This is a genomic window from Paenibacillus sp. FSL K6-2524 (assembly GCF_038005525.1).
Classification (GTDB): domain Bacteria; phylum Bacillota; class Bacilli; order Paenibacillales; family Paenibacillaceae; genus Fontibacillus; species Fontibacillus anaericanus.
The window spans coordinates 2,013,256-2,070,926 of the sequence record NZ_JBBOSP010000001.1 but is presented as its reverse complement, the minus strand read 5'-3'; the positions used below and the strand labels follow the sequence as shown (position 1 = coordinate 2,070,926).

Annotated in this window: 47 protein-coding genes and 3 pseudogenes (2 of these 50 only partly in view); 8 read left to right on the top strand and 42 right to left on the bottom strand. The window is 39.7% G+C overall.

Going from position 1 to position 57,671, the window contains the following annotated elements; genetic code table 11:
• Positions 1–103, bottom strand: the 5' end (the start) of a protein-coding gene (locus tag NST85_RS09150; protein WP_341189121.1) for a carbohydrate ABC transporter permease. The gene continues 788 nt to the left of window position 1, outside the view; 103 of the gene's 891 nt are visible here — the first part of the coding sequence; it begins with the start codon at positions 101–103; its stop codon lies off the left edge, out of view.
• An 18-nt stretch (positions 104–121) separates the two neighbouring features.
• Positions 122–1,060 carry an ABC transporter permease gene (locus NST85_RS09145; RefSeq protein WP_246054131.1) on the bottom strand — a complete coding sequence of 313 codons (939 nt, stop codon included), beginning with the start codon at positions 1,058–1,060 and terminating at the stop codon, positions 122–124.
• 665 nt (positions 1,061–1,725) lie between these two features.
• On the opposite strand from NST85_RS09145, the gene NST85_RS09140 reads away from it, so the two are divergent.
• Complete coding sequence (locus NST85_RS09140) at positions 1,726–2,910, top strand: acyltransferase (RefSeq protein WP_341189120.1); 1,185 nt, start codon at positions 1,726–1,728, stop codon at positions 2,908–2,910.
• 90 nt (positions 2,911–3,000) lie between these two features.
• On the opposite strand, the gene NST85_RS09135 is transcribed toward NST85_RS09140, so the two are convergent.
• From NST85_RS09135 to NST85_RS09035, 21 genes are all read right to left on the bottom strand, one after another.
• On the bottom strand, positions 3,001–5,001 hold the full coding sequence (locus tag NST85_RS09135; RefSeq protein ID WP_341189119.1) for a copper amine oxidase N-terminal domain-containing protein: 2,001 nt from the start codon (positions 4,999–5,001) through the stop codon (positions 3,001–3,003).
• Between the two features lie 78 nt (positions 5,002–5,079).
• Positions 5,080–5,475: a DUF2304 domain-containing protein gene (locus tag NST85_RS09130; RefSeq protein WP_127192554.1), complete on the bottom strand. Its 396-nt coding sequence runs from the start codon at positions 5,473–5,475 to the stop codon at positions 5,080–5,082.
• Positions 5,465–6,190 carry a glycosyltransferase family 2 protein gene (locus NST85_RS09125; RefSeq protein ID WP_341189118.1) on the bottom strand — a complete coding sequence of 242 codons (726 nt, stop codon included), beginning with the start codon at positions 6,188–6,190 and terminating at the stop codon, positions 5,465–5,467. Before NST85_RS09125 ends, NST85_RS09130 begins: the two co-directional genes overlap by 11 nt.
• Before the next feature lies 1 nt (position 6,191).
• On the bottom strand, positions 6,192–7,436 hold the full coding sequence (locus tag NST85_RS09120; protein WP_127192553.1) for an ArnT family glycosyltransferase: 1,245 nt from the start codon (positions 7,434–7,436) through the stop codon (positions 6,192–6,194).
• A 220-nt stretch (positions 7,437–7,656) separates the two neighbouring features.
• Positions 7,657–8,886, bottom strand: a complete 1,230-nt coding sequence (locus NST85_RS09115) for a sensor histidine kinase (RefSeq protein ID WP_341189117.1) — start codon at positions 8,884–8,886, stop codon at positions 7,657–7,659.
• Between the two features lie 23 nt (positions 8,887–8,909).
• Positions 8,910–9,611 carry a response regulator transcription factor gene (locus tag NST85_RS09110; RefSeq protein ID WP_127192551.1) on the bottom strand — a complete coding sequence of 234 codons (702 nt, stop codon included), beginning with the start codon at positions 9,609–9,611 and terminating at the stop codon, positions 8,910–8,912.
• Positions 9,612–9,868: 257 nt separating this feature from the next.
• Complete coding sequence (locus tag NST85_RS09105) at positions 9,869–10,984, bottom strand: Ig-like domain-containing protein (RefSeq protein ID WP_170220183.1); 1,116 nt, start codon at positions 10,982–10,984, stop codon at positions 9,869–9,871.
• Positions 10,985–11,316: 332 nt separating this feature from the next.
• Positions 11,317–16,461, bottom strand: a complete 5,145-nt coding sequence (locus NST85_RS09100; RefSeq protein ID WP_341189116.1) for a glycosyl hydrolase family 8 — start codon at positions 16,459–16,461, stop codon at positions 11,317–11,319.
• Positions 16,462–16,677: 216 nt separating this feature from the next.
• Positions 16,678–17,565, bottom strand: coding sequence for an AraC family transcriptional regulator (locus tag NST85_RS09095; RefSeq protein WP_341189115.1), 888 nt, complete (start codon positions 17,563–17,565; stop codon positions 16,678–16,680).
• A gap of 18 nt (positions 17,566–17,583) precedes the next feature.
• The gene (locus NST85_RS09090) at positions 17,584–19,362 is read right to left on the bottom strand and encodes a sensor histidine kinase (protein ID WP_127192547.1); all 1,779 of its coding nucleotides are present in this window, start codon (positions 19,360–19,362) and stop codon (positions 17,584–17,586) included.
• A 16-nt stretch (positions 19,363–19,378) separates the two neighbouring features.
• Positions 19,379–20,959, bottom strand: coding sequence for a response regulator (locus NST85_RS09085; protein WP_127192546.1), 1,581 nt, complete (start codon positions 20,957–20,959; stop codon positions 19,379–19,381).
• A gap of 174 nt (positions 20,960–21,133) precedes the next feature.
• Positions 21,134–22,819 (bottom strand): extracellular solute-binding protein, encoded by a 1,686-nt coding sequence (locus tag NST85_RS09080; RefSeq protein ID WP_127192545.1) that lies wholly within the window; start codon positions 22,817–22,819, stop codon positions 21,134–21,136.
• A gap of 74 nt (positions 22,820–22,893) precedes the next feature.
• Positions 22,894–23,790, bottom strand: coding sequence for a carbohydrate ABC transporter permease (locus NST85_RS09075; RefSeq protein WP_127192544.1), 897 nt, complete (start codon positions 23,788–23,790; stop codon positions 22,894–22,896).
• A 29-nt stretch (positions 23,791–23,819) separates the two neighbouring features.
• The gene (locus tag NST85_RS09070; protein ID WP_127192543.1) at positions 23,820–24,788 is read right to left on the bottom strand and encodes an ABC transporter permease; all 969 of its coding nucleotides are present in this window, start codon (positions 24,786–24,788) and stop codon (positions 23,820–23,822) included.
• 421 nt (positions 24,789–25,209) lie between these two features.
• Positions 25,210–25,854 (bottom strand): response regulator, encoded by a 645-nt coding sequence (locus NST85_RS09065; RefSeq protein ID WP_127192542.1) that lies wholly within the window; start codon positions 25,852–25,854, stop codon positions 25,210–25,212.
• Entirely contained in the window at positions 25,851–26,600 is a 750-nt protein-coding gene (locus NST85_RS09060; protein ID WP_341189114.1) for a sensor histidine kinase, read from the bottom strand. The genes NST85_RS09065 and NST85_RS09060 overlap by 4 nt, the downstream gene beginning before the upstream one ends.
• Positions 26,601–26,785: 185 nt before the next feature.
• A complete protein-coding gene (locus NST85_RS09055; protein ID WP_127192540.1) occupies positions 26,786–27,340 on the bottom strand; it encodes a redoxin domain-containing protein in 555 nt (184 codons plus the stop codon).
• Between the two features lie 5 nt (positions 27,341–27,345).
• Positions 27,346–28,071 (bottom strand): ABC transporter ATP-binding protein, encoded by a 726-nt coding sequence (locus tag NST85_RS09050; protein ID WP_127192539.1) that lies wholly within the window; start codon positions 28,069–28,071, stop codon positions 27,346–27,348.
• Complete coding sequence (locus NST85_RS09045; protein WP_127192538.1) at positions 28,064–28,885, bottom strand: ABC transporter permease; 822 nt, start codon at positions 28,883–28,885, stop codon at positions 28,064–28,066. The genes NST85_RS09050 and NST85_RS09045 overlap by 8 nt, the downstream gene beginning before the upstream one ends.
• Positions 28,886–28,908: 23 nt before the next feature.
• A complete protein-coding gene (locus NST85_RS09040) occupies positions 28,909–29,448 on the bottom strand; it encodes a nitrous oxide reductase accessory protein NosL (protein ID WP_127192537.1) in 540 nt (179 codons plus the stop codon).
• Positions 29,445–30,854: a right-handed parallel beta-helix repeat-containing protein gene (locus NST85_RS09035; protein ID WP_341189113.1), complete on the bottom strand. Its 1,410-nt coding sequence runs from the start codon at positions 30,852–30,854 to the stop codon at positions 29,445–29,447. The genes NST85_RS09040 and NST85_RS09035 overlap by 4 nt, the downstream gene beginning before the upstream one ends.
• 419 nt (positions 30,855–31,273) lie before the next feature.
• On the opposite strand from NST85_RS09035, the gene NST85_RS09030 reads away from it, so the two are divergent.
• From NST85_RS09030 to NST85_RS09015, 4 genes are all read left to right on the top strand, one after another.
• Complete coding sequence (locus tag NST85_RS09030) at positions 31,274–31,729, top strand: hypothetical protein (protein WP_127192535.1); 456 nt, start codon at positions 31,274–31,276, stop codon at positions 31,727–31,729.
• Positions 31,730–31,808: 79 nt separating this feature from the next.
• Complete coding sequence (locus NST85_RS09025; RefSeq protein ID WP_127192534.1) at positions 31,809–32,246, top strand: LytTR family DNA-binding domain-containing protein; 438 nt, start codon at positions 31,809–31,811, stop codon at positions 32,244–32,246.
• Between the two features lie 13 nt (positions 32,247–32,259).
• Positions 32,260–32,703 carry a DUF3021 domain-containing protein gene (locus tag NST85_RS09020; RefSeq protein ID WP_127192533.1) on the top strand — a complete coding sequence of 148 codons (444 nt, stop codon included), beginning with the start codon at positions 32,260–32,262 and terminating at the stop codon, positions 32,701–32,703.
• 149 nt (positions 32,704–32,852) lie between these two features.
• Positions 32,853–34,178, top strand: coding sequence for an alpha/beta hydrolase family protein (locus NST85_RS09015; RefSeq protein WP_127192532.1), 1,326 nt, complete (start codon positions 32,853–32,855; stop codon positions 34,176–34,178).
• Positions 34,179–35,207: 1,029 nt separating this feature from the next.
• Here NST85_RS09015 and NST85_RS09010 read toward each other — a convergent pair.
• The 18 genes and pseudogenes from NST85_RS09010 to NST85_RS08925 all read right to left on the bottom strand — a co-directional run bounded on the left by NST85_RS09010 (position 35,208) and on the right by NST85_RS08925 (position 55,128).
• Entirely contained in the window at positions 35,208–35,915 is a 708-nt protein-coding gene (locus NST85_RS09010; RefSeq protein ID WP_341189112.1) for a hypothetical protein, read from the bottom strand.
• A gap of 70 nt (positions 35,916–35,985) precedes the next feature.
• Positions 35,986–41,463 carry an RHS repeat domain-containing protein gene (locus tag NST85_RS09005; RefSeq protein WP_341189111.1) on the bottom strand — a complete coding sequence of 1,826 codons (5,478 nt, stop codon included), beginning with the start codon at positions 41,461–41,463 and terminating at the stop codon, positions 35,986–35,988.
• Between the two features lie 269 nt (positions 41,464–41,732).
• Positions 41,733–42,125: pseudogene (locus tag NST85_RS09000) on the bottom strand (manganese catalase family protein); the annotation flags it as partial.
• A 46-nt stretch (positions 42,126–42,171) separates the two neighbouring features.
• Complete coding sequence (locus tag NST85_RS08995) at positions 42,172–42,441, bottom strand: hypothetical protein (RefSeq protein WP_127195291.1); 270 nt, start codon at positions 42,439–42,441, stop codon at positions 42,172–42,174.
• A gap of 208 nt (positions 42,442–42,649) precedes the next feature.
• A complete protein-coding gene (locus NST85_RS08990; protein ID WP_341189110.1) occupies positions 42,650–43,534 on the bottom strand; it encodes a hypothetical protein in 885 nt (294 codons plus the stop codon).
• Positions 43,535–44,175: 641 nt separating this feature from the next.
• Positions 44,176–44,505, bottom strand: a complete 330-nt coding sequence (locus tag NST85_RS08985) for a hypothetical protein (RefSeq protein ID WP_341189109.1) — start codon at positions 44,503–44,505, stop codon at positions 44,176–44,178.
• A gap of 4 nt (positions 44,506–44,509) precedes the next feature.
• A pseudogene (locus NST85_RS08980) lies at positions 44,510–44,875 on the bottom strand (DnaB-like helicase C-terminal domain-containing protein); the annotation flags it as partial.
• 161 nt (positions 44,876–45,036) lie between these two features.
• Positions 45,037–45,564, bottom strand: coding sequence for a hypothetical protein (locus NST85_RS08975; protein WP_127195293.1), 528 nt, complete (start codon positions 45,562–45,564; stop codon positions 45,037–45,039).
• A gap of 28 nt (positions 45,565–45,592) precedes the next feature.
• Positions 45,593–46,051, bottom strand: a complete 459-nt coding sequence (locus NST85_RS08970; protein ID WP_341189108.1) for a hypothetical protein — start codon at positions 46,049–46,051, stop codon at positions 45,593–45,595.
• A 950-nt stretch (positions 46,052–47,001) separates the two neighbouring features.
• Positions 47,002–47,571, bottom strand: coding sequence for a manganese catalase family protein (locus NST85_RS08965; protein ID WP_341189107.1), 570 nt, complete (start codon positions 47,569–47,571; stop codon positions 47,002–47,004).
• A gap of 49 nt (positions 47,572–47,620) precedes the next feature.
• Positions 47,621–47,956 carry a spore coat protein CotJB gene (locus tag NST85_RS08960; RefSeq protein WP_281278193.1) on the bottom strand — a complete coding sequence of 112 codons (336 nt, stop codon included), beginning with the start codon at positions 47,954–47,956 and terminating at the stop codon, positions 47,621–47,623.
• Positions 47,895–48,113 carry a spore coat associated protein CotJA gene (locus NST85_RS08955; RefSeq protein ID WP_127192343.1) on the bottom strand — a complete coding sequence of 73 codons (219 nt, stop codon included), beginning with the start codon at positions 48,111–48,113 and terminating at the stop codon, positions 47,895–47,897. Before NST85_RS08955 ends, NST85_RS08960 begins: the two co-directional genes overlap by 62 nt.
• 166 nt (positions 48,114–48,279) lie before the next feature.
• The gene (locus NST85_RS08950) at positions 48,280–48,999 is read right to left on the bottom strand and encodes a transglutaminase-like domain-containing protein (protein ID WP_341189106.1); all 720 of its coding nucleotides are present in this window, start codon (positions 48,997–48,999) and stop codon (positions 48,280–48,282) included.
• 30 nt (positions 49,000–49,029) lie between these two features.
• Positions 49,030–49,767, bottom strand: coding sequence for a helix-turn-helix transcriptional regulator (locus NST85_RS08945; protein WP_341189105.1), 738 nt, complete (start codon positions 49,765–49,767; stop codon positions 49,030–49,032).
• 139 nt (positions 49,768–49,906) lie between these two features.
• Complete coding sequence (locus NST85_RS08940; protein ID WP_127192346.1) at positions 49,907–51,256, bottom strand: hemolysin family protein; 1,350 nt, start codon at positions 51,254–51,256, stop codon at positions 49,907–49,909.
• Between the two features lie 15 nt (positions 51,257–51,271).
• Positions 51,272–52,405: a radical SAM/CxCxxxxC motif protein YfkAB gene (gene yfkAB, locus NST85_RS08935; protein ID WP_127192510.1), complete on the bottom strand. Its 1,134-nt coding sequence runs from the start codon at positions 52,403–52,405 to the stop codon at positions 51,272–51,274.
• 70 nt (positions 52,406–52,475) lie between these two features.
• On the bottom strand, positions 52,476–53,579 hold the full coding sequence (locus NST85_RS08930; protein WP_127192347.1) for an HD-GYP domain-containing protein: 1,104 nt from the start codon (positions 53,577–53,579) through the stop codon (positions 52,476–52,478).
• 106 nt (positions 53,580–53,685) lie between these two features.
• On the bottom strand, positions 53,686–55,128 hold the full coding sequence (locus tag NST85_RS08925) for a bifunctional metallophosphatase/5'-nucleotidase (protein ID WP_341189104.1): 1,443 nt from the start codon (positions 55,126–55,128) through the stop codon (positions 53,686–53,688).
• 147 nt (positions 55,129–55,275) lie between these two features.
• Here NST85_RS08925 and moaD point away from each other — a divergent pair.
• The 3 genes and pseudogenes from moaD (at position 55,276) to NST85_RS08910 (ending at position 57,381) form a co-directional block, all read left to right on the top strand.
• A pseudogene (gene moaD, locus NST85_RS08920) lies at positions 55,276–56,011 on the top strand (molybdopterin converting factor subunit 1).
• Positions 56,012–56,105: 94 nt separating this feature from the next.
• On the top strand, positions 56,106–57,158 hold the full coding sequence (locus NST85_RS08915; RefSeq protein WP_127192351.1) for an HD-GYP domain-containing protein: 1,053 nt from the start codon (positions 56,106–56,108) through the stop codon (positions 57,156–57,158).
• Between the two features lie 49 nt (positions 57,159–57,207).
• Positions 57,208–57,381: an aspartyl-phosphate phosphatase Spo0E family protein gene (locus NST85_RS08910; protein WP_127192352.1), complete on the top strand. Its 174-nt coding sequence runs from the start codon at positions 57,208–57,210 to the stop codon at positions 57,379–57,381.
• Between the two features lie 148 nt (positions 57,382–57,529).
• On the opposite strand, the gene sufB is transcribed toward NST85_RS08910, so the two are convergent.
• Positions 57,530–57,671: the end of a Fe-S cluster assembly protein SufB gene (gene sufB / locus NST85_RS08905; RefSeq protein ID WP_127192353.1), read on the bottom strand. The gene runs 1,256 nt beyond the window's last position; the window shows 142 of its 1,398 coding nt (coding positions 1,257–1,398); its start codon lies off the right edge, out of view; it ends in the stop codon at positions 57,530–57,532.

Genomic DNA, 57,671 nt, shown 5'->3' with positions numbered 1-57,671 from the left:
ACCAGATAGGGTACAGGGTCGCGAAACAGACACATAACATCAAAAGATTGTTGGCTAGATCGAAGAGGGCTTCACCCTTCGTTTTGCGGTTTAAAGCAAACATGTGTAGGTCCTCCTTGGTCTAAAACAACGATGTGTCGTTGAGTTTTTTGGTTGCGAAGTTGGCTATCAGCAGCAAGATCAGAGCGATAACTGATTTGAACAGCCCAATTGCGGCGGAATAAGAGAAGCGGCCCGTAGAAAGACCTGTATAGTACACATAGTAATCAATTACGTTGCTGGCACTGTCATTCAGCGAGTTGCGCAGAACCAAGATCTGGTCAAAGTTGGAGTTCAGTACTCCGCTGACGGCAAGAATAAACAGGATACTTATCGTCGCTTTAATTGCCGGCAAGGTAACATACCACATCTTCTGGAACCTTCCGGCTCCATCAATGGTTGCGGCCTCATACATATCAGGAGATACACCCGCAATCGCTGCCAGATAGATAATGGCTGACCACCCAAGCTCCTTCCAGATATCCGAGGTGATGATGATCGTCCAGAAATACTTGGGCTCGGCCAAATATGAAATCGGTTGATCAACCAAATGAAGCGCCATTAAAATATGGTTGATAATCCCTACATCTGATAGCCATGTCGCTAGAATCCCGCCAAGCACTACCCAAGAGAGAAAATGTGGCAGATACGAAATGGTCTGAATCGTTTTTTTGAATCTAACCGAGCGGATCTCGTTCAGAAATAGTGCAAAAATGATCGGCAACGGAAATCCGATGAACAGCTTAATCAAGCTTATACCTAGTGTGTTTTTCATAACATTTACGAAGTTATCATCATTAAGGAATTCTTTGAAATGTTTAAGTCCAACCCACGGAGCCTCCGCAATCGACTTAACGATGTTGAACTCCTTGAAGGCAATGATAATGCTGTACATTGGAATGTAATTGAAAATAATCATCCAAACTACACCGAGTAGTGCCATGACTTGTAAATGTCGCTGGGCAGCAAACCTTCTCCAAAGAGAAGTGCGGGGGGAGGAATTTACATTCCTAGGTAGCATTGGTGATAAACTTGTCCCCACTTCGGGGCTTCTTTTGTTCTCCATCGTATGGACCCTCCAAGCTCTTTCTGTCTCTTATTAAAGCGCATACATTATCTATACTTTTATTGTAAGGGCTTTCAAGCATGACCGTAAGGCATCATATTTCATATGATAGGTGCCGTTTTTCGGATTTCTCCTCTAAACTCGAAACCGGTTTCGAATTTGTGGGAAAATTGGATCTCATCCCCGTCTAGTATACACTGAATTGATAGGTTTCTCTCTTCGTATTCTACTCAATTCTAACCCTTCTTTGGTGCCATAAAAACCCCCCACCGATCAACAATGAAAAAGAGTTCATTTATCATGAACTCTTTTTCACTGTCTATCATGTGGGGATAATAAAAAAATTATAAAAACTCCACTTTTATTTTCCTGCTCCTAAACCACGTTTAAAAGGAAGAGATCGCCATTTTTCATAACCCCTGATTCAAACGAAGCACATCGATTGGTAAAGTAAAGAATATCTCTCGTAATTCGATCAAGATCTTTTTTCGAATACTGACTTTTAAATCTTAATTTTTGTTAAGAAAATGATAAGTTTCTCTTCACTTATATAATCTTCTTTATTAATAATTGTCCTTTTAAATATAGTTATACCTGATTTGAAAGGAAGAGTTGTTATCATGACTACGATCAAAAAAGAAAGAGTTCCGGAGCTTAATATTATCAGAGCAATTTGCATTCTTGGGGTAATTACCGTCCATGCTACCTCGTATGCGACTGTGCAGTTAACTGATTCCAGTTATTTTGTTCTTTATAATTTTTTTAATATTTTCATGAAATTCGGGACGCCAACTTTTATCGCGATGAGCGCATTTGTGCTCTTCTACAACTACAGTGACCGTCCGGTAAATAGAGAGTTACTCACAGGATTTTACAAAAAAAGATTAATGTACATTCTGCTCCCCTACTTCTTATTCTCGTTGTTTTACTTTTCGATAACTCAGGTAATAGCTGGTGCTGCGCTAAATGTTGAGTTGATCACTAGCTTCATAAATAAGCTGCTCACAGGAAAATCATATACACATCTCTATTTTGTCTTCATCAATGTGCAATTTTATTTGCTGTTTCCTTTACTACTCCTGTTGTTCAAACGATATCCTGGCACAAGAAAATGGGCAATTGTATCAGGAATCGCCATCCAATGGCTATTTATTCTGGGCAACAAATATCATTTCCACGTTACAAGTAGAGGTAGCTGGTGCTTCACTTATTTCTCTTATTACATGTTAGGCGCATGGTTAGGCATGAACTACTCAAAGATCAAGGCTAAAATCATGGACATCACTTTAAAAAATAGCGCGGGGTATAAAGAAAGTGGAATACTAATGCGTGGATTATGGGCAATATGGCTCTGCTCAGGCATTTCTCATTCTATAGTTTGGTACCAAAGTCGACTCTACGGTAGTTCCGTTAACTCCTTGGCATATGATCTACTGTACAGTATTTTCGCTTTCACAAGTCTTCCCGTCCTAATGCATGCTGCAGGTATGTTACTCCGTACACAGAAGTTTTCGTTTCTATGCCAGCAACTAAATCGGCTTGGCTCTCTCTCATTTGGTGTATATCTGATTCATCCGTTTGTTCTACTGCTATACAGGCAGTTATCCCCGGCGATAAGCACAGCTAGTTTGCTTCACCTATGGTACATTGGTGGATTTATTGTGTCATTATATTGCTCGTGGATTGTAGTTGGATTAGCTGCACGTTACTTACCTTATGCGTGGATGATTTTCGGAAATTTACCGAAACTAAAAAAGGAATCCAATGAGCACCGCAGTAATCGTAAGAACATTTCGATATCGTAACCTGATCACAATATTCGAAGGGGCTGGTCATACCAAAATGAAGGTCTGACCAGCCCCGACTCGTGGAATGCTCCAGACCTCAAACGTACGCTAATTGAATTTCTTCATCGGCATAGGCTCAAACAACAGCGCAAAGGGAAGATTGCTACCCGCGGCGGGGCTAATCCAAATGTCGACACTTTCTTCAAGGTCACCGGTCCGATAAAGAACACTTGCGGTACTAGATATATCTTCTTTGCCGGAATGGCCGAAGACTACTACCTTATCGTTCACCAGTGCAGACCCAACAAAAAGTCCACCACGCGGATTAAACAAAATAAGCGTATTTGGAGCGACGTGATTTAATTTCAGCTTATACAACAAGCCATAGTTACCTGAATTCATGGCGTTGCTTCCCTTAATCCCATCCGAGCCCAACTGAAAAGGGTCTTCCCTGTTGTCGGTTAATGAAAGCTTAACCGAACGGGTACCCAGCAGCTCGTTATATTCGAACACGCGCGTGGAATCGGCAAAGGTTCCTCGGACAATGGATTCATTCGGGTCCAAGTAAGGAAGCTTCTGTAGGTCGGTAATCGGATCACGATCGGCTGAAACAAGCAAGGAAGTATAGCGAATCGGTGCATTACTACTTAGGTCACCTGTAAAGGTAATAATTTCTTGGGGCTTCATAGCATGTTTACTGATATCGCTCCATATGACTTGCTTCTCTCCAGGCTGCAATACCAATTTCCGGTTACTCTCACCGGTCAATTTCCCTTCGAAATATCGGCTAAGCGAAACTCTTCCTGCCCATTCGGCATAAGACGTTGGACCAGCCATTCCTTCATTCTTAAACGTTATAATAGCTGGAGTAGTACCCTGATTCTCGGCAAGAATGTAGAGCCTGGCTAGCAGTCCGGTCTTGTTCTTGTGGTGAAGCAGAAATCTGGCGGCTCCCTCAATTGTATCCTGATAAAGAATCCCTTCTGAATTGATCGATTCGGGCCCACTACTACGGAATAGGGTGACAGGTTCCGTCCGGTAGCTATAGGGGATCGCCTCCATTGTTTTGACAGAAAATCCGTCTACAGTCATTTTATTGCCTATCGGCGTAAAGAGCTTGTAGTATTCCTCACTGGTATACAATGTTTCTTCAGTAATCGTAATTTCCTTGCTGAGTACCCCCACAGCCCCATGCTGGTCCGTAACCTCAAGACTCACCATAACTTTGCCGGGCGTGAAAAAAACCTCCTCCTTATTCGACCATATCTTGTTCGTTATGGCATTCTCATCGTCATAGCTTTGGTCCGTGTATATAATCGGTTCACCCATCCGGTACATATCCTTATCCGTAAAAAAGCTGGCAATCGGAGGATCGTTAGGTTTAACTGCTTCCAGATTCAGTGTAAAAGGATTACTCCAGACTCCTTCCGAATCCTGTACAGAGTAACTGACGGAATATACGCCCGGCTGATCGAATAGCTCTTCCTTCCCCTCCCACCGTTCATCGACAATATTCAGCCCTAGCGGAGAATGAGATTTCGTCTCATAGGTTACGACTGTCTCACCTGCAATAATTTCACCCATTTGCACATTAAATGAAGCAATCGGCTTGGTGGAGTGCTCCAGCGTAATGCTCTTGTTCCCCACGGTATAAGGAATTTTCAATCCCTGAGTGAGCGAGATCAAAGGCACCAGCAGGACATTGTGGTCTGTATAAGAGGCCGTCTTCATCTGGTAAGTCGTTCCGTTCAGACTATAGCTTTTGCTGTTGTTTATGTATCTCAACTCCGAACCATCAAGCTGAATGATGGTCTCCTTGGTCTTGGAATTACTCGTCACTATCGCCCCTAGACGCTCCGCAATAAATCGGAGTCCTACATAGGTTGTCCCGTTCTTGACGATCGCAGGACGCGGCGATTGATACATCTTACCATCCTGTTCCACCTTGTTACTGTTCATATAAAAAATAATCCGACTCCCATTCGACTTTTCCAACGAATCTTTACTTTCTTGCATTGCTGATGCTACAGCAGCCTCAGCAGCAGGAATAACCCCAGCCAATTGACTAATGATTAACATCGCAGCCAATCCTGTCGTTATTTTCCCCATATCTTTCAAATCCTCCACATCTCCTCATGTAACTCAGATAGGTTATAACTATTAATGATTAATCACGATACCCTTAATCTAAATTCTCCTTTCCGCCGTCTGTAGCGAGTGATCGGCAGTTGCTTGTCTTCCCCTATACTCAAGTTGCTCCTGCTCAAGCAGGGCTATCTTTTGCGTTAATACAATGAACCGTGCGGTCATCGAAGATAAAGCAATAGTTAAATGAAGCAGAATGAACAGAACACTGACCAGTCCCAGTAGATAGAGTAGGGAAGGTGCATAAGAGACACCGATTACCTTTGCTGTGCGGTCAATAAGAGATGGGAACAAGGACAGCATCATCATAATACCTGTGAGTATAATCCAGAGAATAGCATATTGCTCCCGTAATTTTCCGGTGCGAATCAAGTATAGTATGGTGCTCAGAAACAGCAAACTAACTAGAAAGCTGAAGATGAAAATATCAACTTTCATAGCCAACATCCCATTTCTTTTTCTTCTTGGTTCTTGTAATCAGAACAGCCAGAATGACCTTGATCATGTAATAGACAGACCCTAGGGGACGGATGCTTGAGCAACCCGTTACCCGCTCACGCATGATCACGGGAACTTCCCCGAAGGTGCAACCGTTATTGTCAAGCTGAACTAGTGCCTCTACTTCCGGATAATCGACCGGATACTCCTGTGCGAACAGCGCTATAGCTCGCTGTCCGCAGATACGATAGCCGGAGGTAGGATCAGTCACTTTTCGGTGAAGCAACCAGGTCAGCAGTCCTGCCAGCAAATCAATGCCGATTCTGCGGAGAAAAGTCGATTGAAAACCCTCCTTTTTCATGAAGCGGGAGCCAACAATCATATCTGTACTTCCGCTTCGCAATTCTTCCAGCATCCGGTCGAAGTCACACGGATTATGCTGCCCGTCTCCATCCAACTGGGCGGCATACCGATATCCATGTTTATGTGCATATTGATAGCCGGTCTGAACCGCACCTCCAATGCCCAAATTACAGCTCAGGTTGACGACAAGCACTCCTTCCTTGGCTGCTTCATCCCCAGTTGAATCGTTCGATCCATCATTGATGACCAGAATATCCGCGTAGGGAATCTGCACACGAACATTGTCAATAACATGGCGGATACCTTCTGCTTCGTTGTAGGCTGGAATGATAATAAGTACTTCTTGTCTCATATTAGAACTCCTTTCCAACAAATGATTGACCTTTGGTTGCTCGTCGTCGGGCCATATAATCTACGGCAGTGGCGGCGAGCAGGCTACCGAGGATTATAAACAGCGGCATAGCCGTAAAGTTGTAACGGTATTCGGGCACAAAGGCTAGTCTGGTGATGCTGATGACAACAAGCAGGACAACAAGCAGAACGGAAGGACGTCGCCATCTGCGTAGCAAGGCGATGGCTACGAGCAATCCCGCACCAATAATTCCCCTATGATACATCGTTCCGTACGGGATAACAGCATAGTACGGCGAATGCCCTGACCCGAAGAACATTCGCGAATAGATATATCGGGTCTTGCCAACCGTATACCATTTGACAAAGGTCCAAGTATGTTCTGTAAACCCAACTTCCAAGCGTTCTTTAGCCACTTCCATCTGGGTCTTGCCTCTCCGGTCGACCATACCGTCTTCATAATTTTTATCCGGATAGGTGCCGGCTACGAACGGATTAACCTGTGTAGAAGCCAACACGAATTCGTGCAAGGTGACGATGTTCCGTATAATCCAGGGAGAGAGCACTATGAAAGCCCCAAGCATGGACAACAACAGCAACTTCAGCACCCGAACCGCTTTACCTCGCCATAGCCAGAAGAACGCATAGGAGGCCAAGATTAAGATAAGAAATTCCGGACGAGTAAGCACCAGAATTCCAAATACCGCTCCCGCTAACAGAGCAGACAACGCCGTCTTTTTCTCAAAAACTATGAGCTGCAGATACACGTACAGCATAAATAACATGGCGGCCAGCGGCTCGGTTAGTATAGCTCCGTTTGCCCATATGAAGGGCGGATACACAGCCATGACCCCTGTTGCAAAGATTCCTGCCCAATGCCCGCCCAGCTTCCGTCCTGTCAAGTAAACCAACCATAGGGTAACCATGCTGAACAACACTTGAAGGTATCTAATGAAGGGAAACGGATCATGGTTTTTATAATCGGCCAGTATATATACCCCTGCCATTAGCAGCGGATACCCTGGTGTTACCTGTGCATTCGGCTCTTCACTTTTGTAGGCGTACACGCCCTTTTCCAGTAGTTGTCTGACCATAATGTCATAATTAACGCTGTCATGGGGCATGTGATGCGTTACCGATTTCACAAAATCAATACGGATATAAAAAGCAACTACAGAGATGAAAATACATAATACAATTTTCGGGTTAGTCAAGCGTCTTAACCATTGGCTATGATCAGTAAACATGGATGCTCTCCGAACTCCTCTCTATATTCCAGCCTGTGTTTAACGACTTATTAAGCATATAAAAGAGTTCTTACTGGTGAATAAAGGAAACCTTAACAACCGTCTACCAAAAGCCTTATTATTCTCTTAAAATAAAAATGAACAAGTAAAAAAAAGATTCCTATCGCCCACAATAACTGTGAGAATAAGAATCTGAAAAAGGTGTGCAATATCTGTACCCTTAGAAATCACTTAATCGTATAGGGAGACAGGCTTCAAACATGGTCTGTGTGCGGTCGCTTTTAGCCGAAATACTTCCTTTATGCACTTCCATGATGCTCTTGACAATCGCAAGTCCTAGCCCAGTTCCGCCCGACGATCTGGAGCGGTCCCCCCGATAGAAACGTTCAAATATAAACTGAAGATCGTTTTGAGGTATGGGTTCGCCATAATTGATTATCCTTATGGTCGCCTCTCCATTAGAACAACTAATATCAATATCAACGTATTCTCCATCGTGGCCGTAACGGATTGCATTAGAGATCAGGTTCTCAAATCCGCGGGCAAGCAGATCCCCGTCTCCTTTAATGATTAGCGACTCCACCTTTGTGGAAATACGACAGATCATTCCAACCTTCTCCAGACTGGGGACAAACTCCTCAGCCAACTGTTGAAGAAATGCTACCAAATTCAGTTCCTCCATACGTAGAGGCATGCCGTTATTGATGCGAGTATACTCGAACAAGTCGTCTACCAACTTTTTGAGAGTTATGGATTTCTCATAGGCAATACTGATATAATGCCGCAGTTCTACCTCGTCTTGGTATCGATCATTCTCAATGACCTCCAGGAAACCGAGGATGGAAGTAAGCGGCGTTCGAAGATCATGGGAAACACCAGTGATTAGATCGTTTTTGGTCTTCTCAGCATTGCGCTCCTCCTGGATCGAACGGTCGAGCTGCTTCGCCATACGGTTAATGCTATCCGCTACCACGCTCCATTCACTTAACGGATTATCCTCCAGTTGAATACGGTGCTCAAATTGACCGCTAGCGACCTTCCCTACTCCAGATGAGATTTCGTCTAAATAAGTGCGCAACTGCGAGGTCATCTCGTTCACACTTCGGGTGACCAGTCCTATCTCATCGCGCGATGATGACGAAATTTCCTGATCCAAGTTACCTGTTATAATCTGTTGTAGACTGTTATTAACTCTCTCTAACCGCTGAATTGTTCTTCGCGTTAAGAGGTAATAAAGGAAGAGGAACATAATGGGACCAACTACATATAATGCGACCGAAGAGCCGTAATTGTTAACGATATAACGCAGGATATTTTTAAACAGAGGAAGCCTGATAAGGAGAAAACCAAGCTGATATAAGGCATATAGCAGAGCTGTCGTTATCCCTAAGCTGGCCAAAACAGATATCAGGAATTTCCACCGCACTGTATTGATCCATTTTAATTCCATGATGATGTTTCCCCCCTGAATATTTAAAGCCGATCTATCTTATAACCAATTCCCCAGACGGTTTTGATGTATCTGGGATTCTGATTGTCCTTCTCAATCTTCTCGCGAATTTTGCGAATATGGACCATCACCGTATTTTTCGACTCCATAAATGGTTCGTTCCAAACCTCTTGATAAATCCTTTCCATACTTAGCACAATTCCCCTGTTAATAGCTAGCAGCTTGAGAATGGCAAACTCTCGAGGTGTCAGTTGTACCTCTTGTCCTTCCACGGTAACGGTATGCGTGGAAATGTTGATCACAAGCTCCTCTATTACAATTTCATTCTCATCCTGCCTCTGCGGACCGCTTAATTGCTGGTAACGTCTAAGCTGCGATTTAACGCGGGCTACCAACTCGAGCGGATTAAACGGCTTCGTAACATAGTCGTCTGCCCCAATGCTAAGTCCCGCAATTTTGTCCATATCCTGGCCTTTTGCCGAAAGCATGATTATGGGCATATTTTTACTCTCACGGATCTTCATACAAGCTTCGATCCCATCCATGCGGGGCATCATAACATCCAAAATAATTAAATCGACCTGATGTCGGCCCAGCAGTTCAAGCGCCTCCAGACCATCAGCCGCTTTCAGCAGCTTATATCCTTCATTTTTAAGATATATATCCATCAATTGAATAATCTCTTTCTCGTCATCAACGAGCAGTATAGTACCTCTTGCAGACATGAATATCCTCCTGGCTTAGTTAAATACATACTACATAGGATTCCCTTAAAAAAACTATACCATTTCCATTCAGACTTATGTCTTAAGAATCACTTAATTTCCTCATGAACATTTTATTTCGAAGGAGGAGTATTTTTCTATGATCTCCCATGTTGACGAACGGAATTCATAGCACTACTCTCAGCAATCGTAATCTTCTACCTATACAAAAAAAGGCCAACCCATGATGGTTGGCCTTTTCATACATAAGTACTCCCCTATTTTACGCTAACAGAGATGGTAACGGTTTTGGTTCCGAATTTAGCCTTGATACTAGCTGTCCCTTTGCTAACTGCCACAATTTTACCGTTAGTCACGGTAGCCACAACTGGCTTCGAACTGGTCCACACCACTTGATCTGTAACGGATATAGTTTTGCCCGTATCATAAGTCGCTGTCAGATTCACCGTCCCGTTCCCTCCTGGAGTGAGTTTCAATTTCTTCTCACTAGGGGTTACTTTAACTAATAACGGAACTACGTTGACTTGTACCGTCACCGTTTGGCCTTGATATGAGCCAGTCAGTGTAGTAGACCCCTCGGCAAGAGCAATTACCTTGGATCCCGTAACTTTTGCAATACTACTATTCGAAGACTCCCATTTTATATTACTGCTCAGATTAACCTTTTTCCCATTTGAATAGGTACCGGAAACTTGTAGAGTTTTCCCCTTTTTAATATTTAATTGAAGGGATTTAGAACTGGATTCTATTTTTACAAGTTCCTCGTTTATAGCAATTGGAATCGTAATAGACTTATTTAAATATACCCCACTTAACGTAGCTCGTCCTGGCGCCAATCCTTTAATTTTACCGTTACTCATTTCGGCATTTGGACTACTTAGCGTCCATTTAATCAGCGTTGTCACGTCCTGTTCAGTTCCATTCTCAAAGAACGCTTTTACCGTGGGAAGTGCGCCCTCTGCTCCCTTATTAAGACGATACGAGGTATTTGATGATTTCAGACTCTTTACTTTCGCATCAACCGTGATCAAAGCTTCAATTAGGAAATCTCCATATTTGGCAGTGATGACCGCTTCACCAAATGTCTTCGCTGTCACCTTTCCATTCTTTATGGTAGCTACCTTCGCATTACTTGTGCTCCATACCGATTCACTAGTAAGCTCAACAAATTTGTTACTCTGATTCTCGTACTTAGCGATCACACGAAGCTGCTTACTCTCGGATACGTTAAGCTTGATCGATGTGGAATTCTCCCAGGCTATACCTGTTATCTTCTCGGTATTTTCTTCTGCCAACACGCTGGCTGGAAAAGCTGTAATCAGTAAAAGTACCATTGCTAGTAACAAGTGAATTGTTTTTTTATTTCGTATCATATATAGCTCTCCCCTCTCTATATATTTATTTCGGAAAACAGCCGCCAAAATATAATAAGGTTTTGAAATGGAGCAGGATTCGGACATAAATATCTCACAATAAAAGGCCTAAAGTATCCGCTCATCTAGAACGGCCTTTAGGCCTCTTTAATTACATTTGTTAATTATATAAGCATTAAAAAAGTGATAGAGCGTAGAGAGCGAAATGATTCTGAAGAAGTGCAGCGTTCGCCTTTGTCCCCCAATTTTAACCTTTATACAATTCAATCTAAAAATTGGTGGACAACAGCGATCGTAAGAACATTTCGCTCTCGTAGCTTACAAACACATTTTTAGTTCAGCTTATATATTCTATAAATAATTACAGCCATTTCTGCCCGAGTTGCCGTTCCCTTTGGATGGATGAAACTACCATCACCAAGCACAATTCCCTCTTTGATGAGGGTAGCTATGGCCTCCGCTGCATAATCAGCCACTTTGGAACCATCTTTAAATTTGTTAAGCTCAGAGGCGGTTCCCGTTTCACTTAATTTCCCTAACTTCTTTAAGGCATTAGTTATCAGTACCATCATATCCTGCCTAGAGATTTCGGCTTCCGGATTAAACTTCTTACCGTCTATTCCGTTCGTAATCCCTAATTGTTTAGCTATGCCAATAGCCTCGTAATATTCACTGTTCTGATCAACATCCTCAAAGTTACCATCCGAGCTCGCCTTTAGACCAAGGGCTTTTACCAATCCTAGTATAAATTCACCCCTGGTCACCTTATGACCTGGATCAAAGGTAGTTTTGGATGTTCCCTGAATAATTCCTAGAGCTGTCAATTGTTCAATTGCTTCCTTTGCCCAAGAATATTGGCTACCAATATCGCTAAAGTTTGATGGAGTTATTTGCGGCGTTGTTGGTTGCACCACTTCAGGCACTGGAGTTGGAGTTGGTGTAGGTGTTGGAGTTGGAACTGTACTACCACCATTTCCACTTCCGCTACCTCCGTCACTACCGCCATTTGAAGCTGCTAGTGTGGATACAATTCGCACATTACTTATTTTCGAAGTATTACCAGCCGCGTCATATGCAACTACATAATACTTATAAGAAGTGCTTGAACTGAGTCCACTGTCTCTGAAATTTGTTGATGTTGTTACTTTTATTTCCTTATCATTTCTGAACACCTTGTATCCCGCTACCCCAACATTATCTTTGGAAGGTGTCCACTTCAAATCAATTGTTGAGCTGGAAATAGCCTCTGCTTTATCGATCGTTGGTTCCATAGGTGCTTCGGTATCAACAATAGTTGGTGTCCACCAGTTTCCTGATACCACAATCATACTGAGCAAGCGAAGGTTGTTTCCAAAATATAAATCGTCTTCGGTTGAACCTGCAGCATTATAATCCCACAATTTATTCAACCATTCCTGATTTGATGAATCGATCATAGCACTAACCATCATAGGTGCAGAGAATGTAATATCCGTATAATCGTTTAACGCTTCCGATCCGTCCAACTTGTATCCCGCAAGGATTTCTGCCGGATCGTTGTTTGTTTTGGTACGGATCCACTCGTTCAAAGCCCCTAGTTGAGCTTTGGCCCGGTCATCTCCAGTTAAGAGATAGTCTGTGCCGATGCGCCAAGGAATACGGGAAGAGTTATAGTTATAGTCTCCATCCTGTTCTGACTCCAGAAAAATTCCGTCTGGCTCCCAATTATGCTCACTTACTGGTTTATACTTTCCATCTGTTTTATCCTTGAATACGAAATCTGGAAGAAGTCCCGCCTGTGGGCTGTAATCTTTATACAGGTTTTGAATCACGTTATACGTTTTATCGATAACACGATCCCAATTACTGTCACCCGACACATTTCGGAAATCTTTCAGATGCTGCAGCATAAAATCGGACGGACGTGTTGCGTTGCCATACTTCGGATCATCATCCGTAACCCAATCCGCCATTTTTAATGTCCATTCGGTATGATTGACATCACTTTCCATGATGGCATTTATAACTTTTTTAGCCTCAGCCAAATAGTTAATGTCACCACTACTACCCCATTGACTATTTGCTAACAGAAGGGAATAAGCAATATCCATATCGCCATCCGTAGCCGAGTCAACACCATTAATATCTTTAATTTCTGTGCCTGTATCTGCTTGTTGCCAAGCCATAAGATCAGGATTGATTTCGCTTGGATGTGCTCTGAAATAACGATACATCCCATCAAAATATTTCTTGGCATCAGGATCATGGCCCGCCATCATAGAAGTGATGAGCATGCCGTATCCATGAGCTTCAGAGACCGTAATTTCATTCTCTTCGAACCAATCTCCATCGGCGTACCATACATAGTATTGATCATTGTTATATGGATTTTGCTTCAGGTATTTACTTTTCCACTCGTTATACAATCTAGCCACCGTGGCATCCATTTCAGCCTGTGTTAAGTGATTTGGCTTAATCGTGCCTGCTGCATAAGCAGTGTGCTGCGGAAATGCCTTATGAATACCTTCTCCAGTAGGTGAGGACTTCGTCGTCACACTTACCGAGTTACTAGCCAGAGATTCGATTTCTGCCGCATTGTAAGCCTTAATTACATAGGTATATGCCGTATTCGAATCTAATCCGATATCATTGTAAGATAGTGTCGTCGTTGTTCCAATCTTGCTACCGTTGCGGTACACATTGTAGCCTTGCGGGCCCTTAGTGCCTGCGGAAGCTGTCCACGTCAGATTGATTTGGAACGGTGAAACGGCATTACCCTTTAAATTAGTCGGGGCCGAAGGCGGCTCAGACTCAGCAGGTCCTCCTGTTGCACTCACTTCGACTGGATTAGAATTCATTCTTGTGCCAACAGCTTTGATGATAAAATCATAATTTTTAGCTGGATTGATATTGTCTACTGTGTACGTATATTCACTTTGTCCTTCCACTACGGGTACATACAGACTCCAGTGTGTATTTACCTTATCGTTCTTCTCGTAAATTCGGAATCCTCTTACCGGTTCTTTACTTGCGGAAGGAGTTTTCCATGATAGAACTACTTGGTTATCGCTAACCGCAGCCTTCACGGCCTCCACCGCATCTGGCTTAGTATCTGTTCTCTGGATACCATAATTATCATAAGCCATTAAGCCATTACCAACAGTACCGTCTTTCCCTTCATCTTCTACGGCCGCTGTATAGGCGATAAATGAAAGTACCTTGTCGGTGATGGATACATCCGTGAACATTTTCTTCTCTGGTTGCTCATCAATCTCAGCGAAGTAGTCATCATATGGAATAGGGTCCCCATTCTCATCTAGAATTTCGTGTGGTTCCCATTCCTCATCTAGATAATATTGATTATTCTTATAATAGAATTTATTACCGAATGCATTAGACATAAGATACACAGTACCTTTAGGATTGATCGCATTTCCGTCATCATCAAATTTTAGTTGATCCTTTGGAATGACCTCATCATTGTACATTTGGAAGGATCTCATATACATATGATCATGCGCCTCAAACACCATATCGATACCCATCTCGTCAAAAGCAGGAATTAGATTCTTTTTGTAAAACTCGATGCGTCCGCCTTCCCACTGCGCGGAGTTATCACCTGCAGCATAAGGACTCTTATGGAATGTAACGAATTTCCACTTCTTATCGCTCTTAGCGACAGTGTTCTTCATCCAGGCCACTTGATCCCAAAATTGCTGATCAGAGAACTCCACATCTTCTCCATTCTCTGTAAGCTCTCCTGCGTACTGCGAATTAAAGACGAGATAGAGCGCGTCGCCATATTCGAAAGAATAAACAGAGCCTTTATGCGTATCGGCTACAAGCTGTTCAGGTAGGTTAAAATGATTGTAGAAGTTATCATTCGGCGTGGTTTCATCACCGTCATAATCCATAACCTCATGACCACCAAGCACAGGTACGTATGGTACCTGAAGCAATTCATCTTGGGCAACACCAAGCATCCATTGCCACTGCTCCTCTAAATCGCCGTTATCCACTAAATCTCCGGCACTGATCAAGAATTTTGGAGCACCCATATGATTAATTGCTTTACGGAATGTATCTCCCCAAGGCTCGAAATCAGCTTTACTGGATGCTTGCGAATCTGAACCTGCGATAAAATGGTAGGGTTGGTTCTCTGCCGCATCGGTCGTAAATGAACCGATAGAACTCCAATCTTCCGCTTTACCATTACCAACGCGGAACTTATAAGCAGTCCCAGGGTTAAGCTGATCGGCGATAACTTTATGACTTATAAATTCCGTATGATGATCAGTTTCTCTGTCACCCTTTTTCACATAAGTCTCAATCGCCTCTGCATTGCCATGATAATTTAAGCTTCCGTCTTCAGGAAATGAAGTCCCTGTAACCTTAGAAGCTTCTACAATCTGTACTACGGTATCCGTCATTACATCTGTATACCAGGCTAAAGCAATACTTGTTTTTGGATCTCCATTAAACGTCATGTTGATGGATTTGGGAGCAAGGGGGGAATCCTGAACTCTAAAACTCCAGGAAATATCCCGAGCTTGCGGTACACCATCTTCACCTTTGATGAGTTCCTTGGGAACTGATACCGTGTAGGATGTACCAAAAGTCAATGGAGCATGGTTAATCTGTAACGTATCAATGTTCGAAACTTGAAGACTAATCCCGCTTACTGACTGATTATTCTCATCTACAAACTGGACAGAATGGCTTTCGTCCAGTGCAATCGCCTTGTTGAATTTGAGCTCAACAGGCACATCGGCAGGCACATTTTCAGATCTATTTATTGGCTGTTCCAACAGATCAACTGTAGGAATAACTGGAGGTATCCCCTCAATAGGATCGCCAGTAACTATAATATTTCTGATTCTGCTTGAACCGCCTGAGCCTATTCCTTCTTCTTCACCCTTCGTATTCTCATTAGAGCTTACGATCCAACGAATATATAACAATTCTTGATTATCATCGCTCTTAAGAAGGGGAGTTTCCACCAATTTAGCGGTATCCTCGAAACTATTCGCTGCCATTTTCAAATCTGTGTTTGGTACATTGGTCCATGTATTTCCATCATGACTACTCTCTACATGGAAATCACGAGGACCTGACCCGGAAGAGCTTTGTTCGGATGATAAGGTAATATTCTCGAAACCAGATGTTGATATGGTGGCAAGCCAGTACTTCTTCCCGTCCCCATCATCCCAGCCCTGATAGCCAATGTATTTATCATCGTCATTGAACTCCTCGAACACACCACCCACATTACGAAGGGTAGATGCCGTCTTATAGGTGCCATTTGTTGCTAAATATACGACTTCACTCTCGGGTGCATCATCAAAGGCCCATTCCGCGATCGTCGCCGCACTAGACAATGCTTCTGAACCGGGGGGGTCTTGTGCAGCTGCAGCTCCAACAACATAGAACGGCAACATCGTAAGTACAAGTAAACAAGAAACGATTCGGCGTAGTCTTTTTTTCAAATTGCTTTTCATCTGCACTCTCATTCCCCTTTTCGCCAAAGATAGTTTAAGCGCTTTAACTTTAGTGTAAAATTAATCCCTTGATCTTTCCGATGCTCCCCTCCTTCTTAATCTTTCTATTAATAAATATAGCGTAAAACTGTCAGCGTATTCTCTACATATTTTGTGATCATTTTTATTTTTCTACTTTTGTCACTATCGAATTCCCCTAATTAAGTACCCAGATCATCAATCGAGTTTTCCTTTGCGGAACTTCAAAGGGGACGTACCTATTAGAGCTTTAAATATTCTCCCAAAATGAGTTAAATTATCAAACCCAACCCGTTCAGCCACCCCCGAAATAGATAAGTCTGAGTTCTTCAGAAGTGAACAAGCTTCTTTTACCCGAATGTTATTGACATATTCAACAAAAGTAAACCCCGTTGTTTCTTTGAAGGTTCTACTTAAATGAGATGGACTTATAGAGAATTTTCGGGACATGTATTCTAAAGATAATTGTTCAGAAAAGTTTTCATTTATGTATGGTAAAATTTTAGAGATCTTCTTATGGGGCCGGTTCGATTCCACCAGTTGGTTACTTTGATCTAGCGGTATTTTACGTTGTAGATAAATTAGTAGTTCCATCAATAGAACCTTCTGATAGTAACTGCTTCCTGGCTGTTTCTCGTTCTCCTCATGAATCATTTTACTAAAGATATTCTCGACAAAGATTTGCTCGAAAGCACTTAATTTGATCACATTTGATTTGGAATTAAAGCAAGAGAGGGGATTAAAGTCTTCAGTCTCTGTGAAAAAAGCACTAAGAAAGTCACTTTTAAATAACAAAGTAACTCTCTCGTAAGTATTTCCGTTTATATTAACTAGTCTGTGAATATCATTGATGTTAATTAGTAATAGAACCCCGCTGACGACATGATAGGTTCTACCTTCTATAAAATAGTACAGCTCCCCGGATACTAAATAGAGAATTTCATAAGCATCGTGATAATGATTTGAAGGCATACTTGAGATGCTTTTTCTCTCGCGGCTAATGTCAAAAGGGTCAGACTTATAGAAATTAAGCTTCATGGCGTCAGCTCGTTTCAAATGAAAGTGAATTGCCTTAATAGATTTCATAATTCGAAGCTTTGCATACTACTCATCGTCACCATGCTTTCGCTTGATACTCCTTCTCTTTGCAGGAATCAGTATCTGAACGGAAGTGCCGATTCCAATACGGCTAAAAATTGTGACGCCATACTCGGATCCATATTGTAGCTTGATGCGTTGATCAACATTTCGGACGCCGTAACCTGTATTCACATGATCCTTGGGATCGAAAATCTGATCAATACGTTCCTGTTTCATGCCGATACCATCGTCAATAATACGGAACAGAATACGATCTGCTTCCATGCGGCCAACAATCCGTAGATGAATGCGATCACCACACCATGCATGCTTCAGCACGTTCTCGATAAATGGTTGTAAAATCAGCTTGATAGTCTCATAGGGCCAGATATCTGGATCGATATCATACATAACCTCCATGCGGTCGCCATATTTAATTTTCTGAATTTCCAAATATGCATTTGCCTGCTCAATCTCGGATGGAACCGGAATCATCGTTCGACCTTCATTAAGTGTTAGGCGATAAAATTTAGCTAATTCCAGCACCATCTGCTGTAGCTTCTCGTTCTGCCCAAACTTGGCTAAGCGATTAATAGATGACAATGTATTGTATAGGAAATGAGGGTTGATTTGCGATTGAAGCGTTTCAAGCTCTGCTTCCTTCTTCTGTAGCTGTGTCAAATATACCTCTTTAATTAACGATTCGATATTCTCTCCCATATCGTTGAGAGCGGTAGCAATCTGAGAGAATTCGTCCTTGCCTCGATAAGACATGCGCTTATGTAGATCACCTTCACGATAGGCATTAAGCACGTATACGAACTTATTAATCCGAATCGAAAAATATCGGGATATAAAAATGCCGACGAAGCTAAATACAACAAAGCATATCAGACACATCAAAATAATAAATAAACGTACCTTAGCTGCATCCTGTTCAAGCATTGTTATCGGAACAAGCGCTACTAATTGCCATGATTGATTACCGATTGATTCGCTAATCGTCAGGTAATCTTTATTAAGTTCGGCTTCACTAGCATAACTCCTCGGTAATTCTCCCGATTGATACATTGTTCGGCCAAACTCATTCTTGATATAGAGAATACTTCCTTTTCCAATCTTCGTATAGTTGACACTGTCGAACAGATCCGGAATTCCTACATTAATCCGCAGGAACCCAATCTCCAATGGTTCAAGAGGATTGTATGTATCAATAAACCTCCGGAGCAATGAGATGCGATTATTCTCTACATCGCGCTCAATCTGCCACCATTTCATAGTTTCAGCATATTTTTCTGTTGGAAACTCTGTATACCAAGATTTATCCGTGATCCGTTTCATATGGTAAATATGATAGAAACTACTATTATCTAAATAGCCCTCAAGCCCAGGTGTATTCGAATAGATCTCAGGAATTGATTCATTCTTTAAAAATAGCGACATCCCAATCCTCATGCCTGTAGATTGAATAGCTACGTCCAGCTTCGGAAGTACCTTCTTAGACATCCGATCGTAATTCTCCCAGCCCTCTTCATAACTCCGAAGATTCCGATAGAAATCAAAATCACTATATAATTGAGTGGATATGCGAGTAACTTCATCCATTTTATAATCAATATTGTCACGAATCTGTAATAACGTTCCTTTAACATTCGTACTTGTATGTTCGCGTAATGAATCATTGTACATGGAGTGAGAGACTAAACCGATCACGGACACAGGGATGATAATAAAAAACATATACGTCAGCATTAATTTATACCCAATCGGCACATACTTATGTCTTCTTCTTGGTAGTTTCATGGAATATCATCCCCCATCACTTGTCCCGCTTACGATACTCCATAGGTGTCATACCATATGCCTCTTTAAACTGTCTGCTGAAGTAAGGAAGATAACGATAGCCTACCTTGCTCGCGATTTCATAGATTTTGCTCGTCGGATCTTTCAAGAGCTTGGCTGCCTGTTCCATTCGAAGTTGATTAAGTACTTCGCTGAACGTTTTCCCAGTTTCCTCTTTGAATAGATATCCCAAATAGTTAGGAGAGAAGGAGAATTGCTGTGCAATATCCTTAAGCGTAAAGTTCTCGCTCATCTTGTCCTTCATCATTTGAATAATTTCTCTAATCAGTTTATTGTTCACTGACTCTGATTTGCTGCGTAGGTACTCGGATATCTCAAACGTTTTGAGCACAAGCCAAGAGCGAATATCACTAATCGTATCGAATTGAAGCAATATATCTAAACTATGTAACTCCATGCCTAATATTTCAAATAAGTCCTCACTAACATCCTTCAACTGCTGGTCCAGCTTCCATATAATATACATTGCTAGATTATGTATAGTAAATTTGGATCTTAAACTACTTACAGAACGAAACAACTTATCAATCTCATCATAAATAAGGACTAACTCATATTCTTTCATCGCTTTAAACAGCGTATCCATGCGAGTATCTAACATCCGAGCATCGATCATTCCAGGTTCGCTGCTAACGGTCTCGTACATAATAAGATTGCCTTTGCCAATGAACATCTTTCCGTCAACCGCTTCCATAGCTTGTCGATATGATGTGTGAACTTGTTCCGTAGCAAATGTCGGCTTCCCTATACCTACGGTCATTGTGACAGGAAACTTTGCGCGAATCGAAACGTAAATATCTTCAATGAAATTGTCCATTCCCTGTTCGTTAATCAACAAAGCGATCCGATATGACGATACCTTGTAGCAATGTGGCATGCCGTGCTTCTGACCGATTTTATTCACTTCATAAAGAAAGTCCTTGGACATTTGATGTTTAGAGAGATTATCCTGATCTTGAAACCAATTGAAATAGTCTAGCTCTAAGACTGCTACTCGAACAGGCCATTCCAGCTTATCCAGACCATATGACTTTACAAGCGTCAACATTCCAGTCTGGTCGTCCCCCTCCCATTCCCCTTCAAACAAGCGTATCAATAGATCATTTTTGGCCATAGGAATCATATGTTGATACGCTTCTTCGACGTCACGTCGTTTACTTTCATCGTCCAAATCCTGCCTTACTTTCTGAAGTGCAGCAATAAGTTCATTATCATCCATTGGCTTAAGAACATAGCTATAGGCCTTCAAGGACAATGCTTGCTTTACATAGCTGAAGTCTTGGTAACCGCTTACAAATATCACACGAATATCCGGTTTCTTCTCTAAGGCAATCCGGGCTAGCTCCAGCCCCGACATGTTCGGCATATTCACATCGCTAACTATAATATCTATATCATGTTGTTCCAAAATATCACACGCGGTAAACGCGTTATTCGCTGCCTCTACGACTTCCATACCCAGCTCGTTCCAAGGAATAAATTGTCTCATGCCTTCTAGATCAAGCATCTCATCGTCTACTAATAATACGTTATACATCAACGTAGTCCCCCTTTGAAATGCGGTGAAATTATCCCTATTAATTCTACTATCGAGTCTATTCCAGTATACCATTCATTGTCTTACCTAACAGCCATAAAACTAAGATTAACAGTAATGTAAACGTAAAAACGAAGGTTTGCCTAGTAGCAAACCTTCGTATTACTTAAATTATTATTTGCCTAAAGCTTTCTTGTTTTCTGTCCATACATTTGTAACATAAGCAAGGAATTTCTCATATCCAACCTTCATGGAATCGTCATGTGCTTTGTCAAGAATTGCTAATGCTTCTTCATCTGTCTTAGCATACATTGACTTCGCTCTAGCTGTTAGCCAGATATCTCTAACACTTTGTCTAATAATACCTTCTTCACTATCTGGAGCCGGATCCCAATTTAGGAACTCTGTAAAGTCACCTTGAGAATCCCATGTTACTTCCATTTGCCAACGGTTACTAAAGTCAATTTGGTCAGCTGGAAGAGTTGATAAGAACTTTTTCTTCGTGCTATCCAAGAATACCGTGTTACCTACCCAAACCAAGTCACCGGCTTTACCGCTAATTTCGGATAGAGGTTCTGGATCATTTAGATATTTATCTTTATTAAATTTAGGCGTAACTCCATCTGCTTCAAATCCATCCCAATAACCATCTGGTCCTGATGGGCCCCAGTTAAGAACCATATTACCTTCTGGACCTGTCATCCAGTCAAGCATAGCAAACACAGCTTCTGGATTTTTAGCATTTTTAGATATTGTTGCTACGTTCCACCCCAACTGATTATACGTTCCTGGAGTGATCTTACTTTGGTCTAGACCTGCTTTGTAAATTGGTTTAATAAACATATAACCAGCTTCTGGATCTGCCTTCTTCATCTCTTCGTCAGCAGTTGCGAGTAACTTCATTGGATCGAATGTCGCAATAACAGCAAACTTGCCATTCAGCGCTTTCTCTCTAATTTGGTCTTCTGTTTGGGTATTCGCATCCTGCGTCATTAGTTTCTCACGCATTAATTTAGCACCAAATACTACGGATTCACGGAATCCAGCGTCTTTATAAATCGAAGCCATTTTGTCGCCTTCAGGAACGGCAAAGATTCTAGTATACGAAAGGTTATTCTCTTTGAAAGAGGAGAACAACTGGTCAATACCGTTACCATCTTTGGCCAAACCAGTCTCGAACGGAATTACATCAGGGAACTTCGCTTTAACAGCATTTAAATATGCATATAAATCATCAGTAGTCTCTAGTTTTGGAGAACCGAGTTCTTTGTAAATCTTCTTATTGATCGCATAACCGGCATTTCCGTTCGGTTGCGTTGTATAATAATTCGGTAGCTGATAAATTTTGCCATCAGGAGAACGAAGCAATTCCAAATGTCCTGGTGTTAAAGAAGCTTTAAAGTTAGGATATTTGTCAATATATTCATCCAATGGAACTAGCATATCCGCTTGACGAAGACGTTCTACGTCAGCACCCTTTTCAGTCCACACAATATCTGGTAGCTCATTACCAACGATCATCGTCTGTAGCTTTTGGGCATTATTACCGCCAGAGCTAATTCCGGTGACATTAATCTTCAAATTATCTAAGATCCATTTCGAAGCAGCATCATTACCCCACTTCGGCATTTGATACCAGCCGTAGTTACCATAGAATGATACTTCAAGCGGTTCCTTCCCTAACTCATACAAATCAGCCGCTGGAGCTTCAGTTGCAGTGTTTACCGCGTTTCCTCCTTGATTCTCTGGTTCAGCAGTTGCAGCTGGAGCACTTGAATTATTGCCACCGCAGCCCGCCAACAAAGTTAGCACCATCAAGATAGACAACATACTGAGAAGCATCTTTCTCTTGTTTTTCAATGTGTTTTCCCCTTTCAAATTGTTAATCTATGTTCAAAGCAAAATGCTCTAAACCCAAAACTCGTTCTATCATACTACTCTTTTAGTGATCCAACCAAAACACCTTTAACAAAAAACCGCTGAAGGAATGGATACACACATACGATCGGAATTGTTGCAACCATTATTGTGGCCATAGTCAAAGACTTCGACGTTATCTTCTTGGCCGCGTTAATATGTGCAATGGAGCTTGCATCTACATTAGACAGCTGCTCTGAAGCAATGTTAGAGAACAATATCTGTCTTAAGATGGTCTGAATCGGCATTAACTCCTCTTTCGTAATGTAAATACTCGCTACGAACCATTCATTCCAGTGATTTACCGCTGTGAACAAAGATAATGTTGCGATTACAGGACCGGACAGAGGCAATACTATACGGAAAAAAGTTCCCCAGTTACCGCAACCGTCAATCTTCGCCGACTCTTCCAAGCCTTGTGGAAGACCTTGAAAGAAGGTGCGGAATATGATCATATTCCATACGCTGACAAGTGCTGGAATAATAAACACCCAAAATGAGTTAAAGAGACCTAGATTTCTAATGAGCATGTATGACGGAATGAGTCCCCCTCCGAAATACATCGTAATGATACACATAACCATGTAGTATTTGCGGCCCATCAGTTCACGCTTCGACATCCCATAAGCAAATATCGATGTTGCCAATATCGCTGATATTGTACCAATCACCGTTCTCAAGACGGCAATGACGAATCCACCCATTAAACGAGAATCTTCAAACACAATCTTATAATTCTCAAGCGTGAACTCACGAACCCAGAATGTAACTCCTCCTTTGGAGGTATCCATCCCTTCATTAAAGGAAATGACTAGTGAATTCCAAAATGGATATAAGGCCGAGAATGCCAGTAAAGTTAAGAATACATATATAAACCCGATGAATAAGCGGTCCCCTATATTGCTACGTGTCATAGTCCAGTCCTCCTATATTGAGTAATTCATTACCACAAGCTGTTACCTGCTTTTCTGGCAACGAAGTTTGCAAAAGTAAGTAATGTCACACTGATAACGGCCTTAAACAATCCGATAGCAGTCGCATAGGAGTACCTGAAGTTGTCTATACCGACACGTACAACATATACATCAACTGAATCTGATACTTCTCTTAGAGCTGGATTGGAAGCAAGGATCAATATATCTTCGAATCCTGCATTCACAAGATTACCGATTGCCAGAATCATGAAGATGATTACAACTGGTATAATTGAAGGCAACGTAATCAAATAAATTTGTTTAAAGCGACTTGCACCATCCATCGAAGCTGCTTCGTATAAGTGCGGGTCAATACCAGCAATGGCAGCTAAGTAAACAATCGAGGCAAACCCGATTTCTTTCCATACATTGGCCGTAATTAAAATGCCCCAGAAATATTCTGACATGGACAGGAAGTTTACCGGTTCGTTAATTAAATGTAATTTCTCAAGCAACATATTTATACTGCCATTATCTACGGATAGCATCGAGGTCACCATCGAGCCGATAACAACCCAAGATAAGAAGTGAGGCAAGTATGTAACCGTCTGAATAACCCGTTTAAAGAACATCTTACGAACTTCATTCAGCATTAACGCCAAAATAATCGGTGCAGGAAATCCAAAACAGAATTTCAATAAGCTAATAATAATTGTATTTTTCATAACTACTGCAAACTCAGGAGCATTAAAGAAGTAAATAAAATGCTTCAATCCAACCCATTCACTACCTATAAAGCTTGCACCTAACTTGTAATCTTGGAATGCGATAAGAATCCCGTACATGGGGATATAAGCAAAAATAAAAATTAGAACGAGTGCTGGAATTACCATAAGCTGTAGATCTATTTGCTTAAAAAAGCGTCTTATCCCGCTAGTTCGTTGCTTATCGAGATTTAGTCCCGATCTCTTGTCTGGTGCGACGCTTGCGTTCGCCATATGTGAATCCTCCTAAACCTAGATTCTTGTAGAAAAAACATGCTTACTCTGTTGTGATAATTTCTAAGACAAGTACAGATCATTCATGGCCTTCTCTCTTATATGTAGGCCTGGTTCTCCTTCTCTCCCTCCGTTGAATTGCAGCATTTATACCTTAACTTGTCGAATCACCGCTGTCATATTGCCTTCGTTACCTTGACTTCTTATAAATCAATCTTAATATCAAAGCGCTTTCAAAGGTATATGACAAAACAACGATTATTGATACTTTGACACTCTCTTGTATCTAGCTTGTCCTATCTTGCTATATTGCTTATGAACTAGACTCTTTACATTCGATTTATTGCAATTCACAGCAAAAAAGCAGATCCCAATCATTCCTTGGAAATCTGCCCTCTTGCTAAAAAATCTCAACATCTAACTATTCTTGATTAGTAACAATCCCTTGTTCCAATGCATATCTGGTCAACTGTACTCTATTTTGAACTTGCAGCTTATGTAAAATATTCTTCAAATGATTCTTGACTGTATGCTCAGATATATTCAATTTTCCCCCGATTTCCCTATTGGTCAGACCACTAGCTACATTTGACAATATCTCCCGTTCTCTAGGAGTTAAGGTCTCTACTGTTTCCTTTTTAGTTGTCAGGGAAACGTCCTTCAATATTTGAAAGGCTAACTCTCGGCTTAAAGGCGCCTCCTCACTAACAATGGAGCGTAAATACTCGATCCAAGTTGAAGGTGCTAAATTTTTTAACAGATAACCTTGGGCGCCTCTTTTTAAGGCTTCAAGCAAATGAAACATATCATCCGACACCGTAATCATCACAATTTTCACATAAGGAAACCTTAGCTTAATTCGCTGGGTTGTCTCTAAACCATCCATGTCAGGCATCTGAATATCCATCAAAATGAGGTCCGGCATCCATTGCTCGGTAAACTCAATGGCTTCCCGACCATTTGTCACTACGCCTATGATCTCAAATTTCTCATCCATGGAGATAATATCACAAATAGCCTCCCTTGCATGAGCATGATCATCAACTACAAGAACCCGTGTTTTCATCTCATTTCTCCTACCTTTTCTCCTACCTTATGTAATTCTACCAAAGTGTAATTATTCTCTGTTGCGACTCGTAAATCCCAACTCATTTCTTTTGCTCTTTCATACATGATATTCAGACCATAACTATCATTATAATTAAAAGGGTCCCCTAATAATCCGATTCCATTATCCTTAATTGTCACTTTCCACTCTTCTTTATTTCCCTTTCCTTCAATCCATCCTTTTGTTGCATGAGCATGCTTCTGAATATTTATTACTGCTTCACGAATACAGGCAAGTAGTTCTACCTTTTCTTTGGGATTTAAAGATTCATCAGAGATATTCCAATCTACATCCATCGAGATAAGAACCTCTTCAGCAATTTGTTTAACCTTTTCATTTAATGATTCTCTTTGAGGAGCATCTTCTGCTAATGTCGTTGAATAACTCAAATGTGAAATGGCTTGTCGAACGTATCGATTCACTTCATGAACCGTTTTACGAATCTTATATATTTCATGATTATATTTCTCCTGATCAGTAATGAATTCTAAGCGGTCCACTTTTACAGATAAAAGGAATAAGGATTGTGCAACCCCATCATGCAATTCCTTTGCCAGTTGCTCTCTAGCCTCAAGCGCTACTTTATTCGCTCGTTCAGATTCAAGCTCTCGTTGGATTTTTTCCAGCATAGAGAATAAACGACTAAGCAACGTCACACTTACAATATAAACCAATAATGGTGTTATCCAGTTGCCGATATCCATAGAGATATATGATAAAAGGAACTGATGACGAACATACTCCCAGACACCTATAGTTAGGGTTGGAATGAACAAAATCATCCATTTAATTTGTTTATATGTCACTGGAATTCCCCCATCTAGCCTTTCAGCGTTTTTTTAAACCTTGCTGGTCATAACTTGAGTATACTTGAAAAAGATGATCCAAGTTAATCTTGATCATCTTTTTCCGCATTTATATATGATTGGAGTTGTGAGTCGCTATTTATTTCACCTAACAACAATCGAGAAATTTTTCCCTGTTTATCAATTATAAATGTGGCAGGCAAACCAACAACTCCATATAATCCAGACACTTTTCCCGTAACATCAATGATGACTGGGAAATAAAAATGATTTGTCGCCAAGAAATTGTTTACTGTGCCCTTAGATTCTCCCACATTTATGAATATTGTTGCCACGTCAGATCTATTGGACTGGAAGACATCATTTATGAGCGGCATCTCCTTCACACAAGACTCACACCAAGAAGCCCAAAAGTTGAGGATCACCACTTTTCCCCGATAGTCAGAGAGCTCCATTTTTTGCCCAGTTGTATTCGTTAGTTCGAAATCAGGAGCAATACTACCAATGGTTAATTTAGCTGCCTCCTGCTGACTATTATCATGTCTAGACGAAACTACAATCCATGCAATAGCCCCGAGTGCTATCAAACCAATCACAATAGTAACGATAACTCGCACATTAGAATTTTGATTGTTCATTCGATTCACCTTGAGCTTATTCCTAAACTATGTTGAAAAGCGGCTTGTAAAGGTAGCTCTCCATACTTTTGACGAAAATATGCTACGCTACCTTCTCCACAATTCCGTCCCTTATTCAAAAATACAACATCATCTGCGACCTGTTCCGCAATGTCAAGCTGATGAGTAGAAAATAGAACGGTATGGCCTTCAAGCTGAATCTCCCTTAATAGTTTGACGAACTCATTCATCCAAAAAGGATCTAATCCATTCGTTGGTTCGTCCATAATTAATAAAGGAGGATTGGCCAGAATAGCTTGGGCAAATAAAATACGCTGCCGCATTCCTTTAGAGAAAGAATTCACCTGCTTATGTCTTTTATCCTCTAATCCCACCAGAGCGAGCACTTCGTTCACTCTGTTCTGCGAAACTCGGCGTAATGCAGCCCAAAAGGATAATACCTCTTCTGCCGTCAGCCCTTGCGTAAATTGATAATCATCCGGCATGTACCCTATTTGTTGAGAGAATATCTTCCTATTTCTTTTCCATTGCAATTTATTTACCGAAATTTCGCCCGAGCTTGGTTGGAGAATCCCAGCGATCATTCGCAAAATCGTACTTTTTCCCGCACCATTTCCACCACACAGCCCAACTATACTTCCGGATTTAATATTCAGATTGATATCTACGATGATCTGTTGTTCTTTAATCTTCTTATTTACACCAACGAGTTGGACAAAGGGATCAGCCACGAGAACGCCCCCTCTCCCAGATCCAGTACACAATGGTAAGTGACAGACCAATCCAAACTAAGCATAGTCCAATAAATACTAAACTTCCGCTTGGCTGATGAATCCAATTTACCCATTTATAATATTCAGGACCTAATACAGATCCGCCTCCAAGCTTAATGACAACAAACAAACGAACTAACTCGGCAGGATTTAAAAAGGTGAAGAATACCAATACTGGTTTGATCCATAAATACGGAAGTAAGCCTAAGACAGCTATTAAAATACTGGACCAGCCAATCACTGCAAAGAACCAGATCATGACCGAAATCGTTAAAGCCTGCCAACGATTTTTGGATAGAGAACCTACAAATAAGGCTATCGACAGAAATAGTAGTACTAGGCCAATTGAAAAGGCAAGGAAGAGAAGAAATGTTGTCGCTGCAAAGGTTTTACCAATAATTATCGTAATCAAGCCCATCAAACCATAACCAAAGGAGACAATCGTCAATAATACTACAGATAATCCGGCATATTTGCCTATCAAAAAAGACATCGTTCCAAGGGGATACGTAGATAATAGCTGCCAACTACCCTCTTCCTTTTCCGCAGTAAGTGAGAAGGATCCTAAAAACAAAGTCATCAGCGGAAGTACATAGAGTATAAGACTTAACATAGATCCGGTTACTCCTGAGTAACCACTAACCTCATTCTGAGAGTTAACTAGCAACAAGCTTAGGCTAAAAACAGAAAATAGAATTAGAAAGGAATAAGCCCACGGATTGCGGAATCCCATTTTAATCTCTCTACTTGCAACTTGCAGCATATCTGCCATGTTCATATCTCCATCTTCTGTATTTAGTTAGTGCCATTGTGATCCATATTCATGTCTTCATGCATATCCCCATCCATTCCTTCTTCCATGTGCATATCCATCATATCCTTGCTTTGTTGCCAAGTATGGTTAGATAGTTCATCAGCGCTTAATATTTGCCCAGTACCCTGCTCATGAACAAAGTCCTCTGCGGATTTTTTTACCTTAAAACTAATAATTCCATACGCCATCGGTGTGCGGAACGAGCTGTCATACACATAGGTAGCTTTACTAAACTGTATCCATTCTTTATCGTTATAGTCGCGAACATAATCCATGCCTATATGATCCACACCGTTTTTCTGCTTCCATTCATTCATACAACCAATGTCATCGAATTTTAAATTTTTGCCGTCTTTGGTCACTATCTGTGTTGCAAAGGCATCATCCTTCACCTGCATGTTACATATGACGCAAACATCTACATCTTCGTTTATTGCCTGCGGTGTGTACTTCTTCTGACCACAACCTACTAACAAGAAAATTCCCAACATAAGCGCAAAAGCCATTGACCATTTTTTCATGATTTGGATACCCCCGAATAAAATATAATAGCTACTGACGTAATCAGAAGTGTTGACGTGATAAGGAGCATAAACGTCGTCTCAGAAATATTTCCTTTTTCAGTTGAAGATGGCGGTGGTTTTGAGATCGAATCTATACTCATTTTCATTAATGGTGAAGAATCTTTAGTCCAGCTTTCCTGGTTGTTGGTATACATTGAACTTAAAAACGTCATACCTGTTGATTGAAAAAACAATTGAAAGGCTGGAGTTTTAGAAATCAACTCTTGGTAAAATGGATTGATAGCGTAAGGGATTTCACTTATTCCATCTTTATTTAAGTCTAAGCCTTGTGCGGAATCCCAATAATTCTGTTCAATTTCATTGGCGTCACTATCTGTGGCCTCTGCTTCAATCACGTTGGAAACAAAGTCATTATCATGAATCTTGTTGCTTTCTGCATGAACAAATTGAATCCCAATAAAGTTTCTAAGAATTGAGTTTTCTCTTATTTGATTCTCTTGCGATGACTCGATGTATATTCCTACCCTGTTTCCTTCTACGATATTCTGTTCGATCACCGAATTCTGAACGCTATATAGAAGTATTCCTTGAGCGTTAACATTTTTACTCTGTTTTAGAAATGAATTATTAGAAACAAGAACATCCCGAACCCCCATAATCATGGCGCCTGTTATGTTATATTCACCTAGATTGCCAATAATCTCGGAGCCATCTATATACATGCAATGAATACCGTACCGTGAACCCATAAGCTGATTATTTAGGATTTTCAATTGACGACTGTTCTCCAAATAAATGCCATCTCTCATATTCTGAATCTTATTTTGTTCAATAGTGTTGTTATGAGAATTGTAGAGATCGATCCCATTCCCCTTTTCCCCAGTCTTGATGTTCTTAGTTCTCAACCATGAGATCGAGTTATGAAGGACAGTCCCTCTGTCCGCATCCCGTAGCAGTATTCCATATCCCTTCGTTTGGATGTTCAAATCCTTCAAACCTACTTCATCCGCTGTAACAACGATGGCTGCTGATTCATTAACATAATTTTGTCTAATATTGAACCCTTCCACAACCACCCCTTCTGCTTGAATCATAATAGCTGCCTCAGGGGAATCGTTTGTCAGCAATACTTGATTAGAACCTTGAATATGTAACACTTTATTGATGACTACAGGTCCCAGATAGTTTCCTTCAGCCAACACAAGCGTGTCTCCCGGCTGTGCCTCATCGACAATTTGTTGAAGATCAAAAATTTGCTTACTTGATACCTCCTCCTCAGTCGCAGAAAAAGCAACTACAGTAAATAACAAACTAACGAGAATGAAATGGATCAAAACTACAAAAATAAGAACATTCATGCGATGTTTGCTTCTCATTAACTTACTCCCTACTTTTCGTTTCATAGATCAGTACATCACCAATTCTTCTAATCAAAATAATAGGCTATAACTTTTTTCACTAACATAGCCCTAAAGAGTCCTTTTATAAGAAGATTGTGTGTAATTATGGCGTTTTCATGAAGATTTATATTAAACCTAACAAAAAGACACATGCAGACTATTCTCTGCATGTGTCTTAGTTATCTATTAAAGACGATTCAACATTTCCTCACTAATGTTCTCAGTGATTACTCTTTGGAGTGCCGTAGTTATCTGCTTTCTTTATGCTGTATAAATGTTACTATTGGCACAGAATGAGAAAAGATAAGTATGCTATAGTTTTTTCTAATAGCGGGCAAGAGGAGGAATACTTCAGATCAGGTTATGCGGGTAGCAAGCAGTACTCTTTGTCCTGAAGCTATGATAATTAAGGAGGAGTTATTATGGTGCACCTCGTTTATTGTGACGACAAGGAAAAAGTTTTGGAGAAGATACTAAGCGGAATGAAAACCATGGTAGTTAGAGGTGCTGCAGGAAGAAAGATTCCACACAGCAGAGTATTTGAGGATGAAACGCTATACTTTATGAAAAAAGGAACAGGTAAAATTTCTGCGATGGCTACGGTTACTCACGTTCAGAACTACATAAAACTAGCAGAAGAAGAGATTACCCAAACACTTCAAGACAATCAAGAAAAACTCCATTTGACGGACAAGCAAATGATTAGATGGCAAAAAAAATGTCTCTGTTTAGTCGAATTTTCTAATGTAAAAGAAATTGGACCTTTAGAGTTTGACCATCAGAGTAATATGGATGACTGGCTAATTATTGAGAAAATTGAAGATGTAGTAGTAGGAACTAGCATACCGTACAATTATGACAAATCTAAATTCCAATAAGTCAGACTAGAAGAGTTAATATCAATACAGAATATGGGATTTCGCATATTTGGTATATCAGATCTGAAGTGGTGAGAATATGAAAGTATCCATTGAAGAAATTAGCAGGGACCATGAAGAGGAAATTATCATCAGATGCCACGAGTTGAATGATGATATTCTAAAATTGCTAAGCAAATTAGAAATAAAAAACACTATGATACTTGGATATGACGATGACAATATCCACAGGATTAGAATAGCAGACGTATATTACTTTGAAGCAGTGGACAATAGAGTGTTTATCTACTGTAAAGACAAGGTATTAGAGTCAAAGCATAAGCTTTATGAGCTGGAAGAAATATGTGAGGGAATGAAATTTTTCCGGGCATCTAAATCTAGCATTTTAAACATAAAAAAGATATTGTCTGTAAGGCCTTCCATAAGCGGCAGGTTTGAGGCAAAGCTGGATAACGGAGAAATTGTAGTTATCTCAAGACAGTATGTACCTGTATTAAAAAAGATGTTGGATTTATAGGAGAAAACGGAAAATGAAATTAAAAGAATATCTTAAAGAGTTGATCCGAGATTTTTTAATCATATTTGCAATTGTCGTCATATTTATAACTGTATTGCGGCAGATATTTTCACCCAATGAGCATTTTGAATTGACAGATATTTTTATCTATATGATATGTGCATTGGCTGGAGATTTACCAAGCTTAATCTTCTACTCGTCAAAGGAGATATCCGAAAAGGAAATGCGGCTCCGGATAATCATTCATTTCGTGGTACTGGAAGTTGTTATATTGACCTTGGCCAATGTAATGGCCTGGATAAGCGGTCCCCTAGATACGCTTTTATTAGCAATTCAGATTGCGGTAATCTATGTACTAGTCCGCTTCTTGACATGGAGGGATGATAGAAAATCAGCGCATAGAATCAATGAAAAACTAAAGGCTATGAAAGAAGAATCAATGCACGTTTCGGAATAAGAATAAGAAGTGAATGACAGCTTACCCCTCCTTTTGTACAGCTTACCTGTCTTTATTTACAGCATACCGTTAACGCCAATACATCCGGCTGGGTGTATTGTATGCTGAATCTAGAAGGAAAACTGTAACAAACAAAAGGAGACAACAAAGTGGGAACAATTGTATTTATTCTCGCAGCATTGATCGAGATCACGTTAGCCGTATACTGTATTGCAACAAAGTCCAATCAGAAGAGAACCAGAAGTTGGATCCGTATCGGTACATTCGCCACATTCTTCTTCTTTACTCTGATATCGGTCATTGAGTGGAGCTTTCAATGGAAATTGCTTGCTGCGACACTGCTTATTTGGGCAATAATCGGTGTCGTGTCGCTGATACGTAAGAAAGAGGAGAAGAAAGAACCTAAGCGTGTAGGTATCATATTCAAGGCACTCGCCATGTTACTGATTCTGATTATAGCGATGGCACCCGCTTTGATGTTCCCACAGTATGAGCCTCCCCAGATGACAGGTAGTTATGAGGTGGCTACAGCCGTTTATACATACACAGATGATAGCCGTATTGAGACATTCAACAATTCAGGCCAGAATAGGAAGGTTACTGCCCAATTCTGGTATCCTGCGGATAAGGATGGAACATATCCGTTAGTGGTATTTTCCCATGGTGCGTTTGGAATAAAAGATAGCAACACTTCCACCTATATGGAATTAGCAAGTCATGGTTATGTCGTAGCCTCTCTAGACCATCCCCATCACTCCATGTATACCGTTGATACGGAAGGCAAATTCACAATGGTAGATACGTCATTCATACAGGAAGTAATCGATGTTAATAAGGGCATTTACGATGAGGAGACCGTGTTTGAGCTCACTCACAAGTGGCTGGAAGTTCGTACCCAAGATATGAATTTCGTACTCGACACGATTATTGAGAACACAAAGAATACCGATTCCGACGAGGTTTATCAGCTTATTGACACCAACAAAATCGGTTTGATGGGTCACTCTCTTGGCGGAGCGGCAAGTGCACAAGTTGGTAGAGATCGTGATGACGTACGTGCAGTTATTAATCTCGATGGCGATTTGCTCGGTGAGAATGTAGACTTTAGGGGCGGTAAATACGTTATTAACGATAAAATTTATCCACTTCCGATACTCAATATATACACTGACGATATGATGAAGTTGTTTGCCGCTGCTCATGACGCAGGTTATATTGATGCCAACACACTGATATTAGACACTGCTCCCAAGGCGTTCATGGTCAATATCAAGGGCACGAATCATATGAGTCTTACTGATCTACCTCTTTTCTCACCGATGCTCGTATCTATGATTAGCAATTCAGTGAGTATGGGTGGCGGGGTTGAGGCAGACAAATATTATATTATCGAGACAATGAATACCCTCGTGCTTGAGTTCTTTGATTGCTATCTTAAGGGCGAAGGTGACTTCGACTCTGAAGGGACTTATTAATGTACTTTCACCTTGAGATCCCCCTACTTGTTACGACATCTCAAACGCACTTGGAAATTAATAAGCCCTGGCAATTGCCAGGGCTTTCCGTTTGTATTTATTTTATCTGAAATTTATCGCTGCTCTATCAGCTAAATAGATACGATTTACATCACCAGAATCATTGTATACCGCAGAAAAAAATAACTAATCATGATGTGTGTTTGAATCGGAACTATTAATTGAATTTCCTCCAATAAACTCCTCTTTTTTTGTGTCAAAAAGATAATCAATCGTAAATGGTTCCGTACCGCGTATAATCGGATATTTATCACCATATAACTTTAAAACTTCTTATTTAGAATCTCCGATATTCAAACGATGATCAGTTTTGTATATATTTTCCGATTGCTCATCTCACAATATCATAACCACAGTTTTATTATATCGATAGAAAACTCGGCGTCTCCGAACTGTCAACTTTTCCAGTTCTAGGGTTAATATTCGCGGTCTTCGTCAACGTTTTGTGACATCACTAGAATTTAATAGTTGTTGGTGCTTTTACTTCGGGAGTTGCAATGACTTTAGTATTTGTACTTGGAACATTAGCTTTAATCTTAACCTTAATTTTGGAACTTGTACTCCTGCCACCTAAGCCACCGGCCATTCCCATATCAAATAATACGACATACTCTACCTCTTTTGATTTAAAATACGTACTTACTAACTGTTCTCTCCCCAGCTTACTCTGCCAGCATTATTCGTATAAGCACTCGTTCCCGTTAACAGGCCATACAACTGAAAGCCCAGTTGGTTCATCAAGCTTTCAATCTTCCCTTCGACACTTGCCAGTTCTTCCTTAAGGAAGGCAACGGTACGTACATAAGCTTTGGCTTGGTTGGCTTAGCAGACTGAACTGGTTTAGGAGTCGCTTTAGACATTAGGGAATCTATCTTCTTATGAAACCATCTAACTTTCCCTTAAATAATTTCCTTCAAGAAAATTGGTGGAATCCATCAAAAAGAACAATAATCGAGTACACCGACTGAATTATTTATCCATAAACAAGGCTATATCTTCTTTATTTTTCACATTATCAAGAGAGTTAAAGGTAAATGAAATCCATTTTTTGTAATCATCATTAGATTTACTATAAAAACTAATTGAAACATTATCATAGATATACTCTCTTTCTTTAATAAATTGAATAATCTTATACATCCTACTGTATTCTTCATCCGTATTATCCAATTCGAAAAGACGATTTATTACTATATGAATTTTAGTATTTTCTTTTAGCTCCTGCTTTATCTCCTGATAACTCGGCGGTTCAGGTATAGGTATCTTTTCATATTTCTCCAATATTTCAGGTGTAGGATCTACTGAAATCCTTCCTTTATCACCTTTTGAATAAATACTTTTAACAAAAGGGTCTAATTCCTTATTCACATCATATTCCCACGATGCTTGTAGATAATAGTCTGTTAACTCATCAATATTCTGTAATTTATCTACAAATCTAAATATTTTGAATTTAACCTCTTTATTATTTATTGGATGTGCAATTACCCAATAACTATTATCCTTGAAACTATATTTAACTTTATCTACTTCAATCTTTTGAGAGAATCTTTCCTCACAATAAGCTAATACTGTCTTCTTAAATTCATATCTTTTCCAAGGAGAACCTTCACAGATATAATAAACTAGAGCGGCTATAAACAAACAGATAATTGCTAGCTTTAATTTATGATTCATTCCACTCGCTCCTCCCAAATTAATTGAGGCGGGTTCTCTCCGCCTCAATTAATTTGATAACTTCCTGAAATCATTTCAATAAAGAATTAATCTCCTTAATATTCAACTTATACACAAATCGGGTAAACCAGTTACTTTTGTACGAGTTTATCTGCTTATCAAGTTGTTCCGTGTAATCTTTAAGAGTAAATGCATTATTATAAAAATTCGCTTCAAATACAATCTTAGCAGAGTTCGGAATAATTTCTCCAGACATAACAGGACTATTTAGAAACCTCTTCATTGATATACCATCATTTGTTTTGCCCAAACTTAGGGCTTCAAGTTCAACTTGCAAGCAGTTATTCCATCCCAACATATAGCCAGTTGTATCCCCAATTCCATCTTTATCTTTATACTCCGCTGCTTTTTTATCGAAGAACTTTAAAGATTCAGTAAAGTCGCCCTTTATATAAGTACTACTTGTATAGTTTTTGCTATTCCCATCAAATTGTGACTTATTCTCATAATTTCTCTTGTCGTTATTCCAAGCATTAAAACTTTCTAAGGAGGTTACTGCAGTACCATCCACTTTCATTGATAGTACTGTTTTATTTCCCCAATAAGTATAATACCAATCACCGCCTTTGTTTTGAAACAACGCAGAAGTGTGTCCTGCTCCACCAGCAGCATTCTTTGCAGTTATTATGATAGCATCCTTACCAGTCGGGTCATAATATTTATTAGGATTGTTACGCACATATACATATAAGTTCAAACTCAGTGGATTATGAATCTCCCCTTCATACGTATCCTCATTAATAAACCTACCTACACTTGGATCATACCATCTGGCACGTAGGTATTGAAGCTCAACTGAGTCGTCCCAATATTCTCCCGAATACCGGAACAGATTGTCTACGGTTTCTGTAGCAGTTATTGCATTTCCCCAAATGTCATAGGTATATTGATTAAGTATGTTCCCTGAGCTATCTCTCATTTCTACAACATCACCATGACCGTTGGTAAGATAATAACCTTTTTGACCATTGTCATCTTCTCGCATCACAAGCGCATTTCCGTACAAATAGTTTGCTTTTACATTAGTTGATCCATCCCTCTGAACAGTTCCTTCTGCAATGATAACTTGACCATCATAATAGTATCGTGTTGTTATGTTGCCTTCTTTGCGTTCAACGAGCAAATTATCTCCATTATATTTGTATTCCACCGAGGTACCATCAGATTGTATAACTTTCCTTAATCGATTCCATTCATCATAACTATATGATACATCCTCCGATATGGCACTGCTCACCTGTTCAGTTTGTAAAGTGTTCCTATTACCTCGGCTATCGTAAGTATACAGTTCATTGAATTGATTAGACTTCGTTATCCGGTCCATATTATCGTAACTGAACAGTTTTGTTTCCAGGCTGTTCTCCTTGACTTCTACTATGTTCTTGTTGATATCATGACTGTAATTATATTTATTCAAGGTTGTATTGTTATACTTATGATACAGGCTACTTAGATTGCCATCCATATAGGTGTTTTCTGAACTTGTTCCATTTGCCTGCCGCAAATTAAGCAATTGCCCATTTGCATTGTAATTATATGAGCTTTGAACAACGCCATTCCAAGTCACACTAGTTAAATTATTAGTAGAATTATAATCATATGAAACTTCATTAGCGAATGGTGTCGTCATTTTCACTCGATTACCAATCTGATCATAATCGTACGAAATCGTTTTTCCGTCAGGATAACTTATACTCATAAGCTGCCCTGTAAACGGTGTATATTCATATAAAGTGGTCTGACTTCCGTTATCAGTCATTGTCTTTCGAGTTCCATCATCATTATACGAATATAAAATCTGTTCGGTTGGACCTTGTTTACTGAGCAAAAAGTTACGATTACTATAAATATAATTGAATTCTTGTCCATTTCTATCTGTGTTTCTGATCATATTTCCGTTAGCATCATATTTATAGATATCACTTTTTTGTAAAGGATCTATGACTTTAATTAATTGCCCCAGTTCATCATAGTTTTTCGATAATACACTCTGATCAGGGTATAATATTTGAGTCAATAGCCCTCTATTATTATACGAATACTTATAAGTGTACTGATCAGGCGTAACTAATGATAGTAGGTTACCGAGTACATCATATGAGTAGGTTGTTACATTGTTTTTCCCATCCTGTTCAGAAAGAAGATGGCCCCCTGCATCATATGTTCCTGTCCAAATCGTTTGATAACTTCCGTTTAAGTTTTGCTCTTTTTTTATTACTTGTCCAAATAAATCAAAGTTTTGTCGTATGTTATTTCCGACTGCATCCGTAATCACACTCGTTTTGAAAATATCATCATAAATGATCTGCATTTTACTCTGATCAGGTAGTATCGTCGAGACAGTTCTACCCCATTTATCGTAATTGGTGACTGTCCGATTACTCTTTGCATCTTCTGACCATACCAAACGACTATACTGATCATATCCGTACTTAGATTTAGCTTTGTTTACACCATTCTCTACAATACCACTTTCAATTGTCAAACCTAAGGGATCCCACTGGCTGTAAGTGCTATTCATTACTTCATCAGTTAATACAACTTTATTCAAAGTATCGTTTATACTCAAGGTTGCTTTTGTACCATCCTGATTGACAGTTTGAATTAACCTACCAAGGATATCGTAAGAATAACTAGTCGTCCCTCCATTACCATCCATATATGTTTTTAGTGCCCCTGTGGCCATATTATATGTAGCGTTCACGGTTTGTGTATATGCTTGGCCTGAAGCATCTTTATATGGTCGGCTGATTTCAGTTGGAAACCCAGAACTATACTCATTACCATATTTAATCTGAATATCAACATTTGAATTATCAATTTCTTTGGTTCTAATCAACGTGATATTTCCATAAGCATCATACGTATAATAGGAGTCTTGTAAAACCTTTCCTGAAACATTTGAATCTAACACTCTTTCTTGCAGAATATCACCTTGAGCATTTCTTGAAGCAATTTGTTTGAATACATTCTTTGACAAGCTTACAGGTTCTAACGCAGTTGTTAATAAATGTGTTCCAGAATCATACGCATATGATGAAGTCAACTTTAACGGACTAGTATAACTAGTGACATTTTGATATGCGTCATATGTCCAAGCTGATGTTACAGGTACAGATGTAGCTAGTGTTGTCCTATTGCAATAGTATGAACTAGAAGTAATCGGGACATTTCGATGATTTGCTTCATCATAAGTCTGCTCGGTAATATATTCCGTCGTACCATCATTAGATATTGTTTTTACTGCAAAATAATCAGAACCATAGTTGCTATTCACATACTTTTTCTTAAATGTATTTTGGGTTTCTAGTAGTCCGTCAAACACAGTAGTTGTTAAAGTTAGATTACCTGTGAATGAACTCCCAATATCCCCCGAATATATAAATTTCGAAAGATTGAAATCCTTCGTGGTCATGTCCGTGTAATTTATTACATCTTTTCTTTCAGCTAGTCGAAAAGCTTGATTCACTTGTTCGTTTCCAACATAACGTGTAACAGGATTTACTTCATATTGATAGTCTGTTTTTGCCCCTGTCGGATGAACAATGTTAGTAAGAAGTGCATACGGATTATCAGCGCTCGGTGATGATCCGAGTAGATTAAACTTTGCTTGCTTGACTGCGTAACTATATGTCGTCTTTCTCCCCATTGAATCTATGACTTGAGTAAGTAGTTCTTTATTATTCTGTGTCGTTTTTTTGTAGATTACTGTCTGATCTCCCAGCGTGAGTTTTACTTCCCCCGATGTATACTGAATGTCAATGGAATTTCCTAGAGCGTCCTGAATTGATGTAAGAATAACTCCATAAGGAGAAACATTACCATAACTAAATCCGATATAGTTTCCGTAAGCATCTTTTATTTGTAGTATATTTCCATCTGAATCAAAATATTGAGAGGTTCCATAAACCGATTTTAAAACATACGCTGATTTTCTATTGGCATATGTTACAGAAGTATCTGACTCAAAGGATAAGTCAGACCATGGATAATTTTTTAATTGTTTTCCGTTAATTTCATAAACACTACCCTCAGACAACCCTACGTAAGTTCTACCACTATCAAACTTCAAATATGGTATATTCCAGCGCCATCCCTTTCCTAATGGAAACCGTTTGTCTAATGGATTATCTTTTACCTTGTTGTATGCATTGTAGTCTGTAAGTACTTCCCTAATATCTCCGCTACTATAATAAAGTTCCTCGTAATCAAAGTATCCCTCAGAATAGCTTCCGGCTGATCCAGTTGTATTATAACTTCCATTGTTTATTTCCCTCTGAAAAGCAACTGCTTCTTGATATAGCGAAAAAGGACCTGCTGTATCTGAATATCCATCTTGGATATACCAGTTTGATTTATTCGTTGTTGTTGTATTATAGGCAAATCTATACTCTTTGTAATAAATTCGATCTTTTTCATATCCACATGGATGAACTACTTCACGACTTAAACTAGGCGGATTATTTTTTGCAACATCCAATGTATACATGCTGGAGAAGGTTCCACCATTCCTTTTTGCATTTGATCCCATACCAGCGCTATACAACGGTGTTGATGTATCTGAACAAGCATATTTTACGAGAGTTTCACTATAGACGCGTTCCAAATTGTAATATTCGTCTCTGAACTTAAGCTCTTTATTAAAATCAAATACGTATCCATATTCCATACTGTATCCAACATCTGGTTCATAATATTGTGCATCACTGCTGTCATATGTGCGGCTTAGTGAAAATGACAAACCGTTTCTTCCAGGCAAAGTAAAAATTGACAATGATCCGGACAGTAACGAGACATCCTCACCATGTAAATTAACCTTATAAGGCGCCTCTGATATCTTAGCAATGGGCTTTAGAATTTCAGGTGTCGGATTCGTCGTTTTCTGAGCATATACTGCACCTGTTACATCATGAATTTCTGTAGGATCAATATTAGGTTGTTCCCCATCTATACCCTCTTTATCAAAGATTATTGGGTTTTCGTTAAATGTTGATGGAAATTCTAAGGGCTCTGGGTTAGTGATTGTTTCAAATATACTAAATGGCATTAGTTCTTTATTTTCAACATAAGAAGTTATGACACTTTCCGTTGAATCAGATAAATTAATGGGAACTTTCCGATCTAACGTTGGAGACATACTTCGTAGTGTTGCTGAATTGGATTGAGTCCATAATGTTGTAAAAAGCTCTTGGAGGGTAAATCCCTTATCTAATTCATTTTGTATCCAGTCTTCAGTAACTGAAAAGAGTTGAATTAAATCCTCCCTTGTTAGTTTGGCCTGATTTTGCTCGATCTGATCTTGCTCGACATTTAGTTGTCTTTCTAGCTCTATGCGATTACGTTCAACTTCCAGTTTTAAACTACCCAATTCTTCGACACTCTCGGCTGTTTGCATATTTAAGAGTGATGATTCCAAAGTTGGCTTTGGAGTTTCTACAGGATTATCGTTTAAAGTGTCTGGTAGGTCTGTCTGTTCTTCTTGATTCACAGGATTCATGACAAATTGAGCATCGTTTGACATGCACTTTATACATGCTATATGGTCTTCAATATAAATAATAGATATTTAAGATGACTTAGAAAACATAGGAATTGAACCCTGAAATCATTAAGATGATTGAATATTTGTAGAAATTGACGATTTAGACCACCAAAGACATCCTGAAAAATCTTTTTTCTGTTACCTAAACCACAAAAAAAAGGCGTTCGCTAATGAACGCCTTTCGACTTAAATTTTTATTTTGAAAATAAAAATCTCTAAAACACCTTCTTCTGCCCACGATCATCCTTCAAAATCTCCACCGCTTCACGGAACCGTAGCGAGTGGATAATTTCCCGTTCACGCAGGAATTTCAAACTATCCTGCAAATCAACGTCGTCAGTCATGTCGATGAGCCACTGGTATGTAGCTCTTGCTTTCTCCTCAGCCGCAATGTCTTCGTATAGATCCGCAATAGGATCACCCTTGGCTTGAATATAAGCAGCTGTAAAAGGTACTCCTGAGGCGTTCTCGTAGAATAGTGCGCTATCATGTGCGACATAATGAGGCCCTAATCCACATGCCCTTAATTCTTCCACCGTCGCGTCCTTGGTGAGTTTATATACCATGGTGGCGATCATCTCAAGATGCGCGAATTCCTCTGTACATATAAGTTATCATTTAGCTGATTTCCAATAGGAAGCTTCCGTAATATTTTCATTTTTTAACTTTATTCGGAAGATTAAAATACTCAACAATAAGTATAAGTAAACCTAAAAAAAATAAAATAACCCCCAGAACAAAGGGAGCACCTAAAAATAAGCTCTGCTCATTACTTAAATCCATTGCCCCAAATATTGCAAACCATAGTTTAGTCCCTCTCCAAACATCGACGGTTGGGAAGAGTTCTGAAGCTAACGTTATAATTCTTAAGCAGATCGCCGTTCCAATAGCGATAAATGTAATACCAATAATTGTTTTTTTCATTTCTTTCCCCCATCAATAATACATTTTATTATTCACAATCAAAAAATAGAATAAGCTATATATTAACATGAAAGTCAATCTAATATTTTCATTTAATAACTATATTATCATTAGTCAACGAAATAATTAAGTCTATAGCTTTCAATATATGTTAAAAAACACTCCCCTCTCGTACAACTAAGTGAGGGGGAGTGTTATTTAAATAAAATTATACATTAGGGGCACCAGTTGGTGGTGTTGGGGTTGTTGCTGTTAAACTTTGACTAGTATTAATTCTTGACCAATACTCATTAGATTTTGTAATAAGAGAATAATTTGATCCTGTTTTTGTATAATAATAAGTATTTATTGCACCCCCAGCGTAGATCATTAGATAGTATTCCCCAGAGTATTGGTCAAGTTTATACTTGATATATGGTCTATATCCCCACGCTGTCCAAGCTGGAACATTTGCGCCTTGAGATATAGTAGAAGTTTGTTCCACGCTTGCTGATGCGCTAAAGCCAAATTTATTCTTGATTTCTACAGCACCTTCAAATCCTATATCCCTACTAATTTTTAATGTTTTTGTATAAGAAACTGTTATAGCAACAGCAGAACGATAATTATCTTCAGTGACCCAATCCCTATTAAAGGTAACACGATTTTCAGATGAAGTTAATTTTGGCTCTTTACTCCAGCCTCGGCCTACAACTTGTCCATCAGCATAAAACGGTGTTATATCCTGTGTAGTCGCTCTTGATTGTGTATCTGAGGACATTATTTTATCAATAGTACTATTGATATTTTTAATATTTTCAGAATATTTTACTTTATCTGTATTGTAAAACTTTAATAAGGAATTTCTAAATGTCTCCTTATCGATAATCTTACCTGTAGACTTGTCAACCCCCTCTAAGTCAACAACTTTCTCCACTCTGATAAGACCCGAAGTAGTAGGAGCATCTTCGTAAATAGTTGAACTTTCTAACTCGTCCACTGTTTTAGAACTTACTACTTGAACTTTTTCTTCTGAAGCAAATACAGCTATACTGGAAAAAGAAGTCAGTCCAACAACACAAAGACAAATAGCTATTTTTTTAAAATTAACCATTTAAACCCTCCTTTAACATTTTTTGAAGTCTTCGCTAGTATATATTTAAACACATTAACTGTCAATCTTTTTTTGGAAGTATTATATTTTTATAGTTAATTTTTTAATATTTTCCAATATAAACCTGTTAATATATTAAACGTACAATTCAACTATATACTTGTAAAATCGATAAATAGAGGTTACTTAAGTAGTAGTAATAATGTTGATTATTGGAGTTTCGTCTATGGTGCAGCATCAAATTACCAAATAACAATACTACCTCCAGAAGATTATTATTATGTAATCAATTATCAAAAAGTCGGTGACAAATATCTTTATGTCTCTACGCATTTTGGTGGATAGGGTAGTGGTATCTACTTTACATTACCAGGACTAAGCAGTAGTGGAGTTATTCCGGAATATTACGTAAATATATTCAACGTCCAAGGGGTTCTGGAACGCATGACCACCGCAGAGCGTAACACCATTATGGAATTACATTGTCAACATTAAAGCGTACTTGTCCAACCGTAGACGCTCCTGAAGCTTTTAAGTCGTCACCTGCATCTTTAAGGGTTTTCATTATTCCGACAAGTTGTCTTAGCTCGGATATTTGATCCGTCAACGTCTAAATTGCCATCTTTTCTTTACTTTTCTACTCAAAATACCCCCTCCTTTTTGCACAATGCTTTATGTGAAAATTTTATAAAACTCAGCAAAAGGTCAACTAACTTTTCCCGCTGGTATACTGCCCTACACTCAATCCATCTTTTGTTACCTGGGCGACGACCGGTTTCAAGCCACTCTATGACATATTCAAGTTCACTTATTATCCCTTCACGTCCACCGATTACTTTTTTATCATCTGCGTCAGCTCGACTATATGCTCGCTCGGCACTCTTTAAAGCTCGTTGATAATTATCAACTGTCGCAAGCCCCAAATCTATCATTTGTGAAGGAGCTGGTATACAACTTAATACCTTTGCCATATCATCAGGCTCCTTTATGCGTGTCGTGTCCTCGATCATAACTAACAAATTTACTAAAGTCCTTCATAAAGACAAGCTTGACTGTACCGACTGGGCCGTTACGCTGCTTAGCAATAATAAATTCAACGATATTCTTTTCCTCTGAATCATGGTTGTAATAATCATCTCGATACAGGAATGCAACGATATCGGCATCCTGTTCTATTGACCCAGATTCTCGAAGGTCGGACATCATCGGACGTTTGTCCTGCCGTGACTCTACTGCACGACTTAATTGAGATAAAGCAATTACAGGCACATTGAGTTCACGCGCAAGTTGCTTGAGCTTTCGAGATATTTCGGAAACTTCTTGCTGCCGATTGTCTCCACGGCGATCAGATTTTATTGAGGTAGAGATCGCCAAATTATCGGGCAGACTCGATATATTACCTGTTGAAAAAATAGAAACTGCTTTGGGAGCACCTAAATAAGGAGTTCCGATAGTTATTAATTTATCAACCGCATTCACTTGTCTTATATATTCAGTCGCAACTAGCCCCCCCATACATACTGTTTAGGCTTCCAAACTTGATTATTACCTACAAATAATTCACTTACCATTATACCTGGTACTACAATTACAATGTTTTTGTAGACAGTTACTGAAACCTGACCACCAAACTCAGAACTTTCATCTATTGGCTGAACACGAAAAGTATATCTACCATCATCAGGAGGATTAAATTCAAATATGTTATGGTATGCATTTCCAGTATACTGTGAATATGTTTGTTCCCAACCATCTTCCCGAGTTACTGTTATTTGGACCGGGTGTGTTTCAAGAAAGCTGTAATGAATATCAATTGCATTCCCATATTCACTAAAGTAATCATCAACCCATACATCAGTACTTCTGGTGCCAATTCCATTGCTTGTGGAGGACATTGTTGAGGTGCTTCTCTGTTCCTGTAGTATATTTGAACTACCACTATTATCAGCAAAAACAAAATTATTAAATATGGGAAGTTGTATAATAAAGCACAAAAATATTATTATAATATTTGTCATAATCTTTCGCATATTTTCTCCTCCTGCTATTCTATTTTCATTAATAAATCTCCATAATTTTACATATTTCGAATGGAAAACAACTTGTGATTGATTTGTTTTCATCAATTAAGACATCAATATAAGTAGTTCTACCTTTAGTGTAGAAAGTAATATTTATATCCCCATCAGGCAACTTTTCCAGTAATGTATCCACTTCATTTCTCTTGAATTGGCCATTCAATATTCTTACTAATACAATCGTTACCCTTACACCATATTCTTTCGTTTGTTTCTTACTTTCTGACACATCAATTTCATAAGGAAGACCGGTTTGCTTTAATATCGTAGAAATTTGCTCGATTGTTTTATTTTGTTCTTTTTTAGTAGGAATTGATAAGTAATGATCAAAATTAGTAACTATAACAGGAGCAGCTAATAGAAAAAAAATAAATATATATATATTGAGCGAAACAAAGGATTTATTTTTCACTTTCTTGAAATGATAACGCAATGACAAAAAAAATAAAAAAAAATTAACAGTAACAATAAGACCCAATTAAATACACTATTAATATGATAAGTCGAAAAGATAATATTACCAATTACGAAGCTGGTCGATCCGCCCAATAAACAACTAGCAATCAATAATAATAAGTTAGCACTCCAATTTTTTTTCAATAACTTTCTACCTTCCATTTCCTTAGAAGTAAAATTAAGTATATTTTTTTTACATGTCGAATACTGTTGAATTTTGGAATTAACGATCACTTTTTATATTTTGAATATTATGGAAAAACTTGGACACACGATAGTCCAGTTGAAGGGGGGAGCTTTTTTATGAGCTTTTGAAGAAAAAACGGAAATCTCTGAGGAACGAAAGAAGACGATCTTAGAGAAAAAATGCTAGAATGATAACCTAACATATACTAGCGCACCTAATAGTAGTTGGCCTCCCTAATACCGGAATTAACAAAAAAAGAAGAAAATTTGAAAGTATATTCTTTGAAATTCCCCTCCTCTATTACTAGTAATAATTAACAGTTATAGATTTAATTAATTTCTTAGAAAATCCATTTTTGAAGGCTATCAATAAGTCGCAAAAATGGATAAAAAATACAAGATTCCTTGACTTAAACTATCGGTAAATTTTTTCTTAAAATTAATAGTTGTTCTAGATATTAATTGTCAACTTTGTTACAACATCCAATTAACACTAAAGGCCCAGTATTAAAACTAATATATCTGATCCACGTACTTTAGCGATCCCCATCCATTACGATTTTAGTTATTGAACCTCAAAAATAAGGTGCTATTTTGTGAATTCAACTCAAATAAATGCTTGTATCGTGCATGCGCAACGGATTTATCCAGCTCGATTCAAAAGTTAGTTACTCAAACTAACCCGTAAGTGGTCACATTTTAGTGGCCAACTTACGGGTTAGTTAAAAAACTTCTTCTGTTATTTCCTCAAAACACCTTCTTCTGCCCACGATCATCCTTCAAAATCTCCACCGCTTCACGGAACCGTAGCGAGTGGATAATTTCCCGTTCACGCAGGAATTTCAAACTATCCTGCAAATCAACGTCGTCAGTCATGTCGATGAGCCACTGGTATGTAGCTCTTGCTTTCTCCTCAGCCGCAATGTCTTCGTATAGATCCGCAATAGGATCACCCTTGGCTTGAATATAAGCAGCTGTAAAAGGTACTCCTGAGGCGTTCTCGTAGAATAGTGCGCTATCATGTGCGACATAATGAGGCCCTAATCCATATGCCCTTAATTCTTCCACCGTCGCATCCTTGGTGAGCTTATATACCATGGTCGCGATCATCTCAAGATGCGCGAATTCTTCGGTACCTATGTCGTTAAGTAGTCCGATAACTTTGTCCGGAATTGTATACCTTTGATTGAGATACCGCAATGCCGCAGCTAACTCCCCATCGGCACCGCCATACTGCTCAAGCAGTAATTTGGCCATTGGGATATCACATTTACCTACACGAACTGGATATTGTAGCTTTTTCTCATAGACCCACATTACTTTAAGTTCCCCTCCTTTGGCTTGCTTGGAAAATTACAAACAAACACTACACCTGCCAAGGCCACGGGACTTTTGACCATTCCCACGGAAACTTCGAATAGGCACGGCCGAAGTTCTGCAGGGGACCATACAGTTGTTGAAAATGATTGGCAAGATTGGTCCGTTCAAAAGTTAACTGATTGAATTGTTCAATGGCTTGTAAATCATCCGGGTGAGTGTCGAGATAAAGATTAAGTTCAACTAGAACAAAGTCCAGGGCCTGCAATTTCTCAAGCATTTCATAAAACTCTGGATCACACTGAGGTTTCGATGTCATTTCATCACCGTCCTTTTCCCCATCTGGATTCATAGGGACTGTATAGAGCCGGCCATAACGTGCCATGTCTCAAGGCTTCCTGCGGACTGAACTGCGGTAAATTCATCGGTTGAAAACACATAAACAACTGCGGAGGTGTACTGTACGTCTTGCATAGTATCGGTGGGCAGGGATCGAACGGGCCGATATATGGGGCCCATGATTGCTCTTGGGGATGACTCAAACCAAGTTCCTCCTTTTTATCATCTGACAATTTCCTCATCATTAACATATGACGTTCGCCCAGAAAATGAACCTAAAATCTGGGCAAAATAAAGACGATATATCCCCTACCTGTACCAAAGGGACCTATCGTCTTTGTCCATAAAATGGAGTACAACTTACTCTCACTATTTTGACTCTCTCACACCTTGATCGCGGATCTTTTGCAAGTTAACATTAATGCCTTTTCGCATAAACTTATTGAAGATCCACATTTTAAGCTTTAATCTGTTATTCGAATATTGCTGAAACAACTCATCCGGCGAATTAAAGGTTCCTAAATGATCCACTACCGAAGCAACTTGTATAAATGTAGACTTTCCGTTGAAGCAGGTATTGAATCCATCTCCTTTTTTGACGGAAACGCCATACCCAATTAATTTATCTCCTTGATCACTTAGATGATTCTTGGTTTGGGCAAGCAATTTATCGTCAATAATGACTCCCTCTAGTGCAAGCCATTCATGATTAACCCATATTTCCGTATAGGCGTGGATAATTTTTTGGGGTGCCAAGGTATATGTGATCCCAGTCAATGCACCTTTTTGCATTTTTTTATCAATAGTGAATCCCTGAACTCTGCAAGGTACGCCGACACCTCTTAATAGAGCCATAAGCAGAATACTTTTCGTATTACATTGCCCTAAGCCATCCTCCAGAATTTCACTTGCAGTCAGGGCATCTCCCCGGTTATAACCAAATTTGATCTCATTTCTAACAAAATTATAGACTGCTGAAATTTGCTCTTGCAGTGAATCTATCTCTCTCCATTGATGCGATTCAATCAACTCTTCGATCATAGGGTGTCTGTAATTTAGTAATTGAGTTTCATCTAGATATACATCCATATTCTCCACTCCTTTAACTACAGCTTAACGTTACTTAGAGTCGATGACTTTCAAATTTATGCTATCTTTCGTTATTTGCGTTAGCGACATGCCCAGAGTCTTCTTGGCTACTGCCGCCAAATGGGCAGAATGACTGAAGCCCGCTTCATGAGCAGAACGAGTTAGTGAATATCCCTTATGTATAAAGATAAAGGCACTTCTCAATTTAAGTAAAATGATATAACTACTATAAGCAACACCATACTTTTCTGAGAACAATCGGGAGAAATGGCTCGGTGAATAGTTTAAACGGGAAGCCATCTCGGTTTGTGAATAAAACTTGCCTGTGCGTCGCATTTCAGTTATAGCTTCATCCATATGTTCACCTTGCTCCAGGGACATGTGCTCAACGCTCTTCGACTTTATGTTTACTAATCCTTGAATAACTTCATATAGTTGATCGGAAGATTCAATATTATAATTGGACCAGTGGGAATCTATACAAACATGCCGCTGTTGCTTTAACAAGTCAGTATAAATATATGTATATAAAACGGAGCTGGGATCAACCAGCACATTGTGCGTAGCTGTTCCATATGAGTTTACCTTATGTACAACATTAGTATCGATAATAACAAACTTTGTATGGAAGCTACCCTCTCCAATCGTTATTTCAATAGGCTCTACCACCGCATAAATGATTTGCAACATATGATGACGGTGTTCTTCAGCATTTAGAGAATCTATGGAGAATAATACCGCTTCTTCTTTAAATAATATATTTAGCATCGCTGTTTTTCCCTTCCAAGAAACTCTGGTTAATACATAAATGACCCACAAAAGGGCAACTTTTTGCAAAGTGTCCTTCTTGTGGGTCACATTATAGTTAGCTCCGGACAGGAGTCCCTATCTTCAATAGATAAATTAATTAGTTCTCTTGCTCAACCTCTTCAAGTACTTTGACTTTCCGTTTGGTAATTTTCACACGTGTAATACGTAATCTTGCCGATTCAGCCACTTCAAATAGAGCACCACCGAACTCTTTCTTCCTTCCTTTAACCGGAGCACCTTCTAGCTCTTTAAACAGCCAGCCTCCGATGGAGTCCACCTCATCATCTTCAATGCTAATTCCGATTAAATCATTAACCTCTTCAATCAATAAACGGCCGTCTACAGAATAAACTCCGTCTGCAAGCTTTTCTACTTCAGGAAGCTCATCCTCAAATTCATCATGCAAATCGCCAACGATCTCTTCGATAATTTCCTCAGCAGTTAATAATCCCGCCGTTCCACCGTACTCATCAACCACTAGCGTCATTTGCACATGTTTCTTCTGCATATTTCGTAACACTTGGCTAACTTCCATCGATTCCGGTACATTTAGAATAGGACGTACCATTTGAGTCAAGTCAAGGTCTTTGCCTGGTTCAGGCAATAAAAGATCAGTGATATGCACAAATCCGATAATCTGATCCTTATCCTCCACAGCTACTGGATATCGTGAATGCTTCGTTTCACTAACAATCTTCATATTCTCTTCCCATGATAAATGAGTGTATAAGCAATCCATATCCGTACGTGGAAGCATAACTTCTCTTGCTAGCATATCGGAAAAGTCAAAAAGATTATCCATCAGTTTCATTTCATCTTTATCAATAACCCCACTCTTCGCGCTTTGATTCATCAGAATACGAATCTCTTCTTCCGAATGCGCTGCTTCTCCTTCACCTGCTGGTTCAATACCGACAAGTCGAAGCATCCCATTGGCAGCTGAATTCAAAAGCCATATCACGGGTAAAAAGAGTCTGTAAAAGTAAAGAAGTGGCGCCGACAACCACAGAGATGTTTCCTCGGACTTCTGGATCGCCAGTGATTTCGGAGCAAGCTCTCCAATGACAATATGTAAAAATGTAATAATCGCAAACCCGATCGCTACTGATACCGTTGAAATCAATGTTGTATCCGTAACACCCATTTTGTACATGATTGGCTCAATCAAGAGTTCCGAAATGGCTGGCTCACCTACCCAACCTAGTCCAAGAGATGCCAAGGTAATTCCCAACTGAGTTGCAGATAGATAAGAATCTAACTTCTTATTCACCTTAAGCGCAAACGTCGCACGTTTGTTCCCTTCACTAACTAGCTGAGTCAGCCTAGACTGGCGAACCTTAACGAGTGAGAATTCGGCAGCAACGAAGAATCCATTCAATATCACGAGAATAAAGACAAGCAATAAATTAAAAGCAAGCTTACTAAATTCTATATGTCCGTCGGGCATGTTAGCGCCTCTTTCCTATGAAATGATAGCTTTGCGGGATTTGAAATCAATGTCTTTATAGTACATATCTGCCACGAGCAAATTCGGTCCGCAGCAACTTGCATAATCACAATGACAATTCACCTTTTGATTCAATGGATGGCCATTCAGCCATTTCCCAAAAATATCGTCCAGTTTTCCTTTATTTATATTACCAAATGCCGGAATAGCTGCAAAGTCTGTCACATAGACATCTCCTGTGAACATATTGACATTCACACGATTCCTACCGTCTGGATCATTTCGTACGGTGACATTTGGCTCTTGACGAAGACGACGTAACAACTTAGCGTCTTCTTCACTGCTATTACAAGCAAAGAACGGAAGTGTTCCAAACAACATCCATAAGTCCTGATCACGTTGATCAAGTAAAGAATGAATGGCCATTCGCATATCTTCCAATGATAATACAGGTAAACCCTCTGCGAAGTCAGCCGCATACATCGGATGAACTTCATGACGACGGCAGCCCATTTCCACGATCATCTTATGAATCTCTGGTAATTTATCAAATGTGCGGTAATTAATCATGGTTTCCGCCGAGACGAACATTCCCGCTTCACTAAGTCGCTTCGTATTTTCAATCATCTTATGATACATCTTGAAGGCAACTTCTGGTTTAACAGAATGTCCACTACGGGCGAATCCAACCTCATGAAAGTCTGTCTCATCTGTATAGTTAAACGATATATGCATAACGTCGAGATAAGGTAGTAATTTCTCGTAACGTTCATAGTCCAGCGTTAAGTTCGAATTAATTTGAGTGCGAATACCACGCTCTTTAGCATATTTAAGCAGTGGTACGATTTTCTCATCCACCGTTTGGCGTCTAAATGTTGGTTCTCCTCCAGTTATACTAATCGTACGAAGATGCTCCACTTCATCTAAAGCCTTTAGCATAAGAGAAAGCGGTATTTGTTCTGGTTCCTTCATCACTAGGCTATCGCCGACAGCACAGTGCTCACAGCGCATATTACACAAATTGGTAACTGTCATTTCTACACTAGTCAGTACATGACGACCAAATTCCCGAAGCGAAACAATCGGATCCCAGGGATCATAACTCGGACTTATAGTAGAAATTCTGTCTGTGTCTGTATTGTTGTTCATTATCATTATGTTTACTCACCTTATCTTTATAATTATCTAAGTTTGCTTGGTCCATATTAACTTCACCTGACTAACCAACGTTCCCATTAAGCCCCATACCATCTACTTCAGTAACAACAACGGATAATTGCGTAGACAAATCCACATCATACGGAGACTTTACTTCCACACCGAATTCATCGTTTAATATGCGAATAACAGGACGATTTGGAATGAGACCGTGAATCTTGGCGACAACTCCTCGCTCCCCTGTACTAAGTTTCACCATCATCCCTAATGGATAAATCGCAACTCGGTCCCTAAATACCTCCAGCTTCGATTTATCGTACCAGTGGCCGCATCCGGTATACAATACTTCCAAAGCTTGATGAGGAAGCATCGCTGATCGATATACCCGGTGGGTCGTCATGGCATCGAACGCATCAGCAATGGCAATCCATTGGGCGAATTCATGAATCTCATTCCCTTTAATTCCTCGAGGATAACCGTTACCATCCAAACGCTCGTGATGTTGATAAGCACAGTGAGCTGCGATAAGAGGGATTCCTGGCTCATCCTTAAGTATTTTGAATCCTATATCCGTATGGGTCTTCATTAGTTTGTATTCCTCATCACTCAAACTCGCAGGTTTATTGAGCAGAGAAAGAGGTATTTTAGTCTTTCCTATATCATGCAGCAATGCACCTAGGCCCAGCGTTGTCAGTTCATCTTTACTATATCCATGGATTTGGCCCAATAGGACTGTATAGATACACACGTTCAACGAATGACGGTAGAGATATTGATCCATGCTGTTTATGTTCATAAGCATAATCATCGCGTCTTCCCTTGCAGCAAGGTCATCCATAATGGTCTCAACTAGATTAGAGAACACTTTACCCAAATATGGGTAGACTAAACCTTTCGTTACTGGAGCCATCAATTGATGGTAATTTGCCCGGATCTCACCAAGTGCACGTAGACGAGTCTCGTCTTCTATCATATCATGGATCACGATATCATCAGTCCGAGGGTCGGAAATATACACCAATTCCAGACCATGTAACTTTAATCGTCGGATAATCGTATCGTTCAATTCCGCATTCTCAGATAGTAAGACTATACCGTCCTCACTATATATTTTCTTACCAAGTTTCATTCCAGGTAACAAGGAGTCAATAGATACTAACCGCATAACTCCACTCCGTCCCAAATAAAAATAAATAATGTGTTGTCTAACATAAAACTCATCCTATCCATTTATAGAAGTTACGATATATATCGGGAAAAATATAAAAACATTATAACTTTGTTTCCTTATTCCATCTGGAAAGAAAACAATTTGCTACTGCCCCGGGCGTCTGTAACTCTATTCTAAGCAGATCACGTAAAAAGTCAGGAAGCATAAACTCCTTATCCCTTCCACACTTCAATCGTTCATAACCGATGCCGAACGTAAACATATCCAGCGTTCCAACAACATAAATTTTATCACGAGCAATCGGCACACCACTAACACTGGCTTGAAGAATTTTATTATAAGGCAATCCTGCCTTATTGTATATAATTTCCATGCCATCCACACAAATCCCACCTAGTACCTTCCCCCGAAATCCGAAGCCATAAATAACTCGGTCACTTTCTTCAGGAAGTAAGGATTGCTCCAAGGTATAGAGAATATCTTCCCCCGTAAGACTCATTCTGCACGGATTAATAGGGGATGGACACCGTTCATGCAGCATTCCTTCAGTAATCTCACCAGCCGGAAGATCAGCTAATAATTGTCCGCTATTCACTATTGATAGATCGCTATCGGTGTATCTCCTAACCGCTTGCGCAAGTAAATTACCAAACGGTGATTCAGAGCGGTAGTCTATGGTTATATCCTCTTCAATAACTGCAACGGTTCGCTGCATTCGGATTTCAGCTTGTTCTTTGTGAATCGCAATTGCATTCAGAATCCTGTGATCCTCTGGACCATCTTCAACTGGAAGGCATCTCGCTTCCCTCACAACAAGCTTCCCTAGCTCACGATCTCGCTCAAACACGAATTTCCCGAGATAACGTCCGAATTTCCCAGCCGCAGTAATCGCTGTTCTACCTATATATAGCGGTTCCTCAAGTAAATGATGTGTATGCCCTCCAATGATCAGATCGATATCAGGGACCACTTCGGCAAGTTCTTTATCAAAAGGAAGTCCGAGATGAGACATCACAACAATGAGATCAACCTGAGGACGTAGCCGCTCTACGGATTTCATGATGGTCGTCTTCGGATCCAGAGCCTCTAGTCCAAGCAATTCATAGAAATCAGCATATGCCACCGTCGCACCAACAAGTCCAATCGTGAATGGACCCTTATGAACAATCAGATCCTCCTTCATCCATACTGGAGGCTTTCCTTGACCTATCTCCAAGATATTACCGCAGACAACAGGGCAGGCCAATCCTACATAAGCTTGATTTAACAATTCTGGAGTAAATGTTAGGCCTTCATTGTTACCAATCGTGATGGCATCATATCCCGTCAAATTTAGAATATCTACGTTAGCTTGTCCCATTGTCCCTTCCGTTTCCGGCGCTGCCCGGTCCATATGATCTCCGATATCAAGGAGGAGCGTACAAGCTTCATTTTTACCCCTCTGCTCCTTCACCATGGCGGAAATACGTCCCATGGCACCAAAGTGGCTGTGTAAATCATTAGTATACAGTATCGTTAATATATCCTGATCCGTATCCTGCAAGATGGCATTCCCTCCTTGGTTTATCCTTGTATATCCAGCCTTGTCTAGCTCATTATCCTTATAATATTATATACCTCATTTTAAATCATTGTCTCCTCATATATGATATATTATAGATGTCTACCAACCATACCGAGGTGAATATATATGGAAATAATAATCTCTTTATTTGCCGGGCTGGCCGATCGAATTGGCACATCTCGACTAACATTCACAACAACAGAAGCTAGTGTAACAGTTGATCAGTTAAAAGAAATTCTTACTGAGAGCTACCCTGCAGCAACTTCCTTGATTGCTGTTTCCTTTGTAGCCGTTAACCAAGAATATGCACGTGGGGAAGTCCTCATCACATCAACAGATGAAGTTGCTTTGATACCACCTGTTTCGGGAGGCTAGCATGAAGCCGAAAAATTCAACTATTCCCTCCGATGACGACAGGTATACCATTACTGAAAAACCTTTATGTATTGAATCCATTACACAAAAGGTTATTACCGCCAACCATGGTGCAACGCTAACTTTCATTGGTACGACCCGGGAGATGACTGGAGAACAACGTACCCTTCACTTAGAATATGAAGCTTATATCCCTATGGCGTTGACTAAATTACGTCAAATCGGGAGCGAAGTGGAGCAACAGTGGCCTGGAACTCTTTGCGCCATTAGTCACCGAATCGGTACAGTAGAAATAACTGAGAGCAGTGTCGTTATCGCTGTATCTTCGCCGCATCGTGCTCATTGTTACGAGTCTAGTCGTTATGCAATTGAAAGACTCAAACAAATTGTACCTATATGGAAGAAAGAGATCTGGGACGATGGAACCGAGTGGAAAGGTCATGGACAAGGACCTTGGGACCCCACTGCACCGGGACAACTCTCTTAAACTAGCAACTAAAGGCACAAATCATGATTGTCAATCCATATATTACCTGATATTATTAAGGAAAAATCGCATTTATAATGAGGTGCCAATATCCTTGAAAATACATATTATGGATCTAAGTCCAGGTGATCGTCTTAAAGGTGACGTCTTTAACAATTATGGCGTATTGGTTCTCCAAAAAGAATCGTCTTTATCCAGTGATGCGATTGTGAAACTCATGCAACATGGTATTGATTACGTAGAAATCGAACCTCACACAGTTGAACATTATTTCCAGCCAAACAATTCAACCTCAGATACCATCCAAAAGATAAAACCGTTCTTCGACGAAGCTGTTGATGGATTTGAGGACATTTTTCTGTCAGCACTATCAAATGGTACATACGACGATGCTAAAGTCGATGATCTGCTACAACCTATGGTTAACAATTTGGGCGGCCAGAAGGATGTTGTCTCTCTCCTTCTGTTACTGTCTGATAGTGGCAATGACAATTACACGTACAATCACTCCTTACAAGTTGGAATGCTCTCCTATTATATCGCTTCTTGGCTCGGTTATTCAAAGCTAGAGGCTTATGAGGTCAGTAAAGCTGGTTATTTAATCGATATCGGTAAATGTAAGCTGGATCAGGATGTTCTATCCAAGCCCGGTAAACTTACGCCTGAGGAATTTGAAGAAGTGAAACGTCATACTATCTATGGCCATGACATCATCCTCAATTCCACGGACGATGAGATTTCAGCAATAGTCGCTTTACAGCATCATGAACGTGATGATGGAAGCGGATATCCGCAAGGCCTGCTGGACAAGCAGATCCATCCTTATGCCAAGATCACGGCCGTAGCTGATGTATATACCGCTATGACTTCAAATCGGGTATATCAGTCCAAGCATGAATTCCTGGCTGTACTTCGCGAATTGAATTCCCTTAGTTTTGGTAAGCTTAGCCCCGAGCCTACTCAGGCCCTCATCAAACATTTACTACCTAACTTTATCGGTAAGAACGTGCTTCTCTCTTCCGGTGAAATCGGCTCCATCATCATGACGAATCAGACCGATTTCTTTCGCCCTTTAGTACGAACTGACTCTGGATTCGTGGACTTATCCAAGGAGCGAGAGATATCTATATCCGAAGTGTATATGTAGTACATAAATAGTAAGACTCCCGCGGTCTGATTATTAGGAGCTGTTCATTTTGGAAATTGTCAGTAAGATCGAAATTCTCCGGTTGGAATTGAATAAACTATGTGCCAATAAACGCCTTGCCGACCAAGAAGTTATCGAGACAAGTCAACAACTTGACGCCGTACTTAACGAATACAATCTATTGCGAATGCAGAGACGCGTCCCATTTTTAAAGAAGGCCTAGCCCTAACAGGTTAGGTCTAATTTTATACCCTCTAATTGGAGTGCTAACGCAAATTAAAATACGTGTCCGTGAGACTTGAACACAGGGAGTGTACAAGTCACAACGGGACACGTATTTTTACGTATGGCGAGATTTATGATTAATCAAATTAACCAATGGAACCTTCCATTTCGAACTTGATAAGTCTATTCATCTCAACCGCGTATTCCATTGGAAGTTCTTTAGTGAACGGTTCAATGAAACCCATTACGATCATTTGTGTTGCTTCCGCTTCAGTAAGGCCGCGGCTC

What these genes read in the sequence shown, in the direction of transcription:
- NST85_RS09145 (WP_246054131.1), bottom strand. Translation starts at nt 1,060, where the DNA reads ATGCTACCTAGGAATGTAAATTCCTCCCCCCGCACTTCTCTTTGGAGA.
- NST85_RS09140 (WP_341189120.1), top strand. Translation starts at nt 1,726, where the DNA reads ATGACTACGATCAAAAAAGAAAGAGTTCCGGAGCTTAATATTATCAGA.
- NST85_RS09135 (WP_341189119.1), bottom strand. Translation starts at nt 5,001, where the DNA reads ATGGGGAAAATAACGACAGGATTGGCTGCGATGTTAATCATTAGTCAA.
- NST85_RS09130 (WP_127192554.1), bottom strand. Translation starts at nt 5,475, where the DNA reads ATGAAAGTTGATATTTTCATCTTCAGCTTTCTAGTTAGTTTGCTGTTT.
- NST85_RS09125 (WP_341189118.1), bottom strand. Translation starts at nt 6,190, where the DNA reads ATGAGACAAGAAGTACTTATTATCATTCCAGCCTACAACGAAGCAGAA.
- NST85_RS09120 (WP_127192553.1), bottom strand. Translation starts at nt 7,436, where the DNA reads ATGTTTACTGATCATAGCCAATGGTTAAGACGCTTGACTAACCCGAAA.
- NST85_RS09115 (WP_341189117.1), bottom strand. Translation starts at nt 8,886, where the DNA reads ATGGAATTAAAATGGATCAATACAGTGCGGTGGAAATTCCTGATATCT.
- NST85_RS09110 (WP_127192551.1), bottom strand. Translation starts at nt 9,611, where the DNA reads ATGTCTGCAAGAGGTACTATACTGCTCGTTGATGACGAGAAAGAGATT.
- NST85_RS09105 (WP_170220183.1), bottom strand. Translation starts at nt 10,984, where the DNA reads ATGATACGAAATAAAAAAACAATTCACTTGTTACTAGCAATGGTACTT.
- NST85_RS09100 (WP_341189116.1), bottom strand. Translation starts at nt 16,461, where the DNA reads ATGAAAAGCAATTTGAAAAAAAGACTACGCCGAATCGTTTCTTGTTTA.
- NST85_RS09095 (WP_341189115.1), bottom strand. Translation starts at nt 17,565, where the DNA reads ATGAAATCTATTAAGGCAATTCACTTTCATTTGAAACGAGCTGACGCC.
- NST85_RS09090 (WP_127192547.1), bottom strand. Translation starts at nt 19,362, where the DNA reads ATGAAACTACCAAGAAGAAGACATAAGTATGTGCCGATTGGGTATAAA.
- NST85_RS09085 (WP_127192546.1), bottom strand. Translation starts at nt 20,959, where the DNA reads ATGTATAACGTATTATTAGTAGACGATGAGATGCTTGATCTAGAAGGC.
- NST85_RS09075 (WP_127192544.1), bottom strand. Translation starts at nt 23,790, where the DNA reads ATGACACGTAGCAATATAGGGGACCGCTTATTCATCGGGTTTATATAT.
- NST85_RS09070 (WP_127192543.1), bottom strand. Translation starts at nt 24,788, where the DNA reads ATGGCGAACGCAAGCGTCGCACCAGACAAGAGATCGGGACTAAATCTC.
- NST85_RS09065 (WP_127192542.1), bottom strand. Translation starts at nt 25,854, where the DNA reads ATGAAAACACGGGTTCTTGTAGTTGATGATCATGCTCATGCAAGGGAG.
- NST85_RS09060 (WP_341189114.1), bottom strand. Translation starts at nt 26,600, where the DNA reads ATGGATATCGGCAACTGGATAACACCATTATTGGTTTATATTGTAAGT.
- NST85_RS09055 (WP_127192540.1), bottom strand. Translation starts at nt 27,340, where the DNA reads ATGAACAATCAAAATTCTAATGTGCGAGTTATCGTTACTATTGTGATT.
- NST85_RS09045 (WP_127192538.1), bottom strand. Translation starts at nt 28,885, where the DNA reads ATGGCAGATATGCTGCAAGTTGCAAGTAGAGAGATTAAAATGGGATTC.
- NST85_RS09040 (WP_127192537.1), bottom strand. Translation starts at nt 29,448, where the DNA reads ATGAAAAAATGGTCAATGGCTTTTGCGCTTATGTTGGGAATTTTCTTG.
- NST85_RS09035 (WP_341189113.1), bottom strand. Translation starts at nt 30,854, where the DNA reads ATGAAACGAAAAGTAGGGAGTAAGTTAATGAGAAGCAAACATCGCATG.
- NST85_RS09030 (WP_127192535.1), top strand. Translation starts at nt 31,274, where the DNA reads ATGGTGCACCTCGTTTATTGTGACGACAAGGAAAAAGTTTTGGAGAAG.
- NST85_RS09025 (WP_127192534.1), top strand. Translation starts at nt 31,809, where the DNA reads ATGAAAGTATCCATTGAAGAAATTAGCAGGGACCATGAAGAGGAAATT.
- NST85_RS09020 (WP_127192533.1), top strand. Translation starts at nt 32,260, where the DNA reads ATGAAATTAAAAGAATATCTTAAAGAGTTGATCCGAGATTTTTTAATC.
- NST85_RS09010 (WP_341189112.1), bottom strand. Translation starts at nt 35,915, where the DNA reads ATGAATCATAAATTAAAGCTAGCAATTATCTGTTTGTTTATAGCCGCT.
- NST85_RS08995 (WP_127195291.1), bottom strand. Translation starts at nt 42,441, where the DNA reads ATGAAAAAAACAATTATTGGTATTACATTTATCGCTATTGGAACGGCG.
- NST85_RS08990 (WP_341189110.1), bottom strand. Translation starts at nt 43,534, where the DNA reads ATGGTTAATTTTAAAAAAATAGCTATTTGTCTTTGTGTTGTTGGACTG.
- NST85_RS08985 (WP_341189109.1), bottom strand. Translation starts at nt 44,505, where the DNA reads ATGGCAAAGGTATTAAGTTGTATACCAGCTCCTTCACAAATGATAGAT.
- NST85_RS08975 (WP_127195293.1), bottom strand. Translation starts at nt 45,564, where the DNA reads ATGCGAAAGATTATGACAAATATTATAATAATATTTTTGTGCTTTATT.
- NST85_RS08965 (WP_341189107.1), bottom strand. Translation starts at nt 47,571, where the DNA reads ATGTGGGTCTATGAGAAAAAGCTACAATATCCAGTTCGTGTAGGTAAA.
- NST85_RS08960 (WP_281278193.1), bottom strand. Translation starts at nt 47,956, where the DNA reads ATGGCACGTTATGGCCGGCTCTATACAGTCCCTATGAATCCAGATGGG.
- NST85_RS08950 (WP_341189106.1), bottom strand. Translation starts at nt 48,999, where the DNA reads ATGGATGTATATCTAGATGAAACTCAATTACTAAATTACAGACACCCT.
- NST85_RS08945 (WP_341189105.1), bottom strand. Translation starts at nt 49,767, where the DNA reads ATGCTAAATATATTATTTAAAGAAGAAGCGGTATTATTCTCCATAGAT.
- NST85_RS08940 (WP_127192346.1), bottom strand. Translation starts at nt 51,256, where the DNA reads ATGCCCGACGGACATATAGAATTTAGTAAGCTTGCTTTTAATTTATTG.
- yfkAB (WP_127192510.1), bottom strand. Translation starts at nt 52,405, where the DNA reads ATGAACAACAATACAGACACAGACAGAATTTCTACTATAAGTCCGAGT.
- NST85_RS08930 (WP_127192347.1), bottom strand. Translation starts at nt 53,579, where the DNA reads ATGCGGTTAGTATCTATTGACTCCTTGTTACCTGGAATGAAACTTGGT.